The organism is Rubrivivax gelatinosus, from assembly GCF_016583785.1.
GTDB classification, from domain to species: domain Bacteria; phylum Pseudomonadota; class Gammaproteobacteria; order Burkholderiales; family Burkholderiaceae_C; genus Rubrivivax; species Rubrivivax gelatinosus_B.
The window spans coordinates 1-51,045 of the sequence record NZ_NRRU01000031.1; the positions used below are offsets into that span (position 1 = coordinate 1).

General features: G+C 72.2%; 47 protein-coding genes. 24 read left to right on the top strand and 23 right to left on the bottom strand.

Annotated features, from left to right (window positions below; all coding sequences use genetic code 11):
• Positions 1-63: 63 nt before the first annotated feature.
• Positions 64-2,553 (top strand): adenosylcobalamin-dependent ribonucleoside-diphosphate reductase, encoded by a 2,490-nt coding sequence (locus CKO43_RS09950; protein WP_200231891.1) that lies wholly within the window; start codon positions 64-66, stop codon positions 2,551-2,553.
• A gap of 51 nt (positions 2,554-2,604) precedes the next feature.
• Here CKO43_RS09950 and CKO43_RS09955 read toward each other — a convergent pair whose 3' ends face one another.
• Entirely contained in the window at positions 2,605-4,161 is a 1,557-nt protein-coding gene (locus CKO43_RS09955; RefSeq protein ID WP_200231892.1) for a methyl-accepting chemotaxis protein, read from the bottom strand.
• Positions 4,162-4,695: 534 nt separating this feature from the next.
• Between CKO43_RS09955 and CKO43_RS09960 the strand changes: the two genes are divergently transcribed.
• Together CKO43_RS09960 and CKO43_RS09965 are read left to right on the top strand one after the other, a co-directional pair.
• Positions 4,696-4,881, top strand: coding sequence for a CsbD family protein (locus CKO43_RS09960; protein ID WP_200231893.1), 186 nt, complete (start codon positions 4,696-4,698; stop codon positions 4,879-4,881).
• The gene (locus CKO43_RS09965) at positions 4,878-5,759 is read left to right on the top strand and encodes an alpha/beta fold hydrolase (RefSeq protein WP_346728237.1); all 882 of its coding nucleotides are present in this window, start codon (positions 4,878-4,880) and stop codon (positions 5,757-5,759) included. Before CKO43_RS09960 ends, CKO43_RS09965 begins: the two co-directional genes overlap by 4 nt.
• A gap of 18 nt (positions 5,760-5,777) precedes the next feature.
• Here CKO43_RS09965 and CKO43_RS09970 read toward each other — a convergent pair whose 3' ends face one another.
• The 3 genes from CKO43_RS09970 to CKO43_RS09980 are packed head-to-tail and all read right to left on the bottom strand — an operon-like array spanning position 5,778 to position 7,565.
• Positions 5,778-6,473, bottom strand: a complete 696-nt coding sequence (locus CKO43_RS09970; protein ID WP_200378541.1) for a flagellar basal body L-ring protein FlgH — start codon at positions 6,471-6,473, stop codon at positions 5,778-5,780.
• A 41-nt stretch (positions 6,474-6,514) separates the two neighbouring features.
• Positions 6,515-7,057 carry a cell division protein FtsI gene (locus CKO43_RS09975; RefSeq protein ID WP_242478167.1) on the bottom strand — a complete coding sequence of 181 codons (543 nt, stop codon included), beginning with the start codon at positions 7,055-7,057 and terminating at the stop codon, positions 6,515-6,517.
• Positions 7,044-7,565 carry a hypothetical protein gene (locus CKO43_RS09980; protein ID WP_200231895.1) on the bottom strand — a complete coding sequence of 174 codons (522 nt, stop codon included), beginning with the start codon at positions 7,563-7,565 and terminating at the stop codon, positions 7,044-7,046. The genes CKO43_RS09975 and CKO43_RS09980 overlap by 14 nt, the downstream gene beginning before the upstream one ends.
• Positions 7,566-7,836: 271 nt before the next feature.
• Here CKO43_RS09980 and CKO43_RS09985 point away from each other — a divergent pair, with 271 nt between their 5' ends.
• Entirely contained in the window at positions 7,837-9,303 is a 1,467-nt protein-coding gene (locus CKO43_RS09985) for a response regulator (RefSeq protein WP_346728238.1), read from the top strand.
• Here CKO43_RS09985 and CKO43_RS09990 read toward each other — a convergent pair.
• The 7 genes from CKO43_RS09990 to CKO43_RS10020 form a co-directional block, all read right to left on the bottom strand.
• Positions 9,300-9,455 carry a hypothetical protein gene (locus tag CKO43_RS09990; protein WP_200231897.1) on the bottom strand — a complete coding sequence of 52 codons (156 nt, stop codon included), beginning with the start codon at positions 9,453-9,455 and terminating at the stop codon, positions 9,300-9,302. The genes CKO43_RS09985 and CKO43_RS09990 overlap by 4 nt on opposite strands.
• A gap of 231 nt (positions 9,456-9,686) precedes the next feature.
• Positions 9,687-10,799, bottom strand: a complete 1,113-nt coding sequence (locus CKO43_RS09995; RefSeq protein WP_200378543.1) for a metallophosphoesterase — start codon at positions 10,797-10,799, stop codon at positions 9,687-9,689.
• A gap of 28 nt (positions 10,800-10,827) precedes the next feature.
• Complete coding sequence (locus CKO43_RS10000; protein WP_200378544.1) at positions 10,828-11,463, bottom strand: hypothetical protein; 636 nt, start codon at positions 11,461-11,463, stop codon at positions 10,828-10,830.
• Positions 11,464-11,493: 30 nt separating this feature from the next.
• Positions 11,494-12,594, bottom strand: a complete 1,101-nt coding sequence (galK, locus tag CKO43_RS10005) for a galactokinase (RefSeq protein WP_200231900.1) — start codon at positions 12,592-12,594, stop codon at positions 11,494-11,496.
• Positions 12,591-13,676 (bottom strand): galactose-1-phosphate uridylyltransferase, encoded by a 1,086-nt coding sequence (gene galT, locus CKO43_RS10010; protein ID WP_200378545.1) that lies wholly within the window; start codon positions 13,674-13,676, stop codon positions 12,591-12,593. The genes galK and galT overlap by 4 nt, the downstream gene beginning before the upstream one ends.
• Entirely contained in the window at positions 13,677-15,449 is a 1,773-nt protein-coding gene (locus tag CKO43_RS10015; protein WP_200378546.1) for a glycoside hydrolase family 2 protein, read from the bottom strand.
• 81 nt (positions 15,450-15,530) lie between these two features.
• Complete coding sequence (locus CKO43_RS10020; RefSeq protein ID WP_200378547.1) at positions 15,531-20,129, bottom strand: PAS domain-containing hybrid sensor histidine kinase/response regulator; 4,599 nt, start codon at positions 20,127-20,129, stop codon at positions 15,531-15,533.
• Between the two features lie 415 nt (positions 20,130-20,544).
• On the opposite strand from CKO43_RS10020, the gene CKO43_RS10025 reads away from it, so the two are divergent.
• The 4 genes from CKO43_RS10025 to CKO43_RS10040 all read left to right on the top strand — a co-directional run bounded on the left by CKO43_RS10025 (position 20,545) and on the right by CKO43_RS10040 (position 24,747).
• Complete coding sequence (locus CKO43_RS10025) at positions 20,545-21,777, top strand: hypothetical protein (protein ID WP_200231135.1); 1,233 nt, start codon at positions 20,545-20,547, stop codon at positions 21,775-21,777.
• A complete protein-coding gene (locus CKO43_RS10030; protein ID WP_200378548.1) occupies positions 21,774-22,919 on the top strand; it encodes a hypothetical protein in 1,146 nt (381 codons plus the stop codon). Before CKO43_RS10025 ends, CKO43_RS10030 begins: the two co-directional genes overlap by 4 nt.
• Before the next feature lie 110 nt (positions 22,920-23,029).
• A complete protein-coding gene (locus CKO43_RS10035) occupies positions 23,030-23,650 on the top strand; it encodes a hypothetical protein (RefSeq protein WP_200378549.1) in 621 nt (206 codons plus the stop codon).
• 2 nt (positions 23,651-23,652) lie between these two features.
• Positions 23,653-24,747, top strand: a complete 1,095-nt coding sequence (locus CKO43_RS10040) for a hypothetical protein (protein WP_200231132.1) — start codon at positions 23,653-23,655, stop codon at positions 24,745-24,747.
• Positions 24,748-24,765: 18 nt separating this feature from the next.
• On the opposite strand, the gene cowN is transcribed toward CKO43_RS10040, so the two are convergent.
• The 3 genes from cowN to CKO43_RS10055 all read right to left on the bottom strand — a co-directional run bounded on the left by cowN (position 24,766) and on the right by CKO43_RS10055 (position 27,439).
• Positions 24,766-25,065 (bottom strand): N(2)-fixation sustaining protein CowN, encoded by a 300-nt coding sequence (gene cowN, locus CKO43_RS10045; protein ID WP_200378550.1) that lies wholly within the window; start codon positions 25,063-25,065, stop codon positions 24,766-24,768.
• 76 nt (positions 25,066-25,141) lie between these two features.
• Positions 25,142-25,825: a Crp/Fnr family transcriptional regulator gene (locus CKO43_RS10050; protein ID WP_200231129.1), complete on the bottom strand. Its 684-nt coding sequence runs from the start codon at positions 25,823-25,825 to the stop codon at positions 25,142-25,144.
• 102 nt (positions 25,826-25,927) lie between these two features.
• Positions 25,928-27,439 carry a methyl-accepting chemotaxis protein gene (locus CKO43_RS10055; protein ID WP_200231128.1) on the bottom strand — a complete coding sequence of 504 codons (1,512 nt, stop codon included), beginning with the start codon at positions 27,437-27,439 and terminating at the stop codon, positions 25,928-25,930.
• Between the two features lie 364 nt (positions 27,440-27,803).
• Here CKO43_RS10055 and CKO43_RS10060 point away from each other — a divergent pair, with 364 nt between their 5' ends.
• Together CKO43_RS10060 and CKO43_RS10065 are read left to right on the top strand one after the other, a co-directional pair.
• Complete coding sequence (locus CKO43_RS10060) at positions 27,804-29,057, top strand: AGE family epimerase/isomerase (RefSeq protein ID WP_200378551.1); 1,254 nt, start codon at positions 27,804-27,806, stop codon at positions 29,055-29,057.
• A 70-nt stretch (positions 29,058-29,127) separates the two neighbouring features.
• Positions 29,128-29,649 carry a DUF2231 domain-containing protein gene (locus tag CKO43_RS10065; protein WP_200231124.1) on the top strand — a complete coding sequence of 174 codons (522 nt, stop codon included), beginning with the start codon at positions 29,128-29,130 and terminating at the stop codon, positions 29,647-29,649.
• Between the two features lie 10 nt (positions 29,650-29,659).
• On the opposite strand, the gene CKO43_RS10070 is transcribed toward CKO43_RS10065, so the two are convergent.
• Positions 29,660-29,893 (bottom strand): hypothetical protein, encoded by a 234-nt coding sequence (locus CKO43_RS10070; RefSeq protein WP_200231123.1) that lies wholly within the window; start codon positions 29,891-29,893, stop codon positions 29,660-29,662.
• Between the two features lie 197 nt (positions 29,894-30,090).
• Here CKO43_RS10070 and CKO43_RS10075 point away from each other — a divergent pair, with 197 nt between their 5' ends.
• From CKO43_RS10075 to CKO43_RS10095, 5 genes are all read left to right on the top strand, one after another.
• Positions 30,091-31,404 carry an ABC transporter substrate-binding protein gene (locus CKO43_RS10075; protein WP_200378552.1) on the top strand — a complete coding sequence of 438 codons (1,314 nt, stop codon included), beginning with the start codon at positions 30,091-30,093 and terminating at the stop codon, positions 31,402-31,404.
• Positions 31,401-33,692 (top strand): sensor histidine kinase, encoded by a 2,292-nt coding sequence (locus tag CKO43_RS10080; protein WP_207184965.1) that lies wholly within the window; start codon positions 31,401-31,403, stop codon positions 33,690-33,692. Before CKO43_RS10075 ends, CKO43_RS10080 begins: the two co-directional genes overlap by 4 nt.
• Positions 33,689-34,129, top strand: coding sequence for a response regulator (locus CKO43_RS10085; RefSeq protein WP_200231120.1), 441 nt, complete (start codon positions 33,689-33,691; stop codon positions 34,127-34,129). Before CKO43_RS10080 ends, CKO43_RS10085 begins: the two co-directional genes overlap by 4 nt.
• A gap of 1 nt (position 34,130) precedes the next feature.
• Entirely contained in the window at positions 34,131-36,167 is a 2,037-nt protein-coding gene (locus CKO43_RS10090; protein WP_200378553.1) for a response regulator, read from the top strand.
• A gap of 70 nt (positions 36,168-36,237) precedes the next feature.
• Complete coding sequence (locus CKO43_RS10095; RefSeq protein ID WP_200231118.1) at positions 36,238-36,408, top strand: hypothetical protein; 171 nt, start codon at positions 36,238-36,240, stop codon at positions 36,406-36,408.
• 30 nt (positions 36,409-36,438) lie between these two features.
• Here the strand turns inward: CKO43_RS10095 and CKO43_RS10100 are convergent, their stop codons facing one another.
• Positions 36,439-36,636: a hypothetical protein gene (locus CKO43_RS10100; protein WP_200231117.1), complete on the bottom strand. Its 198-nt coding sequence runs from the start codon at positions 36,634-36,636 to the stop codon at positions 36,439-36,441.
• Positions 36,637-36,764: 128 nt separating this feature from the next.
• Positions 36,765-36,992, bottom strand: coding sequence for a hypothetical protein (locus CKO43_RS10105; protein ID WP_200231140.1), 228 nt, complete (start codon positions 36,990-36,992; stop codon positions 36,765-36,767).
• A gap of 318 nt (positions 36,993-37,310) precedes the next feature.
• Between CKO43_RS10105 and CKO43_RS10110 the strand changes: the two genes are divergently transcribed.
• Both CKO43_RS10110 and CKO43_RS10115 read left to right on the top strand, forming a co-directional pair.
• A complete protein-coding gene (locus tag CKO43_RS10110; RefSeq protein WP_346728240.1) occupies positions 37,311-37,544 on the top strand; it encodes a 2TM domain-containing protein in 234 nt (77 codons plus the stop codon).
• Positions 37,545-37,643: 99 nt separating this feature from the next.
• The gene (locus CKO43_RS10115; protein WP_346014475.1) at positions 37,644-37,940 is read left to right on the top strand and encodes a hypothetical protein; all 297 of its coding nucleotides are present in this window, start codon (positions 37,644-37,646) and stop codon (positions 37,938-37,940) included.
• Positions 37,941-37,971: 31 nt separating this feature from the next.
• Here the strand turns inward: CKO43_RS10115 and CKO43_RS10120 are convergent, their stop codons facing one another.
• Together CKO43_RS10120 and CKO43_RS10125 are read right to left on the bottom strand one after the other, a co-directional pair.
• A complete protein-coding gene (locus CKO43_RS10120) occupies positions 37,972-38,436 on the bottom strand; it encodes a DUF2269 family protein (protein WP_200378554.1) in 465 nt (154 codons plus the stop codon).
• 8 nt (positions 38,437-38,444) lie between these two features.
• Positions 38,445-39,728 carry an SDR family oxidoreductase gene (locus CKO43_RS10125; protein WP_200378555.1) on the bottom strand — a complete coding sequence of 428 codons (1,284 nt, stop codon included), beginning with the start codon at positions 39,726-39,728 and terminating at the stop codon, positions 38,445-38,447.
• A 101-nt stretch (positions 39,729-39,829) separates the two neighbouring features.
• Between CKO43_RS10125 and CKO43_RS10130 the strand changes: the two genes are divergently transcribed.
• The 3 genes from CKO43_RS10130 to CKO43_RS10140 all read left to right on the top strand — a co-directional run bounded on the left by CKO43_RS10130 (position 39,830) and on the right by CKO43_RS10140 (position 41,810).
• Complete coding sequence (locus CKO43_RS10130; protein ID WP_200231113.1) at positions 39,830-40,303, top strand: hypothetical protein; 474 nt, start codon at positions 39,830-39,832, stop codon at positions 40,301-40,303.
• A 3-nt stretch (positions 40,304-40,306) separates the two neighbouring features.
• Positions 40,307-40,867: a diguanylate cyclase gene (locus CKO43_RS10135; protein WP_200231112.1), complete on the top strand. Its 561-nt coding sequence runs from the start codon at positions 40,307-40,309 to the stop codon at positions 40,865-40,867.
• Positions 40,868-40,961: 94 nt separating this feature from the next.
• Positions 40,962-41,810: a UDP-2,3-diacylglucosamine diphosphatase gene (locus CKO43_RS10140; protein ID WP_242481116.1), complete on the top strand. Its 849-nt coding sequence runs from the start codon at positions 40,962-40,964 to the stop codon at positions 41,808-41,810.
• A gap of 6 nt (positions 41,811-41,816) precedes the next feature.
• On the opposite strand, the gene CKO43_RS10145 is transcribed toward CKO43_RS10140, so the two are convergent.
• On the bottom strand, positions 41,817-42,983 hold the full coding sequence (locus CKO43_RS10145) for a glycosyltransferase (protein WP_200378556.1): 1,167 nt from the start codon (positions 42,981-42,983) through the stop codon (positions 41,817-41,819).
• 90 nt (positions 42,984-43,073) lie between these two features.
• On the opposite strand from CKO43_RS10145, the gene CKO43_RS10150 reads away from it, so the two are divergent.
• The 4 genes from CKO43_RS10150 to CKO43_RS10165 all read left to right on the top strand — a co-directional run bounded on the left by CKO43_RS10150 (position 43,074) and on the right by CKO43_RS10165 (position 48,387).
• Complete coding sequence (locus CKO43_RS10150) at positions 43,074-44,951, top strand: pyruvate kinase (RefSeq protein WP_200378557.1); 1,878 nt, start codon at positions 43,074-43,076, stop codon at positions 44,949-44,951.
• 104 nt (positions 44,952-45,055) lie between these two features.
• On the top strand, positions 45,056-45,265 hold the full coding sequence (locus tag CKO43_RS10155) for a hypothetical protein (RefSeq protein WP_200231108.1): 210 nt from the start codon (positions 45,056-45,058) through the stop codon (positions 45,263-45,265).
• Positions 45,266-45,608: 343 nt separating this feature from the next.
• The gene (locus CKO43_RS10160; protein ID WP_200231107.1) at positions 45,609-45,824 is read left to right on the top strand and encodes a hypothetical protein; all 216 of its coding nucleotides are present in this window, start codon (positions 45,609-45,611) and stop codon (positions 45,822-45,824) included.
• 28 nt (positions 45,825-45,852) lie between these two features.
• Entirely contained in the window at positions 45,853-48,387 is a 2,535-nt protein-coding gene (locus CKO43_RS10165) for a diguanylate cyclase (RefSeq protein WP_200378558.1), read from the top strand.
• Positions 48,388-48,686: 299 nt separating this feature from the next.
• On the opposite strand, the gene CKO43_RS10170 is transcribed toward CKO43_RS10165, so the two are convergent.
• The 3 genes from CKO43_RS10170 to CKO43_RS10180 all read right to left on the bottom strand — a co-directional run bounded on the left by CKO43_RS10170 (position 48,687) and on the right by CKO43_RS10180 (position 50,889).
• Entirely contained in the window at positions 48,687-49,052 is a 366-nt protein-coding gene (locus CKO43_RS10170; protein ID WP_200378559.1) for a hypothetical protein, read from the bottom strand.
• A gap of 37 nt (positions 49,053-49,089) precedes the next feature.
• Positions 49,090-50,448, bottom strand: a complete 1,359-nt coding sequence (locus tag CKO43_RS10175; RefSeq protein ID WP_200378560.1) for a dicarboxylate/amino acid:cation symporter — start codon at positions 50,446-50,448, stop codon at positions 49,090-49,092.
• 126 nt (positions 50,449-50,574) lie between these two features.
• The gene (locus tag CKO43_RS10180) at positions 50,575-50,889 is read right to left on the bottom strand and encodes a hypothetical protein (RefSeq protein WP_200231102.1); all 315 of its coding nucleotides are present in this window, start codon (positions 50,887-50,889) and stop codon (positions 50,575-50,577) included.
• Between the last annotated feature and the right edge of the window lie 156 nt (positions 50,890-51,045).

The window sequence follows — 51,045 nt, forward strand, 5'->3', positions numbered from 1 at the left end:
TCCCCCGCCAAACCCCATCAACCCCACGCCGCGCCTCCCGCGGCGTCGCCTTTTCCATTGCCGATGAACGCCCCCGACAAGCACCTGCTCGATGCCCTGGAACCCCAGGAAATTGCCACCGTCGCCCTGCTGGAGAAGTACGCCAAGGGTGAGGAACAGAACATCGCCCAGGTGCAGGCGCGTGTCGCCCGGGCACTCGCTTCGATCGAGGCCGAGGACGCCCGTTCGGCGCGCGAAGCCGAGTTCCTGTGGGCGATGCAGCGCGGCTTCGTGCCCGCCGGCCGCATCATGTCGGCCGCCGGCACCGACATCCAGGCGACGCTGATCAACTGCTTCGTGCAGCCGGTCGGCGACTCCATCACTGGCTACGAAGGCGACAAGCCCGGCATCTACACCGCCGTCACCGAAGCGGCGGAAACGATGCGCCGTGGCGGCGGCGTCGGCTACGACTTCAGCCGCATCCGCCCGCAGGGCGCGCTGGTGACGCAGACGCATTCGCGCGCCTCGGGCCCGGTGTCCTTCATGCGCGTCTTCGACGCCTCGTGCGAGACGGTCGAGTCGGCCGGTGCGCGCCGCGGCGCGCAGATGGGCGTGCTGCGCTGCGACCACCCCGACATCGAGGCCTTCATCCACGCCAAGGACAAGGGCGAGCTGCGCAACTTCAACATCAGCGTCGGTGTCACCGACGCGCTGGTGCAGGCGGTGATCGCCGACGGCGAGTTCGAACTCGTGCACGCTGCGCGTCCGCACGACGAACTGGTGGCTGCCGGCGCGCGCCAGCGCGAGGACGGCAAGTGGATCTACCGCAGCGTCAAGGCGCGCGAGGTCTGGGACCAGATCATGCGGTCGACCTACGACCACGCCGAGCCGGGCGTGCTGTTCATCGACCAGATGAACCGCGAGAACAACCTGCACTACTGCGAGACGATCGAGGCCACCAACCCCTGCGCCGAGGAGCCGCTGCCCGACTACGGCTGCTGCTGCCTGGGCTCGGTCGACCTCACGCGCCACGTCGTCGGCGCCTTCTCGGATGACGCGCACTTCGACTTCGAAGGTTTCGCCGCGGTCGTGCGCGTGGGCGTGCGCATGCTCGACAACGTGCTCGACGTCACCTATTGGCCGCTGCCGCAGCAGCACGCCGAAGCCGCCGCCAAGCGCCGCGTCGGCCTGGGTTTCCTGGGCCTGGGCAGCTCGCTGGTGATGCTGGGCATCCGCTACGACAGCGACGAAGGCCGCGCGCTCGCCGCCAAGATCGCCGAGACGATGCGCGACGCCTCCTACCTGGCCTCGGTCGACCTGGCCGTCGAACGCGGCGCCTTCCCCAAGCTGGAGAAGGCCAAGTACCTGAAGAGCGGTTTTGCCCAGCGCCTGCCGGAGGCGATCCGCAAGGCGATCCGCAAACACGGCATCCGCAACAGCCATCTGCTGGCGATCGCGCCCACCGGCACGATCTCGCTGGCTTTTGCCGACAACGCCAGCAACGGCATCGAACCGCCGTTCTCCTGGACCTACAACCGCAAGAAGCGCGAAGCCGACGGCGGCCACCGCATCTTCGAGGTCGCTGACCGCGCCTGGCGCCTGTTCCGCCACCTCGGCGGCGACGTGATGCAGTTGCCGCCGCAGTTCGTCACCGCGCTCGAGATGTCGGCCAACGACCACATGCGCATGCTCGAGGCGGTCCAGCCCTTCCTCGACACCTCGATCAGCAAGACCGTCAACGTTCCCGCCGACTACCCGTACGAGGACTTCCAGAACCTGTACCTGGACGCCTGGAAGGCGGGCCTGAAGGGCCTGGCGACCTATCGCCCGAACTCGGTGCTGGGCTCGGTGCTTTCGGTCAGCACGCCGGCCGCCGCGCCGGCTGCCCCGGCCTCGCCGCGCGAGGACGACCCGCTGACCAAACACGTCGGCCGCCCGGTGGGCCGCATCGCCAGCCTGACCGAGAAGGTCGAGATGTGGACGCAGGCGGGCAAACGGTCGATGTACGTCACCGTCGGCTTCCTGCCGGTGGACGGCGTCGTCGACGGCCAGAAGGTGACGATCGAGCGCCCGGTCGAGTTCCTGCTGCAAGGCGAGCAGGACCAGTGGCTGGACGGCGCGATGCGCCTGCTGTCGCTGGCCGCCCGTTCGGGCGCGTCGATCGAGAAGGCGCTGGAGAACCTGCGCGAGATCGCCTGGACCAACGGCGCGGTGCGCAGCGGCTTCCTGACGCGCGGCGACGGCACGACGATTCCGCGTTTCCACGACTCCGAGGTCGCGGCGCTGGCCTATGCGGTGCAGCAGCTGCTGTATGCGCGTGGCTTCCTCACCGCCTCGGGCGCCCAGGTGCCGGTGCGTGAACTGGGGCGCCGCCACGCTGCTGGTGCGGCCCCGGCGGCGGCACCGGCAGCGGCTCCGGCGGCGACGCCGGAAGTCGAGGCCAAACCCGCCACCGGCATGCAGTTCGCCGCCGGCACCGGCGCCAAGTGCCCGGAATGCGGCGCGCACGACATGCACCACATCGACGGCTGCACCAAGTGCACCAACTGCGGCCACATCGGCGCCTGCGGCTGACGCCGCCTGCGCGCTGAACACGGGGCCCGCCGCAAGGCGGGCTTTTTCGTTTCAGGCGTGCTGCGGCAGACGGAAACGCGAGACCACGCCGACGAGCTGCTGCGCCTGGATGCGCAGGCTCTCGGCCGCCGCCGCGCTCTCTTCCACCAGCGCGGCGTTCTGCTGCGTCACGGTGTCCATCTGGCCGACGGCGTCACCGACCTGCGACACGCCGTCGCTCTGCTCGGCGCTGGCGGCGCTGATCGCCTCGACGACGCTGCTGACGCGGCCGATGGCCTGCACCAGTTCGTGCATCGTCTGGCCGACACGCTCGGCCTGCACCGCGCCCTGCTCGACGCGTTCGACGCTCTGGCCGATCAGCGTGCGGATCTGGCGCGCCGACTCGGCGCTGCGCTGCGCCAGCGTGCGCACCTCGGCGGCGACGACTGCGAAACCGCGGCCGGCCTCGCCGGCACGCGCCGACTCGACCGCAGCGTTGAGCGCCAGGATGTTGGTCTGGAACGCGATCGCGTCGATGACGCCGACGATCTCGGCCACCTGACGCGACGCGGTGCTGATGCTCTTCATCGACGCCAGCATCTCGTCGACGGCGCTGCCGCCCTGGCTCGCGACCTTGGCTGCGCCATGCGCCAGCGTGTTCGCCTCGCGGGCGTTCTCGGCGTTCTGGCGCACGGTCGCACCGAGCTGCTCCATCGTCGCCGCGGTCTGCTGCAGCGCACCGGCCTGTTCCTCGGTGCGCTGGCTCAGGTCCTGGTTGCCGAGCGCGATCTGGGCGCTGGCCGTGGCCACGCTCTCGGCGTTGCCGCGCACGCCGCCGACGAGCTCGCGCAGGCTCTGCTGCATGCCGTCCAGCGCGCCCAGCAGCACGCCGAGCTCGTCGCGGCCACCGGCGGGCACCGCGCCCGCGAGGTCGCCGTCGGCCACACGTTCGGTCACTTGCAGCGCGGCGCGCAGCGGGCGCGTGACGCTCAGCGTGATCGCCCAGCCGAGTGCGCTGCCGCAGGCGATGGCCGCCAGCGCGACGATCATCATCACGATCTCGGCGCGCGAGATCGCGGCCGCGGTCGCCGCGGCACTGGCCTCCATGCGCTCGACCTCGTGTTCGACGAAGGCGTCCAGCGCCTTCAGGTAGGCCGCCTGCACCGGGCGCACGTCCTTCAGCAGCATGTCGCGCGCTTCGGCCGAGCGGTTGGCGACGGCCAGTTCCAGCGCCGCCTGCAGCTTGGGCTGGTAGGTGACGCGGCTGGCCTGCACCGCTTCGAGACGTTTGGCACTCTCGGCGTCGTGGTCGGCGGCCTGGAGCTTGTCCAGCAGGCCGGCGACCTGGCTCTCGCAGCCGCGGATGCGCTCGATCTCGGCCTGGATCTGTTTCGGGTCGTCCAGCAGCACGACGTTGCGCACGCCGCGCGCGACGACGTTGAGCTGGTCCTTGACGTCGCGCGCCATGCCCACGCTGTGCTGGCGCTGCTCGACCAGTTCCTGTACCTGTCCGCCGACACCCTGGAGCGCGCTGCGGCCGAACAGGGCCACCGCCGCCGTCGCCAACATCACGAGCGCGAAGCCGATGCCCAGCTTCATGCCGATGCGCAGATCGTTCCAGCTCTTCATCCCGAACCCCCGACACCGCGGCGACCCCGCACCACGACAGGCGATCGCGGGCGCTGCTGACGGGCTATCGACCCGCCGGGGCCGGTGTGAAGGGACAAGGCGCGACATGGCGCACGCTTGTCAGTCCCCGTGAGGACACCCGTCGAACGGAGCTTGCGCCGGCGTGAAGCACTGCACGCACCGTGGGCGGCACCGCCCTCGCCCTGCGCCGGGCGACACGCCGGCATTCAGCGCGCGCGAGCGGCGCCGCCCCTCGTCGTGCCGGATCCGGCTTGCGCCAGCGCAAGGCCCGCGCTGGGCGCGCGCCGGCTTTCTGTCCCCCGCACCACTGGGTATCCCTGTGGACAACCCGGGGGCGCGGCTCGCAAGTGCTTGCCACCCGGGGGTTTTCACTAGCTTGCTGCAGAAACAGGCAGCCTCGCGCAGGCCGTAGGATCGGTCCCACCCGCGGCCGCGAAATCGGCTGGCATCCGGGCTGCGGGCTGCGCGGCATCCTGTGTTCATGGCGGATGTCCGCCGCGACGAAAGGAAGTCATGAACAAGGACCAGGTCAAGGGAGCCGCCAAGGACATGGCCGGCAAGATCCAACGCAAGACGGGCGAAGCCATCGGCAGCGACGAGCAGCAGGCCAAGGGCCTGGCCAAGCAGGCCGAAGGCAAGACGCAGAAGAAGGCCGGCGACGTGCGCGAAGCCGTGCATGATCTGACGCGCAAGCCGTGACGCCGGCGCCACCCGCCTGCCACGTCCAACCCGCAGCCACCCCGGCGGCTGCGATCTCGGTCCTGGAGGTCGGTGGCGTCACCGTTCACATCGAAGGCCAGGGCGAACAAACCCTGGTCTTCGTCCATGGCTGGCCCGACAGCCATCAGGTCTGGGATTCGCAGGTCGCGGCGCTGTCGGCGTCGTGGCGGTGTTTGCGTTTCACGCTGCCCGGCTTCGCCCCCGGCGACGACGGCCGGGCGCGTTCACTCGACGAGATCGTCGCCACGCTGCTGGCGGTCGTGGATGCGGCCAGCCCCGGGCAACCGGTGGTGCTGGTGCTGCACGACTGGGGCTGCTTCTTCGGTTACCGCTTCGCCGAACGCCATGGCGACCGTGTGCGGGCGATCGTCGCGATCGACATCGGCGGCGACGCCGGTTCACGCGCCAACCGTGCCGAGATGGGCTGGCGTGGCCAGGCGGGCGCGCTCGCCTACCAGCTGACGCTGGCGCTGGCCTGGCGCCTCGGCGGGCGCGCCGGCGACGCGGTCGCACGTGCGCTTGCCGGTGCGTTCCGGGCGCCGGCAGCCGGCGAGACCCGGGCCGCGATGGGCTGGCCGTACGCGGTGCAGTGGTTCGGCGCGGCCGGCGGCTTCGGCCGGCCGCGAGTGTTCCTGCCGCAGTGCCCGATGCTGTACGTCTACGGCACGCGCAAACCATTCATGTTCCATTCCCGGCGCTGGCTGGAGCGGCTGCAGGCCAGCCCGGGCTGCGGCGTGCTCGCGCTGGACGCGGGCCACTGGGTGATGATCCAGCAAGGCCCGGCCTTGAACGCCGCGATCGCCGGCTGGCTAGACGCCCAGCGCCCTCAGCCGGCCGCCATGGCGGCGCGCGCATAAGCCGCCGCCGCGCCGCGCTCACCAGATCGCCAGGCCCTTGCTCAGCACGCGCTGCACCCAACTGCGCGACGCGGTGTCGGCGACACCGCCACGGCCCACTGCCTCCAGGCGTGCGTCGACGATGTCGGCCGAGGCGACGACGTTGCCGGCCTTGATGTCTTCCGGGTTCACGACACCCGAGAAACGCAGCGTCGTCACGCCTTCGTTGTAGGCGATGCTGCGCTCGCCGGCGACGACCAGGTGGCCGTTGGGCAGCACGTTGATGACCGAGGCGGCGATGCGGCCGGTGAAGCGGTTGCTGTTCTCGGTGGTGCCCTTGCCGACAAAGGAGTCGCTGCCGCTGGCTTCGGCGTCCAGGTTCAGGATGCTCTTGAGCGCGCCGCGCACGTTGTTCGAATCGGTGCCCGGGCCCTTGGTCGCGATCTTGTTCTCGCGGCTGGTGTCGGTGGCAACCTTCTGGTTGGCCGACAGCTTCTCGTCGATCTGCACCTTCAGCGTGTCGCCGATCGCACGCGGGCGCTTCTCGCCCGAGAACATCGTCGCGATCGGCGCGTTGGGCTGGAACAGCGAGCCGGTCGGCGCGCGTTCGACGTAGGAAGGCGGCGCGACCGCGGTGACCGCGGTGGGAACCCGCAGCGTCGTCGTCGGCGTCTCGGCGCAGCCGGCCAGGAGTGCGGCGCAGCCGGCCAGCGGCCACAGGGTCTGGATGTTCATGACGGACCTCTTCGGATTTCGCGTTGGGGTTTGGGTTGGCGTCACTCGCCGGTCAGCAGCGCGGTGACCACCGGGGCGAGCTTGTCGCGTGTCGACGACCATTTGCCGGCTTCCAGCAGGCCTTCGAGGCGGTACTGGCTGGACGCCAGCGTGCGGCCCGACGAGGTCTGCAGCGTGAGTGCCGCCTGGCGCAGGTAGGGCTGGTATTCGTTGCCGAACAAAGTGGTATCCCAGGCGATCGCCGCGCTGTATTTCAGCCAGGCGCCGCAGGTTTCCAGCGGCGTGCCCGCCTCGTACACCCGGCTGTCGACGTCGTGTTTTTTCAGTTCGGCCTGCAGTGCCGGCACGAAATCGACGATATGGCCGTCCGGGCGATATTCGATGCACAATTTCGACAGCGTCATCGGTTCGTGGAAGACGGTATTGCTGGCCTGGCTCGGGCCGTACATCACGGCGTGGTGCGCAGCGCCCCCGGCGGCCTTGATCAGTTCGATCGCGGGCACCGGCGAGATGATCGAACAGCCCGGCAGCAGCGCCGCCGCCGCCAGCAACGCCAGCCCGCGGCGGCAGTCAGGCGACGTCATGGATGGCCTGCCCGATCGACAGCGCGCCCATCGCGGCGTAGCCGGCCACGGTGTTGAAGGCATCGCCGACGGTGTCGATGACATCGCCACCGGCGTCGGCGACCGCGCTGGCGGTGTCGGAGACGAAGTCGGTGACGCCGTCGACGGCGTCGACGACGGTTTCGCTGACGCTTTGGGCGGCACCTTCGACGGTGTCGACGACACTGCCCAGGGCCTGCTTGATGTCGCTGTAGGTGTCGCCGACACCGTCTTCGACCGCCTGTGCAGCACCGGCCAGCGTCTGGCCGACCGAGGAGACCGCGTCGACACCCTGGTCGACCCAGTCGTCGAGCGCGCTGAGCGCGCCGGAGCTGAACGAGCAGGTGCTATCGCAGACGCCACCGGCGGCATTCGCGGCACCGATCGCGGTGGCGACCACCGGGCCGAATGCCTTGGCGTTGCGTTCATAGGCACCGACCTCGGTGCGCGGGTTGATGTAAGCCGTAGCCAGGGATCCGATGCTGCTCATGGTCACTCCTTCCAAGTGCCGCCAGCTTAGGAATAGACGCCCCCGGGGAATTCCTCGAATAACACCCGCAAACCCTGCCATACCTTTTCTCGCGGGGTTTTCATGACGCTGCCGCCACGAGTTTCTACGGCGTATGTCGGAATATCACGCCGGGGTCTTTCCGGGTCTTTTTACGTCATCTTCCGGTGACGTATCGTCACGACAGTGCGCGCCCGCGGCGGGCACGGCCGGCGCATACTGCCGCATCACCCAGCAGGAGACGGCGCATCCGATGAGCGGAACACCGCCAGCCGCCGACGACCGCCCCGCCGCCCCGTCGACGCGGGCGCCCGGCGCGGACTCGCCGCGCTGGCCACCGCCGCCGGACGTGCCGTCCGCCCGTGCAGCCCCCCACAGCAGCCTCTTCGAAGACGCTCCGGTGGGCCTGCTGACGCTGCAGGCCGATGGCAGCGTCGACCGGGTCAACCGGCGCGCACTGCGCTTGCTGGGCCCAGGCGCCGGCTTCGGCCGCGACATCGTCTCGTTCGCGGCGCCGGCCGGCCGCTCCCGGCTGCGGGCGGCGCTGGAAGCGGCGGCGACGGCCGAAGCCAGCACCCTGGACCTCGAGTTCCACACCCCCTGCGGCACCGGCAGCCGGCAGCTGATGCTGGCGCTGCGGCGCGACCCGGCCGACGCCGGCCGGCTGCTGGCCGCGCTGGTCGACGTCGACGAGCGTCACCGGGCCGAGCGGGAACTGCGGCAGCTGCACGACCGGCTGCAGTGCTGCCAGCGCGCCGCCGGCGCCGGCGCCTGGAGCTGCGACGGCCCCGCCAGCGCGCTCTGGCTGTCCGACGGCGCCCGCGATCTGCTCGGCGACCTGGCCGACGCGGCCACGCTCGTGCAGCTGTGCGCCGGCTTCAGCGAGCGCGACGAGCGCGAGAACGCGCGGCGTTCGCTCGAGGCGGCACGGAACGCGGGCGCCGGTTTCGTGTTCGACGCCCGCGTGCGCGGCAGCGACGGCGCCCGCCGCTGGCTGCGTTTCATCGCCGCGCCGCAGCCGGGCGGCGCCGGGCTGCTGGGCTGCGTGCAGGACGTCGAGGCCCAGGTGCAGGCCGAGCAGCTGCGGCTGGCGCAGGCGCGCGCGGAAGTCGCCGAACGCGAAGGTGCGACGCTGCATGCCCGCTGCCGCGACGTGCGCACCGCCCTGCAGGCGATGCTCGGTTACGCCCACCTGCTGGCGCGCGACCCGGCGCTGAGCGCTTCGGCTACGGCCGCCGCACGCGTCGCCCGGGTCGAGGCTGCGGCGCGTGAACTGCTGGAGATCGTCAAGGAGAGCGCTGCCCCGGCACCGGCGGCGGGCGGCGCCGGTGTGCCGCGGCACATCCTTTACATCGAGGACAACGCGGTCAACGCCGAGCTGATGATCGGGCTGCTGGAAGCGCGGGCGCCGCTGCACGTCGAGGTGGCGGCCTCCGGTCGGCGCGGCCTGGACCGGGCGCTGGAGTTGCTGCCGGACCTGGTGCTGGTGGACCTGCAGCTGCCCGACCTGCCGGGCCTGGAGCTGCTGCGGCGCCTGAAGACCGACCCGCGCACCGCCGGCCTCACCTGCCTGGCGGTGTCGGCGGAAGCCGGCAGCGCGGAGGCGGCGGCGGCGCGGGCCGCGGGGGCCAGCGCCTTCCTCGCCAAGCCGCTCGACGTCGACGCGCTGCTGGCGGCGGTCGACCGCTTCGTGCCCGGGCTGGAGGTCGTCGCCGGCTAGTTGCGCGCGCCGACACGCAGCATCAGCCGCAGGTATTCGAGTTCGGCGTGCATCTTCTGCAGTTCGTCGCGCAGTTCGACCAGCGCGGCGAGCGCCGTGCGGGCCGAGGCGGGGACCTGCGACGCGGTGGTACCGGGTTGGGGCGTGTCCATGGGGCCATGTTCGGGCCGCCCGGCGGCGCCGCAAACCCCGTGCCCTGGGGGCCGCGCCCCCGCATTCAGGTCAGGCGCCGGCGGTCTGCCGCGCCAGCCCGTTGGCGATCACCAGCCCGATCCAGACGCGGTCGATACGGTTCCAGCTCACCTCACCACGCAGAGCAAAACGAACAGCACGATCCACAGGAAATCGACGAATGAACCTGCCCTGCCCTGTACCACTACGCCTCAGCGCTCGCGCACCAGCACGATGCGCGTGATCTCCGACGGCGCCCCCAGCCGCAGCGGCGGCCCCCAGTAGCCGGTGCCGCGGCTGACGTAGACCCGCAGCCGGCCGACACGCTGCAGCCCGGCGGTGATCGGCTGCTGCAGCGGCACCAGCAGCCCCCAGGGCCAGATCTGGCCGCCGTGGGTGTGGCCCGAGAGCTGGACGTCGAAGCCCGCCTCGGCCGCCGCCGCCGCACTGCGCGGCTGGTGCGCGAGCAGCAGCCGCAGCGCCGCCGGCGGCGCACCGGCCAGCGCCTGCTTCGGGTCGCTGCGCCGCCCCGGCTCGACATGCGCGGCGCTGAAGTCGTCGACACCGGCGACGACGACGGTCGCGCCCTCGTGCTCGACGACGCGGTGTTCGTCCTGCAGCGGCACGAAGCCCAGCCGGCGCCATTCGGCGACCCAGGGCGCGGCGCCGCTGTAGAACTCGTGGTTGCCGGTGACGGCGAAGACGCCGTGGCGCGAGCGCAGGCCGGCCAACGGCGCGAGGTCGGCACGCAGGTCCTCGACCCGCCCGTCGACCAGGTCGCCGGTCAGCGCCACCAGATCGACGGGCCGGCTGTTGGCGCGTTCGACGACGGCCTGGACCCAGCCGCGCTTGATGGTCGGGCCGACGTGCAGGTCGCTGATCTGCAGCACCGTGAAGCCCTCCAGCGCCGCTGCCAGCCCGGGCACCGGCAGCCGCACTTCAAGCAGCGCCGGCGTCGCGCGCGCGTTGCGCAGCGCCAGCAACGTCAGCAGCGGCGCCAGCGCCAGCACGGCGAACGCGCTGCCGCGAGCATGCGGCGCCCAGCCCAGCAGCCAGGCGGCCAGCAGCCCGAACTCGCGCAGCAGCACCAGCGCCACCACCAGCCCGAAGTGGCCGAGCGCGATGTACCCGGCCCAGGACCAGCGGTCGGCCACCTCGGGCCGCGTGCCGCGCCGGCCGTAGAAAGCCATCGGGATCAGCACCCAGGAGCAGAGTGCCGCCAGCACGACGGCCGCAGCACCGGCCAGCGGCAGCGGCGCGGCCAGCCGCCACGCGAGCAGCGCGTGCAGCAGGCCGAGCACCCAGACGATTCGCACCGGCCGCATCAGGCGCCGGTGCCGCGGGCGGCGGGACTCAGAACAGGCCGGCCGCAGCCGCGGCGTCGACGAGGCGGCGCGCGAGCGCGTCGAGCTGCGCGCCGGCGTCGCCGGAATCGCCGCCACCGGCACGTGCGGTCCACTGCAGCCGGCCGCTGGCGACGTCGCTGATGCGCGCCTCGGCGCCGTAGAGCACCGCGGCACCGCCGCCGAGAGAGCCCACAGGCAGCGACACGCCGACACCGACGCCGCTGCCGCCACCCCCGATGCGAAAACCGCCGAGCCCGATCGACATCCCGCTCGACGAAGGTTCGGCCGGTGCCGCCGAGACGCTGCCGATCCAGACCGCCTGCGCGCCTTCGCGGCGCGCGAGTTCCACGTAGCGTGCGTCGTCGCGCGGCCCTGCGGCCGGCGGCGGCGGCGCCTCGGGCGCGGACACGACGCGGGCCCCGAGCGCCGTCAGCTCGGCGGCAAAACGTTCGACGCACAGCCGCACGAGCACGGTTTCGGCGGCTTCGCAAGCGACGAGCACGCGCGCGCCGGCGAGCGGCCGGGCGGTCTCGGGTGCGCGCCACTGGGCGTCGACACCACGCGGTGTCGAGCTGCAGCCCGCAAGCAAGGCCACGGCCAGCGCCGTGGGCCCGGCAGACCGTGACAGGAAGGACTTGGACATCGGCATCGGGCTCGTGGACAGGCCTGCAGCCTAGCCGCTGGCGGCCGGCGCGTCGAACGCGGGCACGAGTGCCCTTGCCCCGCGTCCGGCGTCGGCGGCGACACGCGCCTCGCAGCCGGTGCGCACCAGTGCGACGCAGGCACCGCCGAAACCGCCGCCGGTCAGGCGCGCGCCGAAGACGTCCGGGTGCGCCTGCAGCCGCGCGACCAGCGCGTCGACCTCGGGTGTCGAGACTTCGTAGTCGTCGCGCTGGCTGGCATGCGAGGCGTTCATCAGCCGGCCGAAGACACGCGGATCGTGTGTCGCCGCGGCCTGGATGACGCGCGCGTTCTCGCTGACGACGTGGCGCACCCGCCGCGGCAGCGGCGGCGGCAGCGCGGCGGCGCGCGTGGCGTCGTCCAGGTCGCGCAGCGAGGCCAGGCCGAGCGCATGCGCCGCCGCCTCGCATTCGGCGCGGCGGATGTTGTAGCCGCTGGCGGCGAGCGTGCGCACGACGCCCGAGTCCAGCACCAGCAGCGCGCTGCCCGGCGGCAGCCCGACCAGGTGGCGCTCGCCGCTGCGCACGTCCAGCAGCAGCGCCCGGTCTTCGCCGGCCAGGCTGGAGGCCATCTGGTCGAGGATGCCGCAGTTGACGCCGGCGTATTCGATCTCGGCGCGCTGGCCCAGGCGCGCGATCTCGACGTCGTCGAGCGCGGCGCCGGTGAGCGTGCGCAGCGCACGCAGCGTCGCCACCTCCAGGGCCGCGCTCGAGGACAGGCCGATGCCGATCGGCACCTCGGAATGCACCAGGATGGCCAGCGCCGCCGGCAGCACGACGCCGGCGCCCTGCGCCTGCATCAGGCAGCCATAGACGTAGCGCGCGAAGTCCTCGTCGGGTGCACGCCCGAGAACGAAGCGCACGGTGCGGCCGTGGGCGTCGCTGTGCAGCGCGAAATCGCGTTCGACCGAGGGCCGCAGCGCGACCGCGGTGCGCTGCGGGATCGCCACCGGCAGCACGAAACCTTCGTTGTAGTCGGTGTGTTCGCCCAGCAGGTTGACGCGTCCGGGCGCCGACGCGACGGCTTCGGCCGGCACACCGAACTCGGCGAGGAAACGATCGTGCGTGAAGGCCTCGAGCTCGGCGGCGTTCATGTCAGCAGCACCTCGACACGCTGCAGTTCGGCCGCGGTGGCCTCGGGCAGCGCGTCCATCGCGAACCAGCCCGCCGCCAGCTCGGTGCCGGCCAGGTATTTGAGGCGCTCGCGCGAGCGGTAGGCCGGCCAGATCTCGGCGTGCAGATGCCAGGGCGCCTGCGGCCGGCCGTCGCAGGGCGCCTGGTACCAGGCCATCAGATAGGGCATGGGCCGCTGCCACAGGCCGTCGAGTTTGAGCAGCGTGGTCTTCAGCGCGCGCGCCAGGTCGGCGCGCACCGGCCCGGACAAGGCGGCGAAGTCCGCCACCGGCGCGATCGGCGCGACCCAGCACTCGTACGGGTAGCGCGCGCACACCGGCACGAAGGCGACCGCGTGTTCGCCGGCGTAGAGCATGCGATTGCCCTCGCCGCGTTCAGCGGCGATCAAGTCCTGCAGCGCAGTGCGCCCGGTGGCGGCGTGGTGGCGGCTGGCGTGTTCGTCCAGGCGCGCCGGCAGCGGCGGCAACGTCGGGTAGGCGTAGATCTGGCCGTGCGGGTGGTGCAGCGTGACGCCGACTTCCGAGCCGCGGTTCTCGAACGGCAGCACCCAGGCGATGTCGCCGCGTGCCGCCAGCCGCGTGCTGCGGTCGCCCCAGACCTCGAGCAGCAGCTCCAGGCGCGCCAGCGGCAGCGCGCCCAGCGCCGTCGCCGGGTCCTGCGTGAAGACCACCACCTCGCAGGCGCCCTGCGCCGGCGCGGTCTCGACGATCGCCGCCGGCGGCGGCTGCAGCGGGCCGCCGAGCGAGGGAAAGCGGTTCTCGAACACCGCGATCTCCCAGTCGCCCGCCGGCAGCTCGGTCGGCGCCGCCGGGTCGCGGGTCGGTGCCAGCGGGTTGTATTCGGGCGGCGGCAGGAAGGTGCGGTCCTGGCGGAAGGCGGCGTAGCTGATCCACTCGCCGCGCAGCGGGTGCCAGCGCAGGTGGGCGGCGGCGGCCAGCGGGTCGGCGAACGGGCTGGGCACGCTGGCCGGCGGCGTCGGCGCGTGGTGGCCGTACAGCGTCAAGCGCCGGCCGTCGGGTTTCAGCAGATCGAGGGCCTGCATTCAGACCCCGCCGACGATGTGGGTGCGCGACTCGCGTGTCGCACGCGCGATGTCTTCGAGCGGGATCTTGGGCTCGCGTGCCGCCGTCAGCAGGCCGTTGGCTTCCTGGAAGGTGTCGGCGAACTGCGTGTAGCAGAAGCCCGAGAACAGCGCGGTGTGGATCACCGTGTGCAGCAGGTCGCTGTATAGCGTGGTGAACTGGGCCTCGTCGCGCGCCGCCGAGTAGCCCCAGGTGGCGCCGCCCTCGGGCTGCTTGACGAAGGCGATGCCGCCGAACTCGGTGAGCATGATCGGCTGGCCACGGTGCGGGTAGCCGTCCAGCGTCAGGATGCGCCCGCCCGGGCGGCGCCGGTCGAACAGCTGCTCGGGCTTGATCTCGGCGCCGTAGCGCTGGCGCAGGTGCTCGCAGCTGGCGTCGTAGTCGTGGATGCCGATGATGTCGGTGGCGCTGCTTTCCCAGCCGTCGTTGCCGATCACCGGGCGCGTGGCGTCCAGCGTGCGTGTCAGGTGGTACAGCGCCTCGACCGCATGGCGCTGGGTGCGCACGGCGGTCAGCTCGGGCACGCCCCAGCTCTCGTTGAACGGCACCCAGACGATGACGCAGGGGTGGCTGTAGTCGCGCTCGATGGCATCGGTCCACTCGCGCACCGTGCGCCGGATCGCGCCGCGCGTGAAGCGGTAGGCCGAGGGCATCTCCTCCCAGACCAGCAGGCCCAGGCGGTCGGCCCAGTAGAGGTAGCGCGGGTCCTCGATCTTCTGGTGCTTGCGCACGCCGTTGAAACCCATGGCCTTGGCGAGTTCGACGTCGCGGCGTAGCGCGTCGTCGTCGGGCGAGGTCATCAGCGTCTCGGGCCAGTAGCCCTGGTCCAGCACCATGCGCAGCGTGTAGGGGCGGCCGTTGAGCATGAAGCGGTCGCGCAGGATGGTCACCGAGCGCAGCGCGGTGTACGAGCCGACCTCCTCCTGCAGCACGTCGCCGCGCAGCAGCCGCACCCGGGCCTCGATCAGCGTCGGCCGCTCGGGGCACCACAGCAGCTCGTTGCGGAAGTCGTCGATGCCGGGGTCGGACAGCACGATGAAACGGTCGGCCTCGCCGTCGACGATCAGGTAGCGGTCGCGCGCGAGCACGCGGCCGGCAGCGCTCAGTTCGACCTCGGCCCAGACCTCGCCGCTGCGATCGCCGCCGACGCGGATTTCCAGCCCGATCGCGAAGTTCTCGACCTGCGGCGTCCAGCGGATGCGGTCGACGAAGGTGGCGGGCAGGCGCTCGAACCACACCGTCTGCCAGATGCCGCTGGTGCGCGGATACCAGATCGCGTGCGGCGCCAGCTGCCAGTCCTGCTTGCCGCGCGGCTTGGCGAGGTCCGAGGGGTCGTCGTCGACCCGCACGACGACGACCTGGTGGCCGGACTCGTCGAGCAGCCCGCTGATGTCGGCCCAGAACGGCGTGTGGCCGCCTTCGTGCGTCACCGCCAGCCGGCCGTTGACCCAGACGCGCGCGGCGTAGTCGACGGCGCCGAAACGCAACACCACACGCTCCGGGCCGGGCCTGCATTCGAACTCGCGCCGGTACCAGCACACCGGGTGGAAGCCGGTGTCGCCGATGCCGCTGGCGCGCGCTTCGGGCGCGAACGGCACCTCGATCTGGAGCGGCCAGTCTTCGACGTCCTCGGGGCAGTGCCAGCGGCCCTCGTCGTCGAAGCAGAACTGCCAGCGGCCGTCGAGCGAGGTCCAGTCGTCGCGCACCAGCTGCGGACGCGGGTAGGCATGCATGCAGGTCCCCCGGCCGGCGGGTGCGCCGGCCATCACCGCTGCGGGCAACACGCGTGCCCTGCCCCGCGCCGGGCCGCACCATCAGCCGAGCGCGGCCCCCAGCCGGGCGACCAGGGCGCGCAGCGCGGCTTCGGCGGCCAGCGCCGCGCCCGGCGTCGAGCCCACGCGCTCCGGGTCGCGTGCGCCCTGCTCCAGCGCCGCCAGTTGTGCGACCAGGTCCACCGCGCCGATCGTCGCGCCCGCGCCGCGCAGCGAATGCGCCGCCTCGCGGCAGGCCTCGGCGTCGCCGGCCGCAGCCGCGGCGCGCAGCGCTGTCGAGCCCTCGCCGTAGGTCTGCACAAACAGGCGCAGCATGCGTTCCAGCATCGCTGTGTTGCCGCCCAGCCGCGCCAGCGTGGCCTCGAGGTCCAGCCCCGGCACCCGCAGCAGCGCCGCCGGCAGGCGCTTGTCGCCGCCGCGCGGCGCCGGCGGCGCGGGTCCGGCAGTGGCCGGCGGCGGCTCGCCGGCTGCCGCCGGCAGCCAGTGCAGCAGCGTCGCGTACAGCCGTTCGGGGCTCACCGGCTTGGCGACGTGGTCGTTCATGCCGGCGGCCAGGCACAGCTCGCGGTCCTCGTCGAAGGCGTTGGCGGTCATCGCCACCACCGGCAGCGCCGGGCCCAGGCGGCGGCGGATCTCGCGGGTCGCGGCAAAACCGTCCAGGCCCGGCATCTGCAGGTCCATCAGCACCAGCGCATGGCCGCCGGCCAGCGCCATCTGCAGCGCCTGCTCGCCGTCGGTTGCGGTGTCGACGACGAGGCCGACCGAACGCAGCAGTTCTTCGGCCACCTCCTGGTTGACCGGGTTGTCCTCGGCCAGCAGCACACGCTGGCCGGCGTGGCGCGCGCGCAGCCGCTGCTCGGCGTCGCCGGGTTCCGGCCGCGGCGCGTCCTGCGGCGCCGGGCGCCGGCTCACCAGGCGCATCACGGTGTCCAGCAGAGCCGAAGGCGTCACCGGCTTGGCCAGCACCGCGGCGCAGCCGGCTTCGGCGGCGAGCGCACCGATGCGCGGATCGTCGGAGGCGGTGACCAGCACCGTCGGCGGCATCGCCGGCCCGAGCAGCGCGGCCAGGCGGCGCGTGGTCTGCAGCCCGTCCAGCGGCGCCATCAACCAGTCGACGAGTGCGACGTCGTAGCGACGGCCCTCGGCCAGCCGGCGGCGCGCGAGTTCCAGCGCTGCTTCGCCGCCGTCGGCGGTGTCGACGTGCATGCCCAGGCGCGCCAGCCGGTCGGCAATCACCGCACGCGCCTCGTCCAGGTCGTCGACGAGCAAGGCGCTCAGGCCGACGAGCGTGAGCGGCCCGCTGCCGCCGGGGGCGGTGTCTTCGTCGGGCCGTTCCGTGCTGCCCCGGCCCAGGCGGGCGCTGAACCAGAAACAGCTGCCCTCGCCGGGCCTGCTGCTGACACCGACCTCGCCGCCCATCAGCTCGGCGATGTGGCGCGTCAGCGCCAGCCCGAGACCGGTGCCGCCGTGGCGCCGCGTGCTCGAGGTGTCGGCCTGCTCGAAGGCGTGGAACAGCCGCGCCTGGCGCTGCGGCGCTATGCCTTCGCCGGTGTCGCGGACCTCGAAACGCACCAGCAGCCGCGCCTCGTCCTCCTCCAGCAGCTCGCAGCGCAGGCGCACCCAGCCCTGCTCGGTGAACTTGATCGCGTTGGACAACAGGTTGATCAGCGCCTGCGACAAACGCGTCGGGTCGCCGCGCAGCCGCGGCGGCACGCGCTCGGTGTCCAGCACCAGCTCCAGCCCCTTGTGGCGCGCCCGTTCGCCGACGAGCTGGAAGCAGCGCGCCAGCAGTTCCTCGAGCGAGAACTCGGTGTCCTCGAGCACCATCTTGCCGGCCTCGATCTTGGAGACGTCGAGGATGTCGTTGATCACCTGCAGCAGGTGTTCGCCGGCGCCGCCGATCTTGGCCAGGCGGTCGAGCTGGTGCGCGTCGACGATTTCGCGCCCGAGCAGGTGCGTGAGGCCCAGGATCGCGTTCATCGGCGTGCGGATCTCGTGGCTCATGTTGGCCAGGAACGAACTTTTCGCGCGGTTGGCGGCCTCGGCCTGCTGCGCCCGGTGCGCCAGCTCGGCCTGCATCGCGGCGATCTCGCGGCCACGCTGGCGGCGCTCGCTGTCGTCGATGATGGTCACACGCGTCGTCGTGCCGCCGGCCGGATCGGCGACGCGGTCGGCGGCCACCAGCACCGGCAGCGGCGCGCCGTCGGCGCGCAGCAGCTCGCATTCGACGCCGCGGCGCCGCGCCGGCCCCCCTGACAGCCCGAGAAGGTCGCCGTGCAGCACGGCGCAGCCCGGCGCGACGAAGTCCAGCAGCGCACGCCCCACCATGGCGTCGCGCGCATGGCCCAGCATCGCCAGCGCGGTGGCGTTGACGGTGGCGATGACACCGGCCGCATCGAGCGAGAAATAGCCGCAGGGCGCACGGTCGTAGAGGTCGGCGATGGCTTCGGCGCGCTGCTCGAGCGCGGCGTTGGCGGCCTCGAGTTCGGCGGTGCGGCGGGCCACCAGCGCCTCCAGCTCCTCCTGCTGGCGCTCCAGCGCGCGCTGCGCCGCCTTCTGCACGCGGATGTCGGCGGCCATGCCGACCAGGTGCGGCACGCCGCCGATCTCGACGCTGGCGCCGGAAAACACGACGTCGACGAGGCTGCCGTCGCGTGCGCGCCAGCAGACCTGGGCCTGCGCGGCGCCGTCGGCGAGCACGCGGGCGATCACCGTCTCGCGTTCGCCCTCGTCGACCCAGATGCCCAGTTCGCGGCTGCCGCGGCCGAAGAGCTCGTCGCGGCGCCAGCCGAGCATCGCCTCGTAGGCCGGGTTGACGTCGACGAACCGCCGGTCGTCCAGGCCGGTGATCGCGATCGCGACCGGGCTGTTGCGGAACACGCGCTCGAAACGGTCGGTGCTCTCGCGCAGCGCCGCGGCCGAGGCGATGCGCACCGTGATGTCCTCGGTCGAGATGATCACGCCGCCGATCGCGCCGGCCCCGTCGCGCCAGGGCACGACCGACCACGACAGCCACAGCCGAGGGCCGTCGGTGCGCGGCCATTCCTCGGCTTCGCTGGTGATCGTCTCACCGCCGAGCGCGCGCCGGTGGACCTCGCGCCACTTCAGCAGCAGGTCCGGGAACACCTCGTAATGCGAGCGTCCGACGATGTCGGGCCCGACGCCGAAGTCGCGCCGCCAGCGGGCGCTCGCCGCCAGGTAGTGCATCTCACGGTCGAACAACCCGATGCTGTGCGGCGCGTGCTCGACGAAGGCGGTGAGCAGCGCGCTCGCCTGGCGCAGGCGCTGTTCGGCGTGGCGCCGCAGCGAGACGTCGCGCAGCACGCCGAGCATGCCGATCGTGCGCCCGTCCTCGCCGACCAGGCGCACGGCGTCGGTCTCGGCCCAGAACTCGCTGCCGTCACGGCGCCGGTAGCGCATCTCGAAGGTCGCACCCGCCGCCGGACGGTCGGGCGGCAGGCGCTCTTCGGCCAGCACTTCGTAGTCGCGCGCGTCAGCGTAGAGGAACTGCGTGCTGCGGCCGATGGCCTCTTCGGGTGTGTAGCCGAACTGGGTCGTGAAGGCGCGGTTGACGAGGCGGATGCGGCGCTCGTCGTCGGCCAGGATGACGATGTCGTTCATGCTCTGCACGATCAGGCGCAGGCTGGCCTGGCTGTCGCTGAGCGCCGACGCGGCGCTGGCGCTGGCACGTTCGGCGCCCTCCAGCCGCTGGCGCAGCGCCACGATCTCGGTGATCTCGGGCTCGGCGGCCGGGCCGCCTTCGCCACCCAGCGTCGCGAGCCCGCGCGCGAGCGAGCGGCTGGCACGCGCGCCGCCCAGCAGCCCGGTGAAGACCGCCGCCGCCAGCGCCGCGAGCAGCCACCAGGCGGCGGCCAGCAGGGTCTCGCGTTCGTGGACCCGGGGCAGGTCCAGCACCAGGGTCCAGGGCGCCAGCCGTGAGCGCGCCGAGACGCTCGGGACGTCCGGGATCGAAGGCGCGGCCTGCGCCGGCAGGGGTGCACCACGTCGCGCCAGCACCCGCTGGTCGCGGTCGAGCAGCGTCAGCGCCGCGCCGGCGGGAAGCTGTGTCGCCGCGAACCAGGACTCGAGCTCCTGCGGCTCCAGCGTCGACCACAGCAGCAGCCGGGCGCCGGGTCGCTGCAGCGGCAGCGGCAGCACGATGGTCACCACCTGGCGCTCCGACACGGGGCCGTAGCGGCTCTCGCCGACGACGGCCCGGCCGCTGTCGAGGGCACGCCGCGCGAGCGCGATGCCGTCGGCCTGCAGCGGCGGCAAGGCGCTGCCCAGTGGTCGGCGCGTGTTCAGCCGCATGTGGCCGTCGCGATCGGACACCGCGAGATGACCACCGAGCGCGCGGCGGAAGGACAGCATCTGCGCGTAGAACGCGGCGTCGCCGCCCGCGGCCGGTGACTGCGCCAGCACCGTCAAGGCCCCGACGCGCAGCGCCAGCTGCTGGTCGATGGTGGCCGAAGTCGCCGCGAGCAGGGCCTCGGCCTGCTGCTGGTGCTGCTGGCCCTGCTGCCGGATGCCCTGGGCGCCGAGCCAGACGGCCAGCAGCAGCGTCGGCAGCATGCACCACCAGATCAGTCGGCGCAGATAGGCATGCAGCGGCACTTCCCGGGGCGAGCCGGCCGGCGTCATGGCAACTCCGGCAAGGCTGCGCACCCGGCGGTGGAATCGATCGACTGCAGCCCGAGCATCGGCACGCGGTTCACTGGCAATCGCCGTTCCGCGGCACAGCTCCGTGAGCGTCGGGCCGGCCCCAGGCCGCAGAAGCAGGCATCAGCGCCGGGCGCCCCGACGGCGACCAGACCGGCTGAAGTGCGGCACGCAACAGTTGCACCCTCGGGCGCAACCATCTGAATCAGGGATGACGAGAAACAAAGCCCCCATGGCAGTATGGATTCGAGCCACGGAGGAAACACTTTTGCATGGGCCTCACGCCGCGACACGCTTTATTGCTCGACTGATCGCCATCGCTGCTGTCGCGTCGACCCTCGCCGTCGGGGCGCGGGCGCAAGGCTTCGAAGCCCGGCTGCAGGCGCTGGGCAATGCAGTGGACGACTACCTCGTGGCCACCGGAGCCGAGCCGGTGCCGACGGCCACGCGCAAGCTGCTGTGGCTGTGGCTCGACGGCGACAAGCTGCCGGACGCCCTGGTCGTGCTGCGTACCCGGCGTGACGAGTGCGCCGTCGTCGCCACCGGGCCGCGGCCCTGCCGTGCGCTGGTGCTCGCGGCGGAGCCAGGCGGCGGCTACCGGGTGGCCGCCGAGTTCACGCTGCGCACCCAGCCCGTGGCGCTGCGCCGCGAAGGCGCTGCCGTGCGCGGGCTCTACTACAGCCGCGACACCGGCGCCCATGCGCTCTACGGCCAATACCGTTACGACGGCCGCAACTTCGGGCGTGTGGACGGTGAGCTCGACGAGGCTGGCGTGAACGCGCTGCCGGTGCTGCTTGCCGACGACCGCAGCATGTCGGCCTGGGACGACCAGTCGTATGCCGCGCGCCAGTTCCCCAACGACCGGGCGCGGCTGGCGCCGTTCCGGCTGCATTACGACGAGCAGGCCTTCGCCGCGTTCCGCCGCGACGACGAGGTCGAAGACGCGCGCTACGGCGAGCGCGTGCGCGCCCTGACCGACGCGCTCGTGCCCGATGCCCAGACGCTTGCCGAGGCCCTGCCCTGGCCGCACACGCTGGAGATGCGCCTGTGGGCCTGCGGCGACTGGATGGTGCCGCGGCGCTTTTGGGAGGTCGAGGACCGGCGGCTGGGACGGCTCGGCACCTGCGTCGACGGCGCCATCTTCGCCGTGCGGCAGCGCCTGGTCGCCAGCGGCACGCCGCTGGTCGACCTCGTGCGCCTGCCGCTGCTGCAGCAGGCCGGCATCGCCTGGCGGCTGCGCGTCGCGGCCGACTCGCCGCAGAACCGCGCGCAGCTGCGCGCCGCCGACGCCGCCACGCTGCTGTTCCAGGGCTCGGTGGCGGCCACGCTGCTCGGGCACCAGCTCCGGCTGCTGCCGCTGGAGCGGGCCGCCGGCGCGATCACCACCCTGCGCCAGGGCGCCGAGCGCTGGTTCGAGGTGGTGGAGTCGGGGCGCGAGCACTTCGTCAGCCCCACGCCCGAGCTCAGAGCGTACAGCCAGGACCTCGACGTGCTCGCGGCGGCGCATCAGTGCGCCCGGCGCACGCTCGGCCAGCCACCGGCCAGGGGCCTGGGGCCGGCCTGTGACGGTGCCCGGCTGGAAACCGCGCGCCGCGTCGCGTCGCTGCTGCAGGAGGACATGTCCCGATGATGATGACCCGCCACGCCGCCGCCCTGGCGCTGTCCGCCGCCTGGCTGCACGCCGGCGCGGTCGAACTCACCGGCACGCCTTACACGGTGCTCTACCGGGGCCTCGTCGCCGCACCCGCGGCGGCGGCGCCCGGGCGGCAGATCCCCGCATGGCCCTACAACCGCGCCCAGCCGCCGGCACCCGCAGCCGCCACTGGCGCGCCGCTGCGGCTGGTGGATGTGCAGACCCGGCGCGACATCGCGCGCGCCAGTTACGACGCCCGACTCGGCGGCTACCTGTTCCAGTTGCCGCTGGTCGGCGTGGATGCAGCCGCGCCACCCTGCCTGGCCATCGTCGACATGCGCCAGCAGGCCCTGAGCGTGCGTGCGGCCGAACCCGGCGACGCCGGGTTCGCCTTCCGCAACCCGGCCTGGGAGCGGGAGATCGGCAGAGCCGGCGAACAGATCTCGCTGCGCGGCGAGCGCGAGCGCGTCGAAGCCCAGATCCGGGACGCCGACAACGAACTCGGCCAGCACGAGAAGGACTTCGGCGCGGCCGTCATGGCCGGACAGGCGGCCTGCCCGGTTCCGCCTGCGCGGCCAGGCCCGCCGCGCCCGGCGGCCGCGCTCGAGCCGGCAGAGCTGCCGGCCGTCGCCGGCGCGCTCTGCGCGCTGCACTGGGAGCGCGAGGTCGCAGCCCGCGTGGACCTGGGCCCGCTGTTCACCGACGCCGGCGCCGCCGCCGACTGGCGCGGCCGCGGCGAGGCGCGGCCGCTGGCCGAGTCCATGCCGGGCCTGCGCCTGGCCATCGTTGCTGCCGATGCCGCCCTGGTACGGGAGGCCGCGGCCAAAGGGCGCACCTTCCTCGAACACGCCGACGGCCTGCGCGTCTTCGGCCGCGTCCAGGCCGCCTGCCGCAACGAGGTCGGGCGTCAGGCCCAGGAAGCACGCAGCCGCTGGCTCGCCGAGGTCGATGCCGCAGCGCGCCATCCGCAGCGCGAACAGCAGCGCTGCGAGGACGCACGCGCCCGCGTCACGCAGTTGCGCGCCGCCCGCATCCAGGGGCCGCAGTACCTGGCCGCCCTGGACCGGCGCCTGGCAGCGCTGGCCAACCCGCCGGCGGCCGGCGACCCCATCCCGCTCGACCGGGAAACCTGCCGCTGATTCTCCAACCGAGGACTTCCATGCTCCCGCGACACCTCCGCCAAACCCGTGCCCGATGCTTGTGCTCCCTGGCCGCCGCTGCCTTGGTGGTGAGCGGTTGCAATGCGACGATGCCAGGCAGTTCCAGCTCGCCCGCCTCGGACTACGCGACGAGCTGCCTGACCGGCGCCGTCCTGGGAGCCATCGTGATCGCCGCCATCGACCGCGCGAGCGGCAAGTCCTCCAGCGAGCAGAAGCAGCGCCTGGCCAAGGCGGCGGCGGGCGGATGCGTCGTGGGTCTGGCGGCCACCGCCATCGGCCGCGTGATGGACGAGCGCCAGCGCGCGCGCCACGAGGAGGAAATGACCAAGGAGGCACGGCGCCGGGCGCTCGAGCAGCAGCAGTACACCGCCACCACCCAGCGCCTGCAGGCCATGCCGGCGAGCACGAACACGCAGCGCGCCAAGCGCGACGCCGAGCTCGAACGCGCCCGCGCCGCCTACGAGACCAGCATCGCCAAGCCGGTGAAGGTGGATCTGGGCGGCGGCGGCACCTCGACGATCCAGGTGCAGGCGCCGGCGGCACCGGCGGCCACCGGCGCCGCGGGCACTGAGGGCGCCGCCGGCTCCTGCACCGACTATTCGGTGCTGGTGCAGACGCCTACCGGACGCGCGCGCCAGTTCGAGACCTGGTGCCCGAACTCCTCGGGCCAGATGGTGCGCACCGACGCGCGCGAGGCACCGGCGGCCTGACGATGAAACGCCTGGCTGCCGCCGTGTTCGCCCTGCTGGCCGCGCTGCCGGCCTGCGCGGGCGAATGGAAGTGTCTCGACGTCGGCGGTGGCGCACGCGTGCTGGCCTTCGCCGGCGCCATCAAGGAAGGCGAGTACGACCGCTTCTCCGAAGCCTTCGGCGGGTGTTATCCGTCGAACTGGCCCGGGTTGCGAACCGTGGACCTGCACTCCGGCGGCGGCGCCGTCACGGAGGCGCTCGCGATCGCGCGGGCGCTGGTGGCCGCCGGCTCCGGATCGCGGCCGGTGGCCACCCAGGTGCGCCGCGGCAAGGTCTGCATCAGCGCCTGCACCTTCCTCTTCGTCGGCGGCCGGCTGCGCGACGTCGCCGCTGGCGGCTCGTTCGAGCCGCACGGCTTCTCCTCCTTCTCCGGCGCCCGCATAGACGTCGCGATCGCCAGCGCGATCGACGGCGGCCGACTCGATCCGGAGAAGCTGGATCTGAAGATCCCGCGGCTGATGCTGATCGGCCGCTGGCTGCAGGCGCTGGCCGAAGGCGACGCACGTTTCGCGTGGGCGGCCGACTGGTCGGCCGCTTTCGCCACGCCGCGCCTGCTCAACGGCGCCGCGGTGCTGCGCGCGGCGCTGGACTTCGTCGCCCTGCCCGCGGCGCAGCGCGGCTTCATCACCAACCTCGACGCGATCCTGGCCACCGCGATGCCCGAGCTGGAGCGCGTGGCCGCCCGCCGCGCCTTCGCACGCCTGCTCGCGCCCGACGCCCAAACACCAGCCCTGGACGAGCAGCACTACTTCGCCTGGGTGACACGCGAGTTCGCTGCCGCCGCAACGGTCTACCTTCGGGCGCAGAAGGACAAGAAAGCGCCGCACCTGGACGAGGGCTTCGGCGCCGCGGTGCTGGCAGCTCAGCGCGAACGCGCGGAGTCCGCCGCCGAGACAGTGGAGCAGCGCCTGGGGCCGTACCTGCTGTCGCGCGCCGACCAGATCGACGTGCCGGGGCTGGTGCGGCTGATGTTCAGCACCTCGATCCTGTACACCCGGCCGCTGACGCGCGAAGAGCTCTGCGACCTCAACGTCGTCAACCGCGACTGCGCCTCCTAGCGGCCGCCGCGCGCGCCTTCAGCAGCACTCCTGCTCGACCTGGTCGAGCAGCTGCAGCGCGGCCGCGTCCTCCCAGGCCTCGAAGTACTCGCGGATCTGGTTCAGGTGCGAGTGCACCAGGAACAGGTCGTCGGGCCGCGGGCCCGAGCCGCCGGCGCGCTTGCGGTCGAAATACTCCCAGAAGCGGTCGCGCCGGCCGGGCACGGCCAGGTGGCCGTCTATGGTCTCGATGATGCGGCGCGCGTTGCCGGCGCAGTCGATGCCGCTGAAGCTGACGTAGCGGTCGGTCTTGCGGCAGTCGCAGGGTCCAGTGCTCACGGGATCGGTGCTCCGTCGGTTGGTGTGCCGCGACCTTAGGGCCTGCTGTGGGCGGCGTCCGTCGGCCAGGCGACAGTCAGCTCGCCGCGCGCCGGCCGGCCAGCGTCTGCAGCGCTGCCATCGCCTCGGCCGACGGGATCAGCAGGCAGCGCCGGCCGCGGCGCTGCAGCACGCCTTCGCGCTGCCACTGGCTGACCAGCGTCGATACCGTCTGGCGTGTGCTGCCCAGCAGGCTGGCGATGTCCTCCAGGCTCAGCTCCAGTGGCACCAGCCAGGCCTCGCCGATGCGCTCGCCGCGGCGCTGCGCCAGGCCGATGACGAAGCGTGCGAGCCGGCTCGGCACCTCGCGGAAGGCCAGGTCCTCGACCAGGCCGACGGCGCTGGTCAGCAGCCGGCCCAGCACCGCCATCACCGGCGGCAGCAGCGTCGGGTCGTCGGCCAGGCGGTGCATGAAGGCGCGGGTCTCGATCGTCCAGACGGTGGTCGCGGCCGCCGCGGTGACCCAGGCCGGCGAATGGGTCGAGTAGACGTCGCCGGGTTCGAGGAAGGCCAGCGTCAGCTCACGGCTGGTGCCCGACAGGTGCACACGCAGCCGGCCGCTGGCGACGACGAACACGAGGTTGCGGCCATCGCCCGGCATGCACAGGCGCTGGCCGCGCACCAGGCGCCGCGGCACGAAACCCGGCGGCGGCGCGCCGGCACCGGCGGCGTCGGCGGGCGGCGTCGTGAAAGCGACAAAACGGCTGGCATGCGGGTGCATGCCAGCCCGGAAAGCAAGCCCGGGACCGCCGGGCGGCACGCACCGGCGCCAAGGCGGCGCCGGCTGATCTGGGTCAACCGGGCAGCACGCCCGGCGGCCGCGTCAGGCGCCGACGCGGAACACGCCGACGACCTCGGACAGCCGCGCCGCCTGCGCACGCAGGCTTTCGGCCGCCGCGGCGCTCTCTTCGACCAGGGCCGCGTTCTGCTGCGTCACGCGGTCGAGCTGGCCGACGGCGTCGCCGACCTGGCCGATGTCGCGCGACTGCGCCACGGTGGCACCCGAGATGTCGTTGATCAGCTGGCTGACGCGTTCGACCTTGGTGACGATCTCCTGCATCGCCTGGCCGGCGTCGTTGACCTGGCGCGTGCCGGCCTCGACACGTTCGACGCTGGCGGTGATCAAGGTCTTGATCTCGCGCGCCGCGCCGGCCGAGCGCTGGGCCAGCGAGCGCACCTCGCCAGCGACGACGGCGAAACCACGCCCCTGCTCGCCGGCGCGTGCCGCTTCGACCGCGGCGTTCAGCGCCAGGATGTTGGTCTGGAAGGCGATGCCGTCGATGACGGCGATGATCTCGGCGATCTTCTGCGAGGACGCGGCGATGTCGCGCATCGTCGTCACCGCCTGGCCGACGACCTGGCCGCCCTGGGCCGCGGCGCCGGCGGCGTCGCTGGCCAGGCTGTTGGCGCGCTGCGCCGAGTCGGCGTTGTGGCGCACCGAGTCGGTCAGCATCTCCATCGACGAGGCGGTCTGCTGCAGGTTGCTGGCCTGCTCCTCGGTGCGCTGGCTGAGGTCGGCGTTGCCGGTGGCGACCTCGCTGCTGGCGGTCTGGATCGAATCGGCCGACTGGCGCACCTGGCCGACGAGGCGACGCAGCGAGTCCTGCATCTGCTGCAGCGCGCGCAGCAGCGTCGCGGTCTCGTCCTGGCCTTCGACCTGCAGGTCCTCGCCCAGGTCGCCGCGCGCGATGCGTTCGGCCGCGGCCACCGCGTGCTGCAGCGGCTCGCACACCGAACGCAGCGTCAGCCACAGCGCCGGCAGCAGCAGCAGCACCGCCAGCACCGTCAGGCCCAGGCGCAGGTTGGCGGCCAGCGTCGCCGCGTCGGCGAGTTCGGCCCGGATCGTCGCCTGGCGCGACTGGCTGGCCTTCAGCATTGCGTCGGCACCGGTGCGCAGCGCCGTCACGTACTCCTCCGCCGCTTCGGCATAGGCGAGCGCGCCGGCGCTGTCCAGCACCGCCGACTGCAGCTTATCCAGCACCGGGGCCACGGCCTCGGTGTACTGGGCGAGCTGGCCCTGCTGCACCTTGACCAGCGCGACCAGTGTCGTGTTGTCGGCGTCGACCTTGGCGAGTTCGTTGCCGAGCGTCTTCACCCGTTCGGCCTCGGCCTTCCACAGGCCGACGATGCGTTCGACCTCGATCGCGTTCGAGCCCGAGGCGATCGCGTCGGCCTGCAGCCGGCGCAGGTTGCCCAGCGCCTCGCGCAGCCTCGCGACGGCGTCGGCACCCTGCTGCGCCTCGTCGAACAGGGCCGCGGTGCGCTGCGTGACGATGCCGTTTTCGACCACGCCCCAGGCACCGAGGCCGAGCAGGGCGGCGGTGAGGAAGGCCATCGAAGCCAGAAGACGGGTCCGGAGCGTGAAGCGGCGCAGAAATCTGAGCATGGGTCTGACGAGTCTTGGGTTCGGGCCGCCGGCAATTCGCCGGGACGCTTATGGACGCCTATCGTCCGATCGGGGGAAAAGTTGAATGCCAGCGGCCGTTGATTCGGCCTCGGGTGCTATAGCGCAAGAGCCGGGCCCGGCGCCCGCACCGCGAGGGCGCATCGGGAAAACCCGCAACACCCCCGGGTGGCCACAGCCGCGGGCGAACGCACCAGATTGGGGCCGAAATTCACCAAATCCGCAGCCCGGCCGCAACGTCGCCGCGGCCGCCTCGGGCCTTCATAATCGGCGCGCCTGCAGTACCGGCCACCCGATGGACAACGAATCGACGACGGCGCCCGACGGCGCCCTGCCCGACTTCCGCGCACCCGGCTTCCTGCGCGCTCACATCCGCGCGACGATGGCCTTCTATGCCGGCCGCGCCGCCGACCCGTCGGGCGGCTTCTTCCACTTCTTCCGCGACGACGGCAGCGTCTACGACCGGCGCACGCGCCACCTCGTCAGCAGCACGCGCTTCGTCTTCAACCATGCGATGGCGGCGCGCCACTTCGGCAGCGAAGAAGACCGCGAGCTCGCGCGCCACGGGCTGCGTTTCCTGCACACCGCCCACCGCCGCGCCGACGGCGGCTACGCCTGGGTGCTCGACTGGCACGAGGGCCGCGCGCAGGTGCTCGACGCTACGAACCACTGTTACGGCCTGGCCTTCGTGCTGCTGGCGCACGCGCACGCGCTGATGGCCGGCATCGCCGAGGCGCGCGCCGGGCTCGACGAGACCGTCGAGCTGATGGAGCGCCGCTTCTGGGAGCCCGAGAACGGGCTCTACGCCGACGAAGCCGACGCCGGCTGGACGCTCTCGCCCTACCGCGGCCAGAACGCCAACATGCACGCCTGCGAGGCGATGCTGGCGGCGCACGAGGCCACCGGCGAGGCCCGCCACCTGCAGCGCGCGCTGACGCTGGCCGGGAACGTGGCCCAGGGTCTGGCGGCGCGCGGCGGCGGCCTGGTCTGGGAACACTGGCGCGCCGCCGGGCCCGGGCCCTGGCAGATCGACTGGGACTACAACCGCGGCGACCGCACGAACATCTTCCGCCCCTGGGGCTACCAGACCGGCCATCTGACCGAATGGGCCAAGCTGCTGCTGCAGTTGCAGGCCCGGCTGGGGCCCGAAGCCGCGCCCGCCTGGCTGGCCGCGACCGCGTCGCGCTTCTTCGACAACGCGCTGGCGCACGGCTGGGACGCGCGCCACGGCGGCCTGGTCTACGGTCTCGGCCCCGACCGCAAGGTCTGCGACGCCGACAAGTACCACTGGGTCCAGGCCGAAAGCCTGGCGGCGGCGGCCTGGCTTGCGCTCGCCCTGGGCGACGAGCGCTACTGGGGCTGGTACGAGCGCATCTGGGGCTACGTCTGGCGGCACTTCGTCGACCACGAGCACGGCGCCTGGTACCGCATCCTGTCGCCCGACAACCGCAAGCTGAGCGACGAGAAGAGCCCCGCCGGCAAGACCGACTACCACGACATGGGCGCCTGCTGGGACGTGCTGCGCGCGCTCGGCGAACTGCAGGCCTGAACCCGGCGCCCCGGTGCCGGCATCGGGCTTGCCCTGGTGGCGGCTCCGCCATCACGGCCAAGGGGTTGCCATGGAAAGCAAGATCAAGGTGCTGGGTCATCCGCTGCACCAGATGCTCGTCGTCTTCCCGCTCGGCCTGCTGGGTACCTCGGTCGTCTTCGACCTGGTCTACCTGATCGGCGGCAACACCTTCGCCGCCAGCGTGTCCTACATGCTGATCGCGGCCGGGCTGATCGCCGGTGCGATCGCCGCACCCTGGGGCACGCTGGACTGGCTGGCGATCCCGCGCGGCACGCGCGCCAAGGCCATCGGCGCGCTGCACGGCGGCGGCAACCTGATCGTGCTGCTGCTGTTCGCCGCCAGCTGGTGGCTGCGCCAGGCCGACCCGGCGCATCTGCCGAGCGTGGTCGCCTGGGTGGTGTCGTTCTGCGGCGCCGCGGTGTCCATGGTGACGGCCTGGCTCGGCGGCGAACTCGTCGCCCGGCTCGGTGTCGGCGTCTCGCCGCACGCGCACCTGAATGCCCGCAGTTCGCTCGACGGCCCCGCCGAGCCGGCCACCGCGGCCGAAGCCGCCCGCGCGCGGCAGAACTGAGCCCGGAGGCTCAGCGCGGGCGCCGCATCGGCTGCCAGGAGCCGGGCCGCCCCCAGGCCGCCGGCTTGGCATCGTCTTCGGCTGGCGCCGGCGCTGCGACATCGCCTTCGACCGGCACCGGCGCCTGCGGCACGCCGGGCGGGCCCTGGCTGAGCCAACGTTCGAACAGCGCCTCGGCGTCGTCGCCGCCTTGCAACAGATCCACCATCCGGTCGGCGCGACGCTCGCGCCCGTGGGTCGTCATGGCTACCTCGTACTGCTTGCTGCCCGATGCGAGCGGTTACAGGGGGCAAAGCAGGTACCCGCCGCACCACCCGGCGCGTTAGAAAGGCGACGCCGCGGCGTTCTTTTGCCGCCGCCACCCACCGGAGCCCGCCGCGCGACTTCAAAACGCGCGAACATGCGCGCCACAGGCGGCCACGAGCCCGCCGGGAGGGGACGATGGCGGGGCTGATCGTGCGCATGCTGTGCGGCTGCGGCGTCCTGGCGGCGCCGGCGCTGGCCGCGACGGAAATCGTCGTCGCGACGGTGAACAACGAACACATGATCGAGATGCAGCGCCTGACGCCGCATTTCGAGCGCGCCAACCCCGACCTGCGCGTGCGCTGGGTCACGCTCGAGGAAGGGCTGCTGCGCCAGCGCGTGGCCACCGACATCGCGCGCGGCAGCTCGCGCTACGACGTGCTGACGATCGGCATGTACGAGACCCAGGTCTGGGGCCGCCAGGGCCGGCTGCGGCCGCTGGACCCGCCGCCGTCCTACGACGTCTACGACCTGCTGCCGGCGATCCGCTCCGGGCTGTCGATCTCGGGCCGGCTCTACGCCGCGCCGTTCTACGGCGAGAGTTCGATGCTGATGTACCGCCGCGACCTGACCGAACGCGCCGGCATCACCCTGCCCGAGCGCCCCACCTGGCGCCAGGTGCGCGACGCCGCCGAACGCCTGCACGACCCGAAGGCCGGCGTCTACGGCATCTGCCTGCGCGGCAAACCGGGCTGGGGCGACAACATGGCGCTGGTGTCGACCATGGTCAACGGCTTCGGCGGCCAGTGGTTCGGCATGGACTGGCGCCCGCAGCTGCAGAGCAAGCCCTGGCGCGACGCGGTCTCGCTCTACGTCGAGCTGCTGACCCGCTGGGGGCCGCCGGGTTCGGCGGCGAACAGCTACAACGAACTGCTGACGCTGTTTCGCGCCGGCCGCTGCGCGCTCTGGGTCGACGCGACGATCGCCGCCGGCTTCGTCAGCGACCCGGTCGGCAGCAGCGTCGCCGGGCGCGTGGCCTTCGCGCAGGCGCCCTACTCGGTGACGCCCCAGGGCGCCAGCTGGCTCTGGGCCTGGTCGCTGGCCGTGCCTGCCAGCAGCACCCACCCGGCCGAGGCCAGGCGCTTCGTCACCTGGGCGACCTCGCGCGAGTACACGGCACTGGTGGCGCGCGAGCGCGGCTGGGGCGCGGTGCCCACCGGCACCCGCCGCTCCACCTATGCCAACCCCGAGTTCCAGCGCGTTGCCGGCCACTTCGCCAGCGCCGAGAAGAAGGCGCTGGACGGCATCTCGCTGGTCGAAGGCGCCCTGCCCGACCGGCCCTACCAGGGCATTCAGTACGTCGCGATCCCCGAGTTCCAGAACATCGGCGTTGCCACCGGCCAGCAGATCGCCGCCGCGCTGCTGGGGCGCGCCAGCGTCGAACAGGCGCTGCGCGCCGCCCAGGCCGCTGCCGACCGCGAGATGCGCGCCGCCGGCTATTACGGCCGATGAGCGCCGTGCTGCCGGCCTGGCTGGACCCGCGCCGCAGCCTGCGCGCGCGCTTTGCGCTGATCCTGGGCGCCAGCGGCCTGGCGCTGGCGCTGCTGACCGCCGCCGTCGTCGCCATCGTGCAGCGCAGCCAGCTCACCGAGCAGCAGGGCCAGGCGATGCGGCGCGAGGCGCTGCTGCTGGCCCGGGTGCTCGACGGCGCCTTGCGCCAGCGCCTGGACCAGCTGCAGGCCACGGCCGACCACCCGCTGCTGGCCAGCGGCCTGTTCGAGCCCGGCGACGCACGCCTGCTGCTCGAAGGCCTGCGTGCGCAGCAGCCGGCGTTCGCCTGGCTGGCGCTGGTGGCGCCCGACGGCCGCGTCGAGGTCGCGACCAACGCGCTGCTCGAAGGCCGCAACCTCGGTACCGAAGCCTGGTTCGGGCACGCGCGCCAGGGGCCGTGGATCGGCACCCGGCGCCCGGCCGATCCCGCGCTCGCCGCCAGCCTGGGCCTGGTCGACGGCCAGCCGCCGCAGCTGGTCGACCTGGGCCTGCCGATGACCGACATGACCGGCCGGCCGACCGGCGTGCTCGCCGCGCGCCTGCGCTGGGACTGGCTGCAGGAGCTGCAGCGCTCGCTGCGCGGCGATGCCGGCGCCGGCATCGAGAGCATCGTGCTCGACCGCGACGGCCGGGTGCTGCTCGGCCCGGCGGGCTGGCTCGACCAGCCGCCAGCGCTGGCGCCGCGCCCCGGGGCGGCGCCAGCGCTGGCGCCGCGCCCCGGGGCGGCGCCGGGCCTGCTGCAATGGCCCGACGGCGAGTTCCTCAGCACCTGGGTGGCGGCGCCGCCGGCCGGCTCGGGCCTGACGGTGCTGCTGCGCCAGCCGGCGGCGCTGGCCTTCGAGCCGGCGGCCGAGATGTCGCGCCGGCTGCTGCTGCAGGGCATGGCCGGCACGCTGGCCTTCATGCTGCTCAGCGTCTGGCTCGCAGGGCGCATCGCGCGCCCGATCGGCGAACTCTCGGCGGCGGCGCTGCGCGTCGTGCACGACCAGCCGCCCGAGTTCGCGGCGATCCCGCCCGAACGCGAGGACGAGGTTGCCGAAGTCGCGCACGCGCTCAGGCGGCTGCACGACGAGCTCTCGCGCCGGCTCGCCGATCAGCAGCTGGCCACCGCGCGCTACGAGACCCTGTTCCGCGACGCACCGGTGGCGATCTACGTCGCCATCGACGACCGGCTGCGCATCGCCAACGACGCCTGCCTGCGGCTGTACGGCGCGGCTTCGCTGGCGCAGCTGGAAGGCCGCGGCACCACCGAGCTCTTCGACGCCGGCGACGCCGCGCTCGCTGCCGCACGCCTGCGCCAGCAGCAGGCGCTGCGCGCCGACGGTGCGCCGACGCCGACGCTCGAACACCGCATCCGGCGCCTGGACGGCAGCATCGCCGCGGTCGAGTCGACGGCGATGCTGCTCGCGCTCGCCGAAGGCCAGGGCGTGCAGGTGGTGCTGCACGACATCACCGAACAACGCCAGGCGCAGGCGGCGCTGCGCGAGCTCAACGCCCAGCTCGAGGCCCGCGTGGCCGCACGCACCGCCGAGCTGCAGGCAGCCAACGCCGAACTCGACGCCTTCGCCTACGCCGTCTCGCACGACCTGCGCGCGCCGCTGCGCGCGATGACGGGCTTCTCGCAGGCACTGGTCGAGGACTTCGGCCCGGCGCTGGAGCCGCCGGCGCGCAGCTACCTCGACCAGATCGTGCTCGCCGGCCAGCGCATGAGCGACCTGGTCGAAGGCCTGCTGACGCTGTCGCGCACGGTGCGCGGCGCGCTGTCGGTGGCGCCGGTGGACCTGTCGGCGCTGGCGCAGCTCGCGCTGGCAGACCTGCAACGCGCCGAGCCGCAGCGCAGGGTCGAGGTCGAGATCGAACCCGGGCTGGTCGCGCAAGGCGACCGCCGCATGCTCGCGGCGCTGCTGAACAACCTGCTGGGCAACGCCTGGAAGTACAGCGCCGGCCGCGGCGACGCGAAGATCCGGCTCTACGCCGTCATGCGTGACGGGATACGTTGGTTCTGCGTGGAGGACAATGGCGCCGGTTTCGAGATGGCGCACGCCGGACGCCTGTTCAAGGCCTTTGCACGCCTGCACCGCCAGGACGAGTTCCCCGGTCTGGGCATAGGCCTGGCGACGGTGCAGCGCATCGTCAACCGGCACGGCGGGCGCATCGAGGCCGAGGCCACCATCGGCCAGGGAGCCTGTTTCCGCTTCAGCCTGCCGGAGCGGCCGCAGACGCACAGCGATCAAGGAGCCAGGGCATGAGCGAACGCGTGATCCTGCTGGTCGAGGACAACCCGCAGGACGAGATGCTGACGCTGCGCGCGCTCAAGCGGGCACGCGTGGCCAACCACATCGACGTCGTGCGCGACGGCCAGCAGGCGCTGGACTACCTGTTCCGCGACGGCGAGTTCGCCGGCCGCGACGGCCCGGAGCTGCCGACGGTGGTGCTGCTGGACATCGGCCTGCCCCGGCTCACCGGGCTGGAGGTGCTGACGCGGCTGCGCGCCGACGCCCGCACGCGGCTGCTGCCGGTGGTGATGCTGACCTCCAGCGACGAGGACACCGACCGCATCGCCAGCTACGAAGGCGGCGCCAACAGCTTCGTGCGCAAGCCGGTGGACTTCGGCGACTTCGCCGAGACCGTCGCCAGCCTGGGCGTTTACTGGCTCGCGACCAACGAGCCGCTGCGGCGGGACTGAGATGGCCGACGCCACCGTGCCGCCGGCCGCGGCCGACCGGGTGCTGATCATCGAGGATGTCGAGCCCGACTTCCGACTGCTGCAGCGCCAGCTGCAGCAGCACGGCATGGGCGCCGAATGCCGGCGCGCGGCCTCGCCCGAGTCGGTGCACGCGGCGCTGGCCGAAGGCGGCTGGCAGCTGGTGCTGGCCGACCATTCGCTGCCCGGGCTGGACTTCGAGACCACGCTGTCCTGGGTGAACGAAAGCCTGCCCGGCGTGCCGGTGATCCTGGTGACGGGCACGGTGGGCGAGGAACTCGCGGTCGACCTGCTGCGCCGCGGCGTCGCCGACTTCGTGCTCAAGGACCGCATGGCGCGGCTGATCCCGGCGGTGCAGCGCTGCCTCGAGGACGTGCGCCGGCGCGACGAGGCCGCGCACGCGGCGCGCGCGCTGGCCGAGAGCGAGGCCTTCAACCGCATGATCGTCGGCTCGATCGGCGACGGCCTGTTCATCGCCCAGGACCGGCGCTTCGTCTTCGTCAACCCGGCGCTGCCGACGCTGCTGGGCTTCACGCACGCCGAGTTCGAGGGCCGCGCCTTCGACGCCGCGGTCGCGCCCGAATCGCTCGCGCTCTGGGACGAACGTTACCGGCAGCGCCTGGCGCCGGCCAGCCTGGAGCCCGAAGGCCATTACGAGGTCGCGCTGCTGCACCGTGGCGGGCAGCGCGTCTGGATGGAGCTGCGCGCGGCGCGCTTCGAACACGGCGGCCGGCCCGCGGTGCTGGGCCTGCTGCGCGACACGACCGAACGCCGCCGCATCGTCGCCGAGCTCGAACGCCACCGCCACCACCTCGAGGCCCTGGTCGAGGAGCGCACGCGCAAGGCCGAGGCCGCGAACCAGGCCAAGAGCGCCTTCCTCGCGAACATGAGCCACGAGATCCGCACGCCGCTGAACGCGATCACCGGCATGGTCCACCTGCTCGAGCGCCAGGCGAGCGCGCCGCAGCAGCGCTCGCTGGCGGTGATCGCGCGCGCCGTCGACCACCTGCTGTCCATCGTCAACGACGTGCTCGACCTGTCCAAGATCGAGTCGGGCAAGCTGACGCTGGAGAGCGTCGACTTCGGTGTCGACGAGCTCGTCGAGCGTGCGCGTGGGCTGATCGGCGAACTCGCCGCCGAGAAGGGCCTGAGGCTGCTCGTCGACAACCGCGCCGGCAGCACCCGCCTGTGCGGCGACCCGACCCGCATCGCCCAGCTGATGCTCAACCTGCTGGGCAACGCGGTGAAGTTCACCGACCACGGCGAGGTGCGGCTGACCTGCACGCTCGAGCGCAGCGAGCCCGGCTCGCCGCGGCTGGTGCTGGAGGTGGCCGACACCGGCATCGGCATTGCCGCGGAGCGGCAGGCGCAGCTCTTCGACCCCTTCGAGCAAGCCGACAGCTCGACCACGCGCCGTTTCGGCGGCACCGGGCTCGGCCTGGCGATCTGTCGCCACCTCGTCGAGATGATGCACGGCCGCATCGCCGTGCACAGCGTGCCTGGCCAGGGCAGCACGTTCACGATCGAGGTCGTGCTGCAGCCGCCGCGCCAGCCCGAGCAGGCAGCCGAGCTGCAGGCCGGCGCCTCGGGCCAGGACCTGGAGACGCTGCTCTACCAGCGCCATGCCGGCACGCGTGTGCTCGTCGCCGAGGACAACGAGATCAACCAGCTCGTCGCCGAGGAACTGCTGGAATGCGCCGGCCTGCTGGTCGACATCGCCGGCGACGGCCAGCAGGCGGTCGAGATGGCCGGCCGCGGCGCTTACGCGGCGATCCTGATGGACGTGCAGATGCCGGTGCTCGACGGCCTGCAGGCCACGCGCGCGATCCGCGCGCTGCCCGGCTGTCCGCAGGTGCCGGTGATCGCGATGACCGCCAACGCCTTCGGCGAGGATCGCGAGGCCTGCCTCGCGGCCGGCATGAACGACCATCTCGCCAAGCCGGTGGCGGCCGAGCGCCTGTATGCGCAGCTGCTGCGCTGGCTGCCGGTGGGCGCGGCGACGCTGCGGCCTGCGGGCTGAAGCCTGCGGCCCGCCCGGTGGCGGGCACCGGGGTTGCCAGAAGTCCTGCATCGCAACCAGGAGAGCTGGCATGGACGAAGGCATCATCCCGGCGCTGTTCGTGATCACCTTGTTGATCGCGCTGGCGTTCGGTCTCTATCAGTACCGCAAGGTGACCAAGGCCCGGCGCGAGGGCCGGCGCTCGGTGCAGGCGGAGGTGCGCGGCGAGCCGCCGGCGCGGCCACAGGCAGACAAACGCTGAAGCGGGGGGCCGGCGCAAGCCGGCCCTCTTTCAGGCCGAGCTGCCGCCGTGATGCGAGCGTTTGCCGGGGTTCTTCTTGCTGCGGGTATGAGCCCCGCGTTCCTTGCTGCTGCGCTGGCCGGTCGCGCGGTTCTTGCGTATCGACGGGCCACCGTCGCGGCGCTTTTCGGCTTCGGGCGCGGTGTCGGGTGCCGCGTCGGCGCTGGAATCGGAAGAATGGGATGCCATCTCGTGCTCCGGAAGATCGGAGCCTCGTGAAGGCAATCGGGGTGCCCCGTGAAGGCAAGGCCTTCGCGCGTGACATCGCGCTCGGCCACAGGCTGCGTGCACCGCGTTGCGGTGACGCGCGTGCGCGCTCAGTCGTCGAGTTCGGCGTATTCCGAGACGATCAAGCAGGCGTCGTAGCGCTCGACGCACAACTCGACGCGCGCGCCCGGGCTCAGATGGTCGAAGTCGGCCCCCGGCGTGCTTTTCGTGACGGTCCACTCGCGATCGTCGTCGCCGTCGAGGTAGGCCAGCCCGGTACGGGGCAGGATCTCGCGGACGACGGCCTTGATGAACGCCGTTTGTTGTGCAATGGACATGCAGACCTCCTGACGTGATGTCGCATGACCGCCGCTGGGGCAGTCGGCAACCATTAGGCGCCGAGCCGCGGCTGAGGTTTTGACCCAGGCCAAGGGCCGGCACCGGAAGTGGCGGGTGGCACCGGTCTGCGCCGCCCGACTTCCTGCTGCATCATCGCAGCACCCGGCGGCTCGTGGCAGACGGATCGTGGGCGCCGAAACCACAGGCCTGACACGACACTGTCATCTTCGTGTCGTGGCATGTCGCGGCGCTGACGTCGCGCGCCGCCGCCGCAAACCGAACGCCAGAGCGCCGAGGAGCGCCTGGCGCTGCGCCACGTGCGCCGGCTGCGCGCCTACTACGGTCACCTCGCCCTGTATGTCGCGGTGCTGTCGATGCTGCTGGCGATCAACCTGCTGACGAGGCCGCAGCACCTGTGGGTGGTCTGGCCGGCGCTGGGCTGGGGCTTCGCCATCGTCATGCAGGCGCTGCAGGTCTGGGGGCCCGCCCGCTTCCTCGGCCCCGACTGGGAGCGCCGCCAGGTCGAAAAGCGCCTCGGCCGCCCGCTCTGAACTGAAGCCGGCTGGCCCGCCGAGCCCGCGACACAGGCCTGTCGCCGGTGTTTTCCGGCGGCTTCGGTGCGACGGCGCACAAACAAACTGCCCCTTCCCATGAGCCAATCGGCCTGCTTTTTTCGCACGCCGCATTGGGCGGCTTCATCCGGGCTCGCATTCGAGAGCGAAAGGTCTATGAACTCCATCAGGGCAGTTGCACTTGTACTCATCGTCGGCGGAGCGCTCGCACTCCTGTACGGCGGCTTCAGCTATACCCAGGACACGTCCGCCGCCAAGATCGGGCCGATCGAACTCACGGTCAAAGAAAAGAAGAACGTGAACATCCCCGTCTGGGCCGGCGTCGGCGCCCTCGTGCTCGGCGGCGTGCTGCTGGTCACCGCCGGCAAGCGCTGACCGGGGTTACTGCGCTCGCATGGGCGGCCGCTCAGGCCGGTTTGGCGACCATCAGCCAGAAGATCGCCAGCAGCGCGACGAAGGCCGGCACGCCCAGCGCCGCCCACCAGCGCAGATAGTGGAAGTACAGCGGCGGCAGCCCCTCGCCGGCGGCCGCCGCCGCTTCGGCCAGCCGCCGCATCCTCATCTGCAGCCAGACCACCGGCAGCCAGCAGCCGCCGGCCAGCAGGTACAGCGCGATGCTCCACAGCACCCAGGGCGTGGTCAGCGGCAGCTGCAGCACGTGCAGCAGGTACAGCCCGCTCGCCGGCTGCAGCACGATGCTGGTCGCGGTGAACAACCAGTCGGCCCAGACGACCTGGCGCACGACCACCGCCACCGCCTGCGGCTGGCGGTTCAGGCTCGCCAGCAGCATGTGGAAAGCCGAGCCGATGCCGGTGCCGAACAGAAGCGTCGACGACAGGATGTGCAGCCACTTCGCGACCAGGTAGTCCATCGTCGCGCTCAGCGTGGCGGTGGCCGGTCCTGCGCCCACAGCAGCGCCAGCAGCGCGAGCAGCGGCAGGTTCTTCGTCAGCGGCCCGTAGGGATGGGACCAGAACTCGGGCAGCGCGACGCTGATCACCAGCGTGTAGCCGGCGATCAGCGCCGCCTGCGCCAGCCACAGCCAGCGGCGCGCGCCGCCGCGCCAGGGGGCCAGCGTCAGCACCCCGAACACCGCGTCCAGCCCGGCCGCGCCCAGCAGCGCCGCAGCCTGCAGCGCCGCCGGCACACCCGCGCGTGCCAGCAGCGCCAGGCTGTCGTCGCGCGGATGCACGAACAGCGACACCCAGGCCGTCACCAGCCAGACCACGGCCAGCGACAGGCGCAGCAGCGGCAGCGTCCACGCCAGTTCGGCGCGCGCCCGCAGCGCCGGCGCCAGCGGGCGCGGGATGAAGGCCTCGACCGGCCGCGGCGCCGCGCCCAGCAAGGCCATCGTGTCCGCGACAGCGGCCGTATTGCCCCGCTGCAGCATGCGCCAGGCGTCGCGGTCGAGCAGGCCGCCACCGAAGCGGCTGCCGAGACCCGCCGCCGCGGTGACGAGCGCGGCCGGCAGCGCCAGCGTCGCCGCCGGGCGCAGCTCCAGCCCCGCGCGCAGGCCCTGCAGATAAGCCGCCAGCGGCAGCGAGCGCGGGCCGACGAGCGCGACACGCCGGCCGCGCCAGCGGCCCGGCGGCGCCTGCACCAGCGCGACGATGGCCGCGACCGCGTCGTCGACATGCACCGGCTGCAGCGGCTGGTGGCCACCGGCCGGCAGCGGCAGCAGCGGCAGCGCCGCGAGCGCCAGGAACAGCGCCGCGCTCGGACCTTCGGCACCGAAGACGAGCGAGGGCTGGACCACGGTCGCGTCCAGCGGCAGCGCCAGCAGCCGGCGGTCGGCTTCGGCCTTGCTGCGGTGGTAGGCGGTGCTCGCGCCGTCGTCGGCCCCGAGCGCGGAGAGCTGCACGACCCGGCGCACGCCGGCCGCGGCGCAGGCTTCGAACAAGGCCAGCGGCCCGGCAACGTGCAGCGCCGCGAAGCTGGCGCCGGGGCGCTCGCGGAAGATGCCGACGGCGTTGACGACGACCTCGACCCCGTCCAGCAGCGCCGCCCAGTGCGGCGGCGGCGCGGCGAAGTCGGCGGCGACGAAACGGCAGCCGCTGTCGTCGGGCCGGCGGCCGGCGCAGATGAGTTCGTGCCCGGCGGCACGCAGTGCGTCGCGCAGCCGGCTGCCGACGAAACCGCTGCTGCCCGTCAGGAGAATCCGCATCGTCGCCGCTGGTTCGCTGGGAACGGCGCTTGCCGCACGCCGGCGCCGACCGGGCAATCCGCATTCCGCCAGCGCCCCGGTCCGACGGAGTGGCCTCGATGATGACGACGATTTCCCTGGCGCCGCGCAACATCGTGCGCGACACCGTGACCGACGGCCTGCTCGCCGGCGCGATCTCCGGCGTGGCGCTGGTCTGGCGCGGCCGGCGCGACTCGACACCGGCGGCGCCGCTGAACGCGGTCAGCCACTGGATCTGGCCGCGCCAGGGGCTGCAGCGCGAGGACCTGTCGTGGCGCCACACGGCCACCGGCACGCTGATCCATGTCGCCTCGTCGATGCTGTGGGCCGGCGTGTTCGACCTGCTGCGCTCGCGTCGCCGCCGGCCGACACCGCTGAACGCGCTCGCCGACGCCGCCGCCGTCACCGCGCTGGCCGCCACCGTCGACCTGAAGCTGGTGCCGCAGCGGCTGACGCCGGGCTTCGAGCACAAGCTCTCGCGGCCCAGCCTGACGCTGGTCTACGGCGGCTTCGCGCTCGGCCTGGCGCTGGGTGGCCTGGTCGCGCTGCGGCGCTGAAGCGTGGCCGACACGGCAGCGCTGCTGCAGGGCGCGCTGCTCGGCGTGCTCGCGCCGGTATGGATGCTCGCCGGCAGCGCCGACTGGCTCTGCCACCGCGTGCAGCGCATCGAAACCAGCACCGGCCTGCGCGAGTCGGCGCTGCACCTGCTGATGCTGGCCGAACTGGGCATCGCGGTGCTGGTGGCGCTGCTGCTGGAGACCACGGCCGCGGCGCTGGCGCTGATGCTCGCCGCCTGCGTAGCGCACGAGCTGACGACCTGGGCCGACCTGGCCTATGCCGACACCCGGCGCGACATCCCCTGGTACGAACAGCTGGTGCACGGGCTGCAGCAGGTGCTGCCCTGGGCGGCGTTCGCCGGCATCGCCGTGCTGAGCGGCGACCAGGCCTTGGCCGCGCTCGGGCTGGGCAGCGAGGCCGCCGACTGGTCGCTGCGCTGGAAGGCCGAGCCGCTGCCGGCCTGGTACCTGGCGAGCTTCTTCGGCGCTTCGCTGCTGCTGGTGCTGGGGCCGTTCGTGGCCGAGTTCTGGCTCTGCTGGCGCACGCGGCCGGTGGCGCGCTGACGCGGCGCATGGCTGGCGTCAAGGTCACGCGAGCTGCATTGAGCGCAGGCCACCGTCACGGCCACGTCACGCCGGTCGACGACGATGACGGTCCATGCAGAAGGCGCCCCCATCCCCGCCCGACGCCGGCGACGGCGCGGACGGCACGCCGCTGCGCGTGCGCACGGCCTGGATCTCCGACATCCACCTGGGCACGCCCGGCTGCCAGGCGCCTGCGTTGCTCGACTTCCTGCGCGACCTGGAGTGCGACACGCTCTACCTCGTCGGCGACATCGTCGACGGCTGGCAGTTGAAACGCAGCTGGTACTGGCCGCAGGCGCACAACGACGTCGTGCAGAAGATCCTGCGCAAGGCGCGCAAGGGCACACGCGTGGTCTTCGTGCCCGGCAACCACGACGGCTTTGCGCGGCGCTACGTCGAACTGAGCTTCGGCGGCGTCGAGGTCGTCGAGGACTGCCTGCACCAGACTGCCGACGGCCGCATGCTCTGGGTCACGCACGGCGACCTGTTCGACGGCATCGTGCAGCACGCACGCTGGCTGGCGCACGTCGGCGACGCCGCCTACACGCTGGCGCTGGAGCTCAACCGCTGGTTCAACCGCGCGCGCTCGCACTTCGGCCTGCCCTACTGGAGCCTGTCGGGCTACCTGAAGCACAAGGTCAAGCGCGCCGTCAGCTACATCGACGACTTCGAGACCGTGCTCGCGCACGAAGCACGCCGGCGCGGCGCGCACGGCGTCGTCTGCGGCCACATCCACCACGCCGAGATCCGCACGATCGACGGCATCCTGTACTGCAACGACGGCGACTGGGTCGAGAGCCTGACGGCGCTGGTCGAACACGCCGACGGCCGGCTCGAGATCGTGCGCGGCGGGCGCCCCCAGCTGCCGCCCGCGACGGCTGCGGTGCCGGCGGCCGAGCCCGAGCCCGCCGCGACCGTCTGAAAAGGCTCAGGCCGCCAGTGCGGCCGCTTGTTCGCGCTGCCCCTGCGCCGCGGCACCGCGCGTGCGCAGCAGCTCGTCGAACACCTCCAGCACCTCGTAGACGGCGCGGTTGTCGACCCAGCGCACCCGCGCCTGGTACTGCGGCAGCCGCTGCAGCAGGCCGCGCATCGCCTCCGGCAGCTCGCGCACCGACGCCACCGCCAGCCCCAGGCCCAGCTCGCGCAGCCACTGCACGTTGTAGCGCTCCTGCGGCAGCGTCGAGGCGTTCTCGAAGCTCAGCACCGGCAGCCCCAGCTGCACCGCCTCGCTGATCGAACCCGGCCCGGGCTTGCCGACGAAGACGTCGGCCAGCTGCAGCACGCGCGGCACGTTCTGCGTGAAGCCGAGCGCGACGTGCGCTGCCGGGCGCTGCAGCGCCTTCAGCTCGGCCTGCAGCGCGGCGTTGTGGCCGCACAGCAGCAGCAGCTGGGTGTCGGGCAAGGCGCGCGCGATCTTCAGCATCTGGCGCGAGCCGTGGCCGCCGAACATCACCGCCGCCACCGGGCGGTCCGGGTCCAGCCCGAGCGCGGCGCGGTCGGCGCGCCGGTCGCTGAGCACCTGGCGGTAGAAGGCCGGGCGCAGCACCATGCCCGAGACGTGGTGCAGGCGCGCGCCCGGCACGCCGGCCGCCAGCGCCTGCTCCGCCGCACGCGGCGTGCCGCAGACCAGGTGCTGCTCGACGCCGGGTTCGATCCAGAACCGCGGCGGGTGGTCGGCGAGGTCGGTCATCACGGTCGCGAAGGGCACGCCGGGACAGGCGGCCTGCAGCGACTGGGCGAGCACGCGGTTGAAGTTGGGCACGACCGAAACCACCAGATCGGGCCGCGCCTGCAGCCAGTGGCGGCGCAGCGCCGCCAGCATCGGCCGGTGCGCGAGGTGGATCATGCCCTGCAGCAGCTTGAGCTCCTGCGCCAGGCCGGCGGTCCAGCCGCGGCGCAGCCGCAGGTTGTAGTAGTCCTCGGGTTCGAAGCCGGTGAGGCGCTGGAAGCTCGCGTTCGGGTCGAGCACGCGCACCAGGTTCAGCGGGCGCAGCGTCCACGGCCGCCCCTGTTCCTTCGCCGCCTCCTGCAGGGCCTGGACCGCGGCCCGATGGCCGCCGCCAGCGTTGAAGTACACGAGGTCGATGGTCGTCATGCGCCGATGCTCGCAACCCGGCGTGACGCGGCGGTGACGGTCATGAAGCCGCCATCTGCACGCGGCACAGTCGAGGCGGGAGATACCGACATGGAACGCGCACGACACGAACGCCAGCCCGAAGCGGCCGGCCCCTGGGACCGCCTGGCCTGCGACGCGCTGATCGCCGAGTTGCAGGTGCTGCGCGAAGCCATGCTCGAACACGAGGCACGGCTGGCGCCGCGGCTGGCCGCAGTCGACCCCTCGTACCGCGACAGCGCGGTCAACCTCGCCCACTACCTGGCGCTGCGCCGCTACGACCTGCGCCACGTGCAGCAGCGGCTGGCGACGATGGGCCTGTCCTCGCTCGGCCGCGCCGAGACCCACGTGCTCGCCAACCTGGACAAGGTGCTGGGCATCCTGCACCGGCTCGCCGGGCGCGGCTGGCAGTCGCATTCGACCGAGGAGCCGGGCGGCCTGCACCACGGCGCGCAGCTGCTGGCGCGCCACGCCGAGGCGCTGCTGGGCGCGCCGCCGCCGCAACGCGACGCCCGCATCATGGTCACGCTGCCCAGCGAGGCAGCGCACGACGACGCGCTGGTCGCGGCGCTGGTGGCTGCCGGCATGGACATCGCCCGCATCAACTGCGCCCACGACGACGCCGCCGCCTGGACCGCGATGGCCGAGCGCGTGCGCCGCCACGCGCGCCACGGCGGCCGCCCGGTGCGCGTGCTGATGGACCTGGGCGGGCCCAAGCTGCGCACCGGCACCCTGCGCGCCGGCCCGGCACTGGCGCACCTGCGCCCCGAACGCGACGCGCTCGGCCGCGTCGTGCAGCCGGCGCGCCTGGGGCTGCGCGCGCCCGGAACCACGGCCGAGGTGGCGGGCGCGGCGCTGACACTGGAGGTCGACGCCGACTGGCTGGAGACCCTGGATGCCGGCGACCGCGTCGAGTGCGTGGACACGCGCGGCCGGCGCCGGCGCCTGCGCGTGGCCGAACGCCGCGCCGCCGGCGTGCTGCTCGAATGCCGGCGCAGCCTGTGGCTGGGCGAGGCGAGCGAACTCGTGCGCGCCGGCGAGCCCGACGGCGCGCGCCTGCACGGCCTGCCGCAGGAGCCCGGCGCGCTGCTGCTGCACCGCGGCTCGCGCCTGGTGCTGGTGCCCGAGCGCGAAGGCCATCCGGCCGACCCCGCGGCCAGCCCGCCCACGATCGGCTGCACGCTGCCGCAGGCGCTGGCCCAGGCGCGCAAGGGCGACCGCGTCTGGTTCGACGACGGCCATCTGGGCGGCGTCGTGCGCCGCAGCGGCGCGCGCAAGGTCGAGGTCGAGATCACCCAGGCGCGCGAAGGCGGCCAGAAGCTCGCGGCCGACAAGGGCATCAACCTGCCCGACACCGAGATCGAGCTGCCGGCGCTGACGCTGCAGGACCTGGCGGACCTGCCGGTGGTGGCGGCGCACGCCGACATCGTCGGCCTGTCGTTCACGCAGTCGGCCGCCGACGTCGACGCACTGCGCGCGGCGCTGGCCGCCCTGCCCGGCCCGACGCCGGCGCTGATGCTGAAGCTGGAGACGCGGCGCGGTTTCGAGGCCCTGCCCGAGATCCTGCTGGCCGCGATGTGCGTGCCCGCGGCCGGCGTGATGATCGCTCGCGGCGACCTGGCGGTCGAATGCGGCTTCGAGCGCATGGCCGAGCTGCAGGAGGAGATCCTCTGGGCCTGCGAAGCCGCCCACCTGCCGGTGGTCTGGGCGACCCAGGTGCTCGAAGGCCTGGCCAAGACCGGCATGCCCAGCCGCGCCGAGATCACCGACGCGGCGATGGCCGGCCGCGCCGAGTGCGTGATGCTGAACAAGGGCCCGCACGTCGTCGACGCGATGCGCACGCTCGACGACATCCTGCGCCGCATGCAGGCGCACCAGGACAAGAAGCGGCCGCTGCTGCGCGCGCTGAAGTCCTGGGGTGCACCGGCGGTGGCGCCGCAGCCGCATTGACGGCGCCCGGTACTGGCACGCATCAAACCGGGCGCCGGCCGCGAGCCGGACAATGCCGGCCAAACAGAGCGGCTGCCGCATCCAGCGGCCGGCCGCCGTGCTTCATGGGCTCCGTCAGCCAGCAGAACCAGAACCTGTACCGCGTCGTCGAGGTCGTGCGTGATGCCAACGGCCGCCTGACGAAGGTGTTCGCCGCCTACCACACCGACCTGGCCTACGTGCGCCGGCACGCCGCCTTCGTCGCCGGGTATTCGGTGGCGGCCCGCATCTACATCTGCGACCACACGGGCAAGGTCATCCAGCGCTTCGTCTAGCCGCCGTCCAGCGCCTGCAGCATCCGGGGTGTCTCGGGCCCGGAGGGTTGCAGCCGCGCCAGTTCGGCCAGCAGCGCGAACTCGGGGCGCCAGGCGCTGCTCCTGCTCCTGCTCCTGCACCGGCACCGGGTCGCCTCGCGTCACGCGGCACGCGCCGTACGACTCAGCGAGCACTCGCCAGGCGGCCTCGCCGTTGTGCAAGGCACGCAGATGTGGCGCGCGTCACAAGGCGGTGCGACCTCGCCCCCTATACTGGAAGTCAGTATTTTTGTGTGCTTGCAATAGAAGGCGCGCCCGATCCGGCAACCCAGTGCCGACAGCGCCCGATCACCGAGAAATCAACATGTCGAAGCTGCTGGACCTGATGCGAAAGCTCGGAAGCGATGCCGCGTTGAACAGCGATTACGAAACGGACCCCCAAGCGGTGATCCTCCGTTTCGGCCTGTCCGCGGAAGAAGGCGCCGCGCTGCTGGACAAGGACTACGAGGCGATCAAGCGCCTCACCGGGCTGCAGGACGGGCAGTTCTCCACGCAGCACTCCATCCAGGCCTACGACTAGCGGGAGGTCTCGGGCCCCGTACGCCGGCATGCGCCGATACAGCTCCATCGCTGCACTGCTGCTGGCGCTCGCCGCCGGACCGGTCTTTGCTGATCAGTCGCTGGAATCGCAGGTGGCTGAGATCGAGCGGCTCGGCATCTCCGCGAACTGGCGCGACGTCAACGCGAAGATCCAGACGCTGTCCCCGCAACTCGGGTCACTGAGCAGGGAACAGCGACAGCGCGTGGAGTACGTGCGCCTGCGCATGCTGGCGCTGTCGGGCGACATGGCCGGCGCGGCGTCCGGCCTCGGCGCGTTGTTGCAAGAGCCGCTCGCCGCGGACCTGCGCATGCGCGTTTACGGCACGGCCATCAATGTCGCCGCGAACGCAGAGCAATGGTCGCAGGCATTCACCTGGCTCGGCGAGGCTCTTGCCTACCTGGGCGAAGAGCCGCAACAGTCGGTGCGTCTGCTGGGCATCGCCAGCTACCTGCACAACCTGGTCGGGGAAACCGGGAAGGCGCGTGAACTTGCGCTGCGCGAGCTTGCCCTGGCCGACAAGGGCACCGATGAACGCGCCAAATGCCTCGCCCTGAGCCACCTGGCGACGGCGGACGCGAGTTCCGGCCGGATCAACGAGTCCGAGCGTTGGCGCTGGCGCCAGATCGATGCCTGCGTTCGTGCCGGCGACCTGATCTTTGCCGCCGACGGAAAGTGGGGTGTCACGAAGATGCTGGCCGCGCAGGGTCGCTACGACCAGGCCCTGCACTGGGCGGATCAGGCGCTGGCGGGCTACGAAGAGGCCGGGTATGCCCCAGGCACCTGGGGGGTGCGGCTGGCGCTCGCCGGCATTCTGATCGATTCGGGTCGCGACCTTGATCGCGCCGGCCACCTGCTGGCCGACGCCTTGCGCTACTACCGCGATCAGAAAACGCCAGACATGATCGCGGAGACCGAACAACTCCTGGCGCGCCTTGCCGAGAAGCGCGGCGACCCTGCCGAAGCGTTGGCGCACTACAAGCGGGCGACCGTGGCAACGGCGTCAGCCGAGAACGATGCCCGCGAGCGTCGTTTGGCGTATCTGCAGGTGCAGTTCGACATCCGGCTGAAGGAGCAGCAGATCGCGCTGCTGGAAGCGGAGAAGGAAGTGGCCGCGCTGCAGGTCACCGTGGAGCAGCGCCGGCAGTGGCTGCTGTGGGCAGGCGTGGGCGGGCTGGCGCTGGTCTCGATGCTGCTGACGATTCTGCTGCGGCGTGCGTTCATCGAGCGCCAGCGCTACCGCTGGCAGTCCGAGCACGACGGCCTGACCCGGCTCTACAACTACCAGCAGGTGCGCAAGCTCGGCGAGGCGGCGTTCGCTGCGGCACGCCGGCGTGGGCAGCCGTTCACCGCGATCGTCGCCGACGTCGACCGCTTCAAGGGCGTCAACGACCACTTCGGGCACGCCGCCGGCGACGCGGCGCTTCGCAACCTGGGCGTGTGGATCGCCGAAGTGGTGGGCGAGCGCGGCATCGCCGGGCGCAGCGGCGGCGACGAGTTCACGATCCTGCTCCAGGAAGACGCGGCGCAGGCCGAGGCGCTGCTGCAGCGGCTGCGCGAGCGCATCGAGCCGATGGAGGTGTTCGGCAAGACCGTGCACTTCAGCATCAGCTCGGGGCTCTGCGTGGCCAACGACCAGGTGAGCACGCTGGAGCAGCTGGTTCACGAGGCCGACCAGGCGCTGTATCGCGCCAAGCACGGCGGGCGCAACCGCGTGGTGCGTGCCGGCAGCGAGGAGCCGGGCACCGGCAGGCGGGCAGGCCTGGTGGTCGTGGGCAGCGGGATCGATTTCGGCCGCCACGCCAGCGAGCGCAGCCTGTCCGAGATCCGCGAAGCCGAGGTGGTGTTCTGCCTGGTGAATCCGATCGCCCTGGCGATGATCAGCAGTTTGCGGCCGGATGCGATCAACCTCGGCTTGCACTACGCGCCCGGCAAGGACAGGCGCGAGACCTACCGCGAGATCGACGCCCGGATCATGGCCGAGGTGCGTGCCGGCAAGCGCGTGTGCGCCGTGTTCTATGGCCACCCGGGCGTGTTTGCCGACGTGCCGCATGTGGTGGTGCGCAAGGCTCGTGCCGAAGGCATTCCGGCGCGCATGGAGCCAGGCATCTCGGCCGAGGCCTGCCTGTACGCCGACCTCGGGCTGGACCCGGGCCGGCGTGGCGTGCAGTCGATGGAGGCCACCCAGTTTCTGGTCTACGACCGCCAGCTCGACCGTGCCGGCCTGGTGCTGCTATGGCAGGTGGCACTGGCCGGCGACCTGAGCTGCACGCGTTTCCACGCCGAGCGCGAAGGGCTGCAGGCGCTGGTGGACAAGCTGCAGTGCTGGTATCCCCCGGAGCACGAAGTCATCCTGTACGAGGCGGCGTGGCTGCCGATCGAGCAGCCGCGCGTCGAGCGCCTGGCCTTGCGCGACCTGCCCGAGGCACGTTATGCCGAGTACACGACGCTGGTGATTCCGCCTCTGGGCCGGCTCGAGCCGGCCGCGGCGGCTCGATCGCCGCAGCGGCAGCCCGAGGCGGACAGTCCCGCCGAGGCCTGCTGAAGGCGCGCGGCCGGCGACCGCGGCCGTGCCGCCCCGCCCGCGTTCCTTGTCGCCGAGCTGCCTGAAGCGCCTGCCGACGAACAAGCTGAAGATCGACCCGCGCCTTCATCACCGACGTCGTGCACGGCGGCCTGAACGGCCGGCGGCAGCACCGAAGTGAAAACGCCCCGCCGCAAGCGGCGAGGCGTGAAGTTGGCATCGGCTATGCCGGGTTACGGGTTCCCGTGTGTCGCCCAGTGTTGCGGCCGGTTTCGCACGCCGATGCCGCCATCTTGCCGGCGCCGTGTGTCGGCGATGTGTCAGCGTGCGGGTAGCCAGCGGCCCTGCTCGCGCAGCAGCACGGTGTCGCCGCGCGTGACGACGAGTTCACCCGCCTCGAACACGCGGTAGACGGTGTCGCCGTTGTGGAACTCCCAGCCGAGGAAGCGGCAGGGCGTGACGCCATCGGCGCACTGGGTATGCAGCGCCCGGCCGTCGAGCCGGATGCTGCGCCCGCTGCGGCGGCTGCGGCCGACGTATTCGACGTCGGCACAGGCCACCTCGCCTTCGACGCAGCGCGGCTCGACGCTCACGCGGTAGCCGGGCGTGAGCAGCGTCTGTGCGGGCACGCCGACGACAGCGCCTGCGAGCGCGGCGGCGGCAAGGAGGTGGCAGAGCGCTTTCATGGCCAGCCGCGCCACTGTAGCGCGGCCGGCCGGCACATCAGCGCTGCGCCGGCCGCACCGTCGGAGGCACGGCCATGTGGGCTTCGACCGCGTCGAGCACGGCCTCGGGCTTCTGAGCTTCGACCACGGTCTCGCCGTCGAGCTGGCGCCGCATGCGCTCGCTGTCCAGGCCGCCGGTCCACTTGGCGACCACCAGCGTCGCGACGCCGTTGCCGATCAGATTGGTCAGCGCACGCGCTTCGGACATGAAGCGGTCTATTCCCAGGATCAGCGCCAGCCCCGCCACCGGCACGTGGCCCACGGCCGACAGCGTTGCCGCCAGCACGATGAACCCGCTGCCGGTGACGCCGGCGGCGCCCTTGGACGTCAGCAGCAGCACCAGCAGCAGCGTGAGCTGCTGCGTCAGCGTCATCGGCGTGTCGGTGGCCTGGGCGATGAAGACCGCGGCCATCGTCAGGTAGATCGAGGTGCCGTCGAGGTTGAACGAATAACCCGTCGGGATCACCAGGCCGACGACCGACTTGCGCGCGCCCAGGTTCTCCAGTTTGGCCATCATGCGCGGCAGCACCGACTCCGACGACGAGGTGCCGAGCACGATCAGCAGTTCTTCCTTGATGTAGCGGCAGAACTTCCAGACCGAGAAGCCGTGCGCACGCGCGATCGTGCCGAGCACGACGAAGATGAACAGCAGGCAGGTGGCGTAGAAGGTGGCCATCAGCGCACCCAGCGACAGCAGCGTGCCGACGCCGTACTTGCCGATCGTGAAGGCCATCGCGCCGAAGGCGCCGATCGGCGCCACCTTCATGATGATGCCGACGATGCCGAAGAGCACGTGGCTGGTCTTCTCGATGAAGTCGAAGACCATCGAGCCGCGGCCACCGAAGCGGTGCAGCGCGAAGCCGAACAGCACCGAGAAGAACAGCACCTGCAGGATCTCGCCCTTGGCGAAGGCGTCGAAGACCGTCGTCGGGATCACGTGCAGCAGGAAGTCGACCGTGCCCTCCATCTTGCCCGGGCCGGTGTAGGCAGCGACGGCCGAGCCGTTGAGCGTCGCCGGGTCGACGTGCATGCCGGCGCCCGGCTGCACCAGGTTGATGATGACCAGCCCGATGACGAGCGCGATCGAGCTGACGACCTCGAAGTACAGCAGCGCCAGACCACCGGTCTTGCCGACCTGCTTCATGTCTTCCATGCCGGCGATGCCGACGACGACGGTGCAGAAGATGATCGGCGCAATGATCATCTTGATCAGCTTGATGAAGCCGTCGCCCAACGGTTTCATCGCAGCGCCGGTTTCAGGCCAGAAATGGCCTAATGCGACGCCGAATGCAATTGCAATAAGTACTTGTACGTACAGCGAACGATAAAAAGGCCGGTGCCGGTTCGACGAGTCCATGTTCTCTCCCCGCGCGTGACCCCGCGCGGCAGACGAGAGTGTCGCACCAAGGGGAAACCCTGGGTCCTCATCGAGCGTAAAGCTGCTTCGCGATTGCAATAGGCGGCAATCGCGCCAGGCAATGGCTCAGTCTTCGAGACGAATGCCGATGCGTTCGAACAGCGATTCGGCGACGTCGCGACTGGATTGCGCATGGTCGCCACGCAGCACGCCGTGTTCGTCGAAATGGCGCGCTTCGAGCAGCGGAATCAGCGCGGCGAGTTCGTCGACCCCGGCGCCGACCAGCAGCACCTCGGGCAGGCCGGCCAGCGCCTGGCGCAGGCGCCGGGCGACGACGCGGTAGGTCAGCGGCTCCAGTGGCAGGACACCGCACTCCATGTCGCCGATGCGGCGTGCGAGGTCCAGGACGTAGAGGCGACGGGATGCGAGGGCTGAGGACATCGGGCGGGAGCCGTGGGCGAATCGTTGGCCGCAAGGATGGCGCGGGAGGCGCCGCCGCGATCGATACAAGAAAGGGCGACAAGACCTTCACTTCGCAGTCAAGTCGCGGCTCTTATGCTCGAACCCCTCCCCCGCCCGATGTCCTCAGCCCTCGCA

Excerpts from the sequence above, each read along its gene's own strand:
- CKO43_RS09950 (WP_200231891.1), top strand. The coding sequence starts at position 64 with ATGAACGCCCCCGACAAGCACCTGCTCGATGCCCTGGAACCCCAGGAA.
- CKO43_RS09955 (WP_200231892.1), bottom strand. The coding sequence starts at position 4,161 with ATGAAGAGCTGGAACGATCTGCGCATCGGCATGAAGCTGGGCATCGGC.
- CKO43_RS09960 (WP_200231893.1), top strand. The coding sequence starts at position 4,696 with ATGAACAAGGACCAGGTCAAGGGAGCCGCCAAGGACATGGCCGGCAAG.
- CKO43_RS09970 (WP_200378541.1), bottom strand. The coding sequence starts at position 6,473 with ATGAACATCCAGACCCTGTGGCCGCTGGCCGGCTGCGCCGCACTCCTG.
- CKO43_RS09975 (WP_242478167.1), bottom strand. The coding sequence starts at position 7,057 with ATGACGTCGCCTGACTGCCGCCGCGGGCTGGCGTTGCTGGCGGCGGCG.
- CKO43_RS09980 (WP_200231895.1), bottom strand. The coding sequence starts at position 7,565 with ATGAGCAGCATCGGATCCCTGGCTACGGCTTACATCAACCCGCGCACC.
- CKO43_RS09985 (WP_346728238.1), top strand. The coding sequence starts at position 7,837 with ATGAGCGGAACACCGCCAGCCGCCGACGACCGCCCCGCCGCCCCGTCG.
- CKO43_RS09990 (WP_200231897.1), bottom strand. The coding sequence starts at position 9,455 with ATGGACACGCCCCAACCCGGTACCACCGCGTCGCAGGTCCCCGCCTCG.
- CKO43_RS09995 (WP_200378543.1), bottom strand. The coding sequence starts at position 10,799 with ATGCGGCCGGTGCGAATCGTCTGGGTGCTCGGCCTGCTGCACGCGCTG.
- CKO43_RS10000 (WP_200378544.1), bottom strand. The coding sequence starts at position 11,463 with ATGTCCAAGTCCTTCCTGTCACGGTCTGCCGGGCCCACGGCGCTGGCC.
- galK (WP_200231900.1), bottom strand. The coding sequence starts at position 12,594 with ATGAACGCCGCCGAGCTCGAGGCCTTCACGCACGATCGTTTCCTCGCC.
- galT (WP_200378545.1), bottom strand. The coding sequence starts at position 13,676 with ATGCAGGCCCTCGATCTGCTGAAACCCGACGGCCGGCGCTTGACGCTG.
- CKO43_RS10015 (WP_200378546.1), bottom strand. The coding sequence starts at position 15,449 with ATGCATGCCTACCCGCGTCCGCAGCTGGTGCGCGACGACTGGACCTCG.
- CKO43_RS10020 (WP_200378547.1), bottom strand. The coding sequence starts at position 20,129 with ATGACGCCGGCCGGCTCGCCCCGGGAAGTGCCGCTGCATGCCTATCTG.
- CKO43_RS10030 (WP_200378548.1), top strand. The coding sequence starts at position 21,774 with ATGATGATGACCCGCCACGCCGCCGCCCTGGCGCTGTCCGCCGCCTGG.
- CKO43_RS10035 (WP_200378549.1), top strand. The coding sequence starts at position 23,030 with ATGCCAGGCAGTTCCAGCTCGCCCGCCTCGGACTACGCGACGAGCTGC.
- CKO43_RS10040 (WP_200231132.1), top strand. The coding sequence starts at position 23,653 with ATGAAACGCCTGGCTGCCGCCGTGTTCGCCCTGCTGGCCGCGCTGCCG.
- CKO43_RS10050 (WP_200231129.1), bottom strand. The coding sequence starts at position 25,825 with ATGCACCCGCATGCCAGCCGTTTTGTCGCTTTCACGACGCCGCCCGCC.
- CKO43_RS10055 (WP_200231128.1), bottom strand. The coding sequence starts at position 27,439 with ATGGCCTTCCTCACCGCCGCCCTGCTCGGCCTCGGTGCCTGGGGCGTG.
- CKO43_RS10060 (WP_200378551.1), top strand. The coding sequence starts at position 27,804 with ATGGACAACGAATCGACGACGGCGCCCGACGGCGCCCTGCCCGACTTC.
- CKO43_RS10065 (WP_200231124.1), top strand. The coding sequence starts at position 29,128 with ATGGAAAGCAAGATCAAGGTGCTGGGTCATCCGCTGCACCAGATGCTC.
- CKO43_RS10070 (WP_200231123.1), bottom strand. The coding sequence starts at position 29,893 with ATGACGACCCACGGGCGCGAGCGTCGCGCCGACCGGATGGTGGATCTG.
- CKO43_RS10075 (WP_200378552.1), top strand. The coding sequence starts at position 30,091 with ATGGCGGGGCTGATCGTGCGCATGCTGTGCGGCTGCGGCGTCCTGGCG.
- CKO43_RS10080 (WP_207184965.1), top strand. The coding sequence starts at position 31,401 with ATGAGCGCCGTGCTGCCGGCCTGGCTGGACCCGCGCCGCAGCCTGCGC.
- CKO43_RS10085 (WP_200231120.1), top strand. The coding sequence starts at position 33,689 with ATGAGCGAACGCGTGATCCTGCTGGTCGAGGACAACCCGCAGGACGAG.
- CKO43_RS10090 (WP_200378553.1), top strand. The coding sequence starts at position 34,131 with ATGGCCGACGCCACCGTGCCGCCGGCCGCGGCCGACCGGGTGCTGATC.
- CKO43_RS10095 (WP_200231118.1), top strand. The coding sequence starts at position 36,238 with ATGGACGAAGGCATCATCCCGGCGCTGTTCGTGATCACCTTGTTGATC.
- CKO43_RS10100 (WP_200231117.1), bottom strand. The coding sequence starts at position 36,636 with ATGGCATCCCATTCTTCCGATTCCAGCGCCGACGCGGCACCCGACACC.
- CKO43_RS10105 (WP_200231140.1), bottom strand. The coding sequence starts at position 36,992 with ATGTCCATTGCACAACAAACGGCGTTCATCAAGGCCGTCGTCCGCGAG.
- CKO43_RS10115 (WP_346014475.1), top strand. The coding sequence starts at position 37,644 with ATGAGCCAATCGGCCTGCTTTTTTCGCACGCCGCATTGGGCGGCTTCA.
- CKO43_RS10120 (WP_200378554.1), bottom strand. The coding sequence starts at position 38,436 with ATGGACTACCTGGTCGCGAAGTGGCTGCACATCCTGTCGTCGACGCTT.
- CKO43_RS10125 (WP_200378555.1), bottom strand. The coding sequence starts at position 39,728 with ATGCGGATTCTCCTGACGGGCAGCAGCGGTTTCGTCGGCAGCCGGCTG.
- CKO43_RS10130 (WP_200231113.1), top strand. The coding sequence starts at position 39,830 with ATGACGACGATTTCCCTGGCGCCGCGCAACATCGTGCGCGACACCGTG.
- CKO43_RS10140 (WP_242481116.1), top strand. The coding sequence starts at position 40,962 with ATGCAGAAGGCGCCCCCATCCCCGCCCGACGCCGGCGACGGCGCGGAC.
- CKO43_RS10145 (WP_200378556.1), bottom strand. The coding sequence starts at position 42,983 with ATGACGACCATCGACCTCGTGTACTTCAACGCTGGCGGCGGCCATCGG.
- CKO43_RS10150 (WP_200378557.1), top strand. The coding sequence starts at position 43,074 with ATGGAACGCGCACGACACGAACGCCAGCCCGAAGCGGCCGGCCCCTGG.
- CKO43_RS10155 (WP_200231108.1), top strand. The coding sequence starts at position 45,056 with ATGGGCTCCGTCAGCCAGCAGAACCAGAACCTGTACCGCGTCGTCGAG.
- CKO43_RS10160 (WP_200231107.1), top strand. The coding sequence starts at position 45,609 with ATGTCGAAGCTGCTGGACCTGATGCGAAAGCTCGGAAGCGATGCCGCG.
- CKO43_RS10165 (WP_200378558.1), top strand. The coding sequence starts at position 45,853 with ATGCGCCGATACAGCTCCATCGCTGCACTGCTGCTGGCGCTCGCCGCC.
- CKO43_RS10170 (WP_200378559.1), bottom strand. The coding sequence starts at position 49,052 with ATGAAAGCGCTCTGCCACCTCCTTGCCGCCGCCGCGCTCGCAGGCGCT.
- CKO43_RS10175 (WP_200378560.1), bottom strand. The coding sequence starts at position 50,448 with ATGGACTCGTCGAACCGGCACCGGCCTTTTTATCGTTCGCTGTACGTA.
- CKO43_RS10180 (WP_200231102.1), bottom strand. The coding sequence starts at position 50,889 with ATGTCCTCAGCCCTCGCATCCCGTCGCCTCTACGTCCTGGACCTCGCA.